52 protein-coding genes and 3 tRNA genes (2 of these 55 cut by a window edge) are annotated in these 57,671 nt (G+C 36.6%); 18 read left to right on the forward strand and 37 right to left on the reverse strand.

Going from position 1 to position 57,671, the window contains the following annotated elements; translation table 11 throughout:
- The 4 genes from M2306_RS07325 to M2306_RS07340 all read left to right on the forward strand — a co-directional run.
- Positions 1-908: the 3' portion of an aspartate aminotransferase family protein gene (locus M2306_RS07325; RefSeq protein WP_115090090.1), read on the forward strand. The gene continues 286 nt to the left of window position 1, outside the view; only the last 908 of its 1,194 coding nucleotides appear in the window; its start codon lies beyond the left edge, outside the window; the stop codon is at positions 906-908.
- A gap of 30 nt (positions 909-938) precedes the next feature.
- Entirely contained in the window at positions 939-2,336 is a 1,398-nt protein-coding gene (locus M2306_RS07330) for a tetratricopeptide repeat protein (RefSeq protein ID WP_259188387.1), read from the forward strand.
- Positions 2,337-2,389: 53 nt separating this feature from the next.
- Complete coding sequence (locus M2306_RS07335) at positions 2,390-3,145, forward strand: shikimate dehydrogenase family protein (RefSeq protein ID WP_259188386.1); 756 nt, start codon at positions 2,390-2,392, stop codon at positions 3,143-3,145.
- A 137-nt stretch (positions 3,146-3,282) separates the two neighbouring features.
- On the forward strand, positions 3,283-5,178 hold the full coding sequence (locus tag M2306_RS07340) for a DUF349 domain-containing protein (RefSeq protein ID WP_115090087.1): 1,896 nt from the start codon (positions 3,283-3,285) through the stop codon (positions 5,176-5,178).
- A 107-nt stretch (positions 5,179-5,285) separates the two neighbouring features.
- On the opposite strand, the gene M2306_RS07345 is transcribed toward M2306_RS07340, so the two are convergent.
- The 7 genes from M2306_RS07345 to M2306_RS07375 all read right to left on the reverse strand — a co-directional run bounded on the left by M2306_RS07345 (position 5,286) and on the right by M2306_RS07375 (position 15,101).
- On the reverse strand, positions 5,286-6,500 hold the full coding sequence (locus M2306_RS07345; protein WP_115090086.1) for a hypothetical protein: 1,215 nt from the start codon (positions 6,498-6,500) through the stop codon (positions 5,286-5,288).
- 199 nt (positions 6,501-6,699) lie between these two features.
- Positions 6,700-7,725 carry a YncE family protein gene (locus M2306_RS07350; RefSeq protein ID WP_115090085.1) on the reverse strand — a complete coding sequence of 342 codons (1,026 nt, stop codon included), beginning with the start codon at positions 7,723-7,725 and terminating at the stop codon, positions 6,700-6,702.
- A 2-nt stretch (positions 7,726-7,727) separates the two neighbouring features.
- On the reverse strand, positions 7,728-8,921 hold the full coding sequence (locus M2306_RS07355) for an alpha/beta hydrolase (RefSeq protein WP_236594192.1): 1,194 nt from the start codon (positions 8,919-8,921) through the stop codon (positions 7,728-7,730).
- 4 nt (positions 8,922-8,925) lie between these two features.
- Entirely contained in the window at positions 8,926-10,203 is a 1,278-nt protein-coding gene (locus M2306_RS07360; RefSeq protein WP_259188384.1) for a DUF4374 domain-containing protein, read from the reverse strand.
- A gap of 12 nt (positions 10,204-10,215) precedes the next feature.
- Complete coding sequence (locus tag M2306_RS07365; protein ID WP_259188383.1) at positions 10,216-12,576, reverse strand: TonB-dependent receptor plug domain-containing protein; 2,361 nt, start codon at positions 12,574-12,576, stop codon at positions 10,216-10,218.
- A gap of 409 nt (positions 12,577-12,985) precedes the next feature.
- Positions 12,986-13,705 (reverse strand): DUF6796 family protein, encoded by a 720-nt coding sequence (locus M2306_RS07370; RefSeq protein WP_115090082.1) that lies wholly within the window; start codon positions 13,703-13,705, stop codon positions 12,986-12,988.
- A gap of 46 nt (positions 13,706-13,751) precedes the next feature.
- Complete coding sequence (locus M2306_RS07375) at positions 13,752-15,101, reverse strand: MATE family efflux transporter (RefSeq protein WP_259188382.1); 1,350 nt, start codon at positions 15,099-15,101, stop codon at positions 13,752-13,754.
- Between the two features lie 208 nt (positions 15,102-15,309).
- Between M2306_RS07375 and M2306_RS07380 the strand changes: the two genes are divergently transcribed.
- Positions 15,310-16,293, forward strand: coding sequence for a helix-turn-helix transcriptional regulator (locus M2306_RS07380; protein WP_115090080.1), 984 nt, complete (start codon positions 15,310-15,312; stop codon positions 16,291-16,293).
- Positions 16,294-16,361: 68 nt separating this feature from the next.
- Here the strand turns inward: M2306_RS07380 and M2306_RS07385 are convergent, their stop codons facing one another.
- The 6 genes from M2306_RS07385 to M2306_RS07410 form a co-directional block, all read right to left on the reverse strand.
- Positions 16,362-17,000 (reverse strand): helix-turn-helix domain-containing protein, encoded by a 639-nt coding sequence (locus tag M2306_RS07385; protein ID WP_115090079.1) that lies wholly within the window; start codon positions 16,998-17,000, stop codon positions 16,362-16,364.
- 372 nt (positions 17,001-17,372) lie between these two features.
- Positions 17,373-17,996: a carbonic anhydrase gene (locus M2306_RS07390; protein ID WP_259188381.1), complete on the reverse strand. Its 624-nt coding sequence runs from the start codon at positions 17,994-17,996 to the stop codon at positions 17,373-17,375.
- Between the two features lie 2 nt (positions 17,997-17,998).
- The gene (locus tag M2306_RS07395) at positions 17,999-19,540 is read right to left on the reverse strand and encodes a SulP family inorganic anion transporter (RefSeq protein ID WP_259188380.1); all 1,542 of its coding nucleotides are present in this window, start codon (positions 19,538-19,540) and stop codon (positions 17,999-18,001) included.
- A 338-nt stretch (positions 19,541-19,878) separates the two neighbouring features.
- The gene (locus tag M2306_RS07400; RefSeq protein ID WP_002991804.1) at positions 19,879-20,184 is read right to left on the reverse strand and encodes a hypothetical protein; all 306 of its coding nucleotides are present in this window, start codon (positions 20,182-20,184) and stop codon (positions 19,879-19,881) included.
- Positions 20,185-20,660: 476 nt separating this feature from the next.
- Positions 20,661-21,530, reverse strand: a complete 870-nt coding sequence (locus M2306_RS07405) for an NUDIX hydrolase (RefSeq protein WP_259188379.1) — start codon at positions 21,528-21,530, stop codon at positions 20,661-20,663.
- 644 nt (positions 21,531-22,174) lie between these two features.
- Complete coding sequence (locus M2306_RS07410) at positions 22,175-22,507, reverse strand: winged helix-turn-helix transcriptional regulator (protein ID WP_115090075.1); 333 nt, start codon at positions 22,505-22,507, stop codon at positions 22,175-22,177.
- A 188-nt stretch (positions 22,508-22,695) separates the two neighbouring features.
- On the opposite strand from M2306_RS07410, the gene M2306_RS07415 reads away from it, so the two are divergent.
- The 3 genes from M2306_RS07415 to M2306_RS07425 all read left to right on the forward strand — a co-directional run bounded on the left by M2306_RS07415 (position 22,696) and on the right by M2306_RS07425 (position 24,358).
- The gene (locus M2306_RS07415) at positions 22,696-23,070 is read left to right on the forward strand and encodes a hypothetical protein (protein WP_259188377.1); all 375 of its coding nucleotides are present in this window, start codon (positions 22,696-22,698) and stop codon (positions 23,068-23,070) included.
- A 10-nt stretch (positions 23,071-23,080) separates the two neighbouring features.
- Positions 23,081-23,656, forward strand: a complete 576-nt coding sequence (locus tag M2306_RS07420) for a DUF6620 family protein (protein WP_259188376.1) — start codon at positions 23,081-23,083, stop codon at positions 23,654-23,656.
- Between the two features lie 150 nt (positions 23,657-23,806).
- Entirely contained in the window at positions 23,807-24,358 is a 552-nt protein-coding gene (locus M2306_RS07425) for a porin family protein (protein ID WP_259188374.1), read from the forward strand.
- Positions 24,359-24,488: 130 nt separating this feature from the next.
- Here M2306_RS07425 and M2306_RS07430 read toward each other — a convergent pair whose 3' ends face one another.
- From M2306_RS07430 to M2306_RS07460, 7 genes are all read right to left on the reverse strand, one after another.
- Positions 24,489-25,964 carry an FAD-dependent oxidoreductase gene (locus M2306_RS07430; protein WP_259188373.1) on the reverse strand — a complete coding sequence of 492 codons (1,476 nt, stop codon included), beginning with the start codon at positions 25,962-25,964 and terminating at the stop codon, positions 24,489-24,491.
- Between the two features lie 1,093 nt (positions 25,965-27,057).
- Positions 27,058-27,131, reverse strand: a tRNA-His gene (locus M2306_RS07435).
- A gap of 17 nt (positions 27,132-27,148) precedes the next feature.
- Positions 27,149-27,222, reverse strand: a tRNA-His gene (locus M2306_RS07440).
- Between the two features lie 90 nt (positions 27,223-27,312).
- Positions 27,313-27,386 (reverse strand) — tRNA-His (locus M2306_RS07445).
- Between the two features lie 72 nt (positions 27,387-27,458).
- Positions 27,459-28,175: a bacillithiol biosynthesis deacetylase BshB1 gene (gene bshB1 / locus M2306_RS07450; protein WP_115090071.1), complete on the reverse strand. Its 717-nt coding sequence runs from the start codon at positions 28,173-28,175 to the stop codon at positions 27,459-27,461.
- A gap of 4 nt (positions 28,176-28,179) precedes the next feature.
- Positions 28,180-29,235: an isochorismate synthase gene (locus M2306_RS07455; RefSeq protein ID WP_259188371.1), complete on the reverse strand. Its 1,056-nt coding sequence runs from the start codon at positions 29,233-29,235 to the stop codon at positions 28,180-28,182.
- Positions 29,232-29,681, reverse strand: coding sequence for a PaaI family thioesterase (locus M2306_RS07460; RefSeq protein WP_002991767.1), 450 nt, complete (start codon positions 29,679-29,681; stop codon positions 29,232-29,234). The genes M2306_RS07455 and M2306_RS07460 overlap by 4 nt, the downstream gene beginning before the upstream one ends.
- A 188-nt stretch (positions 29,682-29,869) precedes the next feature.
- On the opposite strand from M2306_RS07460, the gene M2306_RS07465 reads away from it, so the two are divergent.
- The 4 genes from M2306_RS07465 to M2306_RS07480 all read left to right on the forward strand — a co-directional run bounded on the left by M2306_RS07465 (position 29,870) and on the right by M2306_RS07480 (position 33,616).
- A complete protein-coding gene (locus M2306_RS07465) occupies positions 29,870-30,442 on the forward strand; it encodes an L-threonylcarbamoyladenylate synthase (RefSeq protein ID WP_115090069.1) in 573 nt (190 codons plus the stop codon).
- A gap of 18 nt (positions 30,443-30,460) precedes the next feature.
- On the forward strand, positions 30,461-31,897 hold the full coding sequence (locus tag M2306_RS07470; RefSeq protein WP_115090068.1) for a CCA tRNA nucleotidyltransferase: 1,437 nt from the start codon (positions 30,461-30,463) through the stop codon (positions 31,895-31,897).
- Positions 31,898-31,901: 4 nt separating this feature from the next.
- Positions 31,902-32,939, forward strand: a complete 1,038-nt coding sequence (locus tag M2306_RS07475) for a COX15/CtaA family protein (RefSeq protein ID WP_259188504.1) — start codon at positions 31,902-31,904, stop codon at positions 32,937-32,939.
- A 236-nt stretch (positions 32,940-33,175) separates the two neighbouring features.
- A complete protein-coding gene (locus tag M2306_RS07480; protein WP_115090066.1) occupies positions 33,176-33,616 on the forward strand; it encodes an adenylyltransferase/cytidyltransferase family protein in 441 nt (146 codons plus the stop codon).
- Positions 33,617-34,437: 821 nt separating this feature from the next.
- Here the strand turns inward: M2306_RS07480 and M2306_RS07485 are convergent.
- The 4 genes from M2306_RS07485 to M2306_RS07500 form a co-directional block, all read right to left on the reverse strand.
- Positions 34,438-34,686, reverse strand: coding sequence for a hypothetical protein (locus M2306_RS07485; RefSeq protein ID WP_115090065.1), 249 nt, complete (start codon positions 34,684-34,686; stop codon positions 34,438-34,440).
- A gap of 359 nt (positions 34,687-35,045) precedes the next feature.
- Entirely contained in the window at positions 35,046-35,288 is a 243-nt protein-coding gene (locus M2306_RS07490) for a hypothetical protein (RefSeq protein ID WP_115090064.1), read from the reverse strand.
- Positions 35,289-36,045: 757 nt separating this feature from the next.
- The gene (locus tag M2306_RS07495; protein WP_259188370.1) at positions 36,046-36,675 is read right to left on the reverse strand and encodes a DUF6266 family protein; all 630 of its coding nucleotides are present in this window, start codon (positions 36,673-36,675) and stop codon (positions 36,046-36,048) included.
- A 443-nt stretch (positions 36,676-37,118) separates the two neighbouring features.
- Entirely contained in the window at positions 37,119-37,298 is a 180-nt protein-coding gene (locus tag M2306_RS07500; RefSeq protein ID WP_259188369.1) for a hypothetical protein, read from the reverse strand.
- A gap of 252 nt (positions 37,299-37,550) precedes the next feature.
- Here M2306_RS07500 and M2306_RS07505 point away from each other — a divergent pair, with 252 nt between their 5' ends.
- Together M2306_RS07505 and M2306_RS07510 are read left to right on the forward strand one after the other, a co-directional pair.
- Positions 37,551-37,991 (forward strand): DUF5675 family protein, encoded by a 441-nt coding sequence (locus M2306_RS07505; RefSeq protein ID WP_259188368.1) that lies wholly within the window; start codon positions 37,551-37,553, stop codon positions 37,989-37,991.
- A complete protein-coding gene (locus tag M2306_RS07510) occupies positions 37,988-38,197 on the forward strand; it encodes a hypothetical protein (protein ID WP_002991752.1) in 210 nt (69 codons plus the stop codon). The genes M2306_RS07505 and M2306_RS07510 overlap by 4 nt, the downstream gene beginning before the upstream one ends.
- Positions 38,198-38,294: 97 nt before the next feature.
- Here the strand turns inward: M2306_RS07510 and M2306_RS07515 are convergent, their stop codons facing one another.
- Positions 38,295-39,092: an RteC domain-containing protein gene (locus M2306_RS07515; protein WP_259188366.1), complete on the reverse strand. Its 798-nt coding sequence runs from the start codon at positions 39,090-39,092 to the stop codon at positions 38,295-38,297.
- Between the two features lie 199 nt (positions 39,093-39,291).
- On the opposite strand from M2306_RS07515, the gene M2306_RS07520 reads away from it, so the two are divergent.
- The 3 genes from M2306_RS07520 to M2306_RS07530 all read left to right on the forward strand — a co-directional run bounded on the left by M2306_RS07520 (position 39,292) and on the right by M2306_RS07530 (position 40,993).
- Positions 39,292-39,786: a hypothetical protein gene (locus tag M2306_RS07520; RefSeq protein ID WP_259188365.1), complete on the forward strand. Its 495-nt coding sequence runs from the start codon at positions 39,292-39,294 to the stop codon at positions 39,784-39,786.
- Positions 39,773-40,402: a hypothetical protein gene (locus tag M2306_RS07525; RefSeq protein WP_259188364.1), complete on the forward strand. Its 630-nt coding sequence runs from the start codon at positions 39,773-39,775 to the stop codon at positions 40,400-40,402. The genes M2306_RS07520 and M2306_RS07525 overlap by 14 nt, the downstream gene beginning before the upstream one ends.
- A gap of 342 nt (positions 40,403-40,744) precedes the next feature.
- Positions 40,745-40,993 carry a hypothetical protein gene (locus M2306_RS07530; protein WP_259188363.1) on the forward strand — a complete coding sequence of 83 codons (249 nt, stop codon included), beginning with the start codon at positions 40,745-40,747 and terminating at the stop codon, positions 40,991-40,993.
- 548 nt (positions 40,994-41,541) lie between these two features.
- Here the strand turns inward: M2306_RS07530 and M2306_RS07535 are convergent.
- Positions 41,542-42,681 (reverse strand): aminotransferase class I/II-fold pyridoxal phosphate-dependent enzyme, encoded by a 1,140-nt coding sequence (locus M2306_RS07535; RefSeq protein WP_115090063.1) that lies wholly within the window; start codon positions 42,679-42,681, stop codon positions 41,542-41,544.
- 419 nt (positions 42,682-43,100) lie between these two features.
- On the opposite strand from M2306_RS07535, the gene M2306_RS07540 reads away from it, so the two are divergent.
- Positions 43,101-44,531 carry a neutral/alkaline non-lysosomal ceramidase N-terminal domain-containing protein gene (locus M2306_RS07540; RefSeq protein ID WP_259188362.1) on the forward strand — a complete coding sequence of 477 codons (1,431 nt, stop codon included), beginning with the start codon at positions 43,101-43,103 and terminating at the stop codon, positions 44,529-44,531.
- A gap of 22 nt (positions 44,532-44,553) precedes the next feature.
- On the opposite strand, the gene M2306_RS07545 is transcribed toward M2306_RS07540, so the two are convergent.
- The 11 genes from M2306_RS07545 to M2306_RS07595 form a co-directional block, all read right to left on the reverse strand.
- Positions 44,554-45,162 carry a sugar transferase gene (locus M2306_RS07545; RefSeq protein ID WP_115090061.1) on the reverse strand — a complete coding sequence of 203 codons (609 nt, stop codon included), beginning with the start codon at positions 45,160-45,162 and terminating at the stop codon, positions 44,554-44,556.
- Positions 45,162-47,075, reverse strand: coding sequence for an NAD-dependent epimerase/dehydratase family protein (locus tag M2306_RS07550; protein ID WP_259188361.1), 1,914 nt, complete (start codon positions 47,073-47,075; stop codon positions 45,162-45,164). Before M2306_RS07550 ends, M2306_RS07545 begins: the two co-directional genes overlap by 1 nt.
- Positions 47,076-47,079: 4 nt before the next feature.
- Positions 47,080-48,207, reverse strand: coding sequence for a glycosyltransferase family 4 protein (locus M2306_RS07555; protein WP_115090059.1), 1,128 nt, complete (start codon positions 48,205-48,207; stop codon positions 47,080-47,082).
- Positions 48,208-49,332, reverse strand: coding sequence for a glycosyltransferase (locus M2306_RS07560; RefSeq protein WP_259188358.1), 1,125 nt, complete (start codon positions 49,330-49,332; stop codon positions 48,208-48,210).
- Between the two features lie 2 nt (positions 49,333-49,334).
- The gene (locus M2306_RS07565) at positions 49,335-50,789 is read right to left on the reverse strand and encodes an O-antigen polymerase (protein ID WP_147279618.1); all 1,455 of its coding nucleotides are present in this window, start codon (positions 50,787-50,789) and stop codon (positions 49,335-49,337) included.
- Positions 50,790-50,794: 5 nt separating this feature from the next.
- Complete coding sequence (locus tag M2306_RS07570) at positions 50,795-51,937, reverse strand: ATP-grasp domain-containing protein (RefSeq protein WP_259188357.1); 1,143 nt, start codon at positions 51,935-51,937, stop codon at positions 50,795-50,797.
- 6 nt (positions 51,938-51,943) lie between these two features.
- Positions 51,944-52,963: an NAD/NADP octopine/nopaline dehydrogenase family protein gene (locus tag M2306_RS07575; protein ID WP_115090055.1), complete on the reverse strand. Its 1,020-nt coding sequence runs from the start codon at positions 52,961-52,963 to the stop codon at positions 51,944-51,946.
- Complete coding sequence (locus M2306_RS07580) at positions 52,960-54,204, reverse strand: oligosaccharide flippase family protein (RefSeq protein WP_236594017.1); 1,245 nt, start codon at positions 54,202-54,204, stop codon at positions 52,960-52,962. Before M2306_RS07580 ends, M2306_RS07575 begins: the two co-directional genes overlap by 4 nt.
- 6 nt (positions 54,205-54,210) lie before the next feature.
- Positions 54,211-55,506, reverse strand: coding sequence for a nucleotide sugar dehydrogenase (locus M2306_RS07585; protein ID WP_259188356.1), 1,296 nt, complete (start codon positions 55,504-55,506; stop codon positions 54,211-54,213).
- Positions 55,507-55,571: 65 nt separating this feature from the next.
- Positions 55,572-56,546 carry an SDR family oxidoreductase gene (locus M2306_RS07590; RefSeq protein ID WP_060873675.1) on the reverse strand — a complete coding sequence of 325 codons (975 nt, stop codon included), beginning with the start codon at positions 56,544-56,546 and terminating at the stop codon, positions 55,572-55,574.
- Between the two features lie 4 nt (positions 56,547-56,550).
- A protein-coding gene (locus M2306_RS07595) for a UDP-glucose 6-dehydrogenase (RefSeq protein ID WP_259188355.1) crosses the window boundary here: on the reverse strand, positions 56,551-57,671 show its 3' portion. The gene runs 280 nt beyond the window's last position; only the last 1,121 of its 1,401 coding nucleotides appear in the window; its start codon lies beyond the right edge, outside the window; the stop codon is at positions 56,551-56,553.

Consider the following 57,671-nt stretch of genomic DNA (forward strand, 5'->3'; position numbering starts at 1 on the left):
TGAATAAAACCTATTTAGTAAACTCGGGAACTGAAGCAACAGAAGGAGCTTTGAAATTAGCTAAACGCGTTACAGGAAGAAGTCAGTTGATTTCGTGTTTCAACGCCTACCATGGAAATACAATGGGTTCCATGAGTGTCATGGGATTTGAAGACCGCAAGCGCGCTTTTCGTCCCCTACTTCCAGATGTAGATTTTATCCACTTTAACAGTGTAGAAGATTTAGAAAAAATCACAACACGTACAGCGGGAATTATCTTAGAAACCATTCAAGGAGGAGCTGGATTTGTAGAGCCTTTTGATGGTTTCTTAACGAAAGTAAGAAAACGTTGTGATGAAGTTGGCGCTTTGATGATTGTGGATGAGATTCAACCCGGATTTGGGCGTACAGGAACCTTATTTGGCTTCCAAAATTACGACGTTGTACCAGATGTTATCGTAATGGGAAAAGGAATGGCAGGTGGAATGCCTTGTGGTGCGTTCACTGCTAGTGATGCTCACATGGATTTATTATATGACAACCCTAAATTTGGGCATATTACAACCTTTGGAGGTCATCCCGTTATTGCAGCAGCAAGTTTAGCTACGCTAAAAGAGCTGGTAGAAACGGATCTAATGGCACAAGCCTTAGAAAAGGAAAAACTATTCAGACAATTACTTGTCCACCCTTTGATTACAGAAATCAGAGGAAGAGGATTAATGATTGCACCTATGACGCTTAGTAGTGATATTACTAACCGCGTTATCTTAAAATGTCAAGAAAAAGGTTTAATTTTGTTTTGGCTTCTATTCGAAGGAAAAGCAATTCGCATCACCCCTCCGTTAACCGTTAGCGAAGAGGAAATTACAGCGGGTTGTGCAATGATTATAGAGGCTTTAAATGAAGTTCAAGAAGAGTTAGGCTTATAACCTTTTTCATTAACGCACTAATAAAAAGCAATGGATTTCAATAAAAACGAAGAAGAAGAAAACAACTTATCACTTGCTCGTTTTGAGTCAATGCTCAAAACGAATAAGATTTTGTTTTTTGATTCTGAAGAATTTGAGAATATCATACTTCATTACCTGGATTCAGGTAAAATTAACTTGGCCAAGAAAGCATTAAAATTAGCTTTGGACCAACACCCTACTTCAATCGGTTTGAAACTCGTTGAAGTCGAAATATTAATTTTTCAAAATAAATTAGAAGCAGCCGATCGCCTGCTAGATGAAATAGAACAAGTAGAACCTCAAAACGACGAGGTTTACATTCACAGAGCGAGTATTTACTCTAAAAAAGGAAACCACCTAGAAGCGATTAAAGCCCTAGAGAAAGCGCTAACCATTACAGAAGACTTAGCGGATATCTATTCCCTTTTGGGTATGGAGTATTTGTTTATTGACGAAATTGAAAAAGCCAAACAAAGTTTTATTCTTTGTTTAGAAAATGACGATGAAGAACAATCAACCTTGTATAACATCATTTACTGTTTTGATTTCTTAAATGAAAACGAAGCGGCAATCACCTATTTGAATTCTTTTATTGATAAGAATCCGTACAGTGAGATTGCATGGCATCAACTTGGAAGACAATACTACGCACAAAAGAATTACGACAAAGCCGTTTGGGCTTTCAGCTATGCAACGTTAATTGACGAGCAATTCTTGGGTGCTTACTTAGAAAAAGGAAAATCGCTTGAAAAACTACAACAGTATCAAGAGGCTATTGATAACTACATGATTACGCTAGAGCTAGATGCTCCTTCGTCTTATGTATTATTGCGCATTGGAATCTGTTATGAAGCCTTAAACAACTTCCCTTTAGCGATTCAATATTACAAGAAAACCGTGCATGAAGATCCGATGTTAGACAAAGGATGGATTGCTTTAACGGATATTTATATCAAAGAGAATCAATTCGACAAGGCATTGATAACCTTACAAAAGGCTATTAATATTGATGAATTAAACGAGCGCTATTGGATTCGATATGCGGTATTAAACCGCAATTTACTGCAATTCAAAGAAGCAGAAGTTGGGTATCGCAAAGCTACTGAACTTGGAGAATACATCCTCGATTACTGGATGGATTGGGCAGATATCCTCTATCTTTTAGAAGAGTATGAAAGCGCGATTGATAAACTGTTGCAAATTGAAGAAACCCATCCGCATGCTGTGGAGATTTACTATCGCCTAGCGGTCTATTATTTCGCCACATACCAAAATGAGGAAGCACTAGCTTGGCTAAAGAAAGGGTTTGCTACGGATTTTGACAAAGTATCTATCATTGAGACTTTATTCCCAGCACAATGGGAGAATCCCCTCTTACAACAAGCCATTAAAGATTACACCCCATAAGAAAATAGCTATTCATTTCCGTGAATAGCTGTTTCATTTTAATACCTTACGCTATGATTAAGAAACAATATGGTTTAATTGGGAAAGACATTGCTTATTCATTTTCTCAAGAATATTTTACCGAGAAATTCAAACAACTTCAACTAACAGATAGTCAGTACAGCAACTTTGACCTTGCTAAGATTAGTGAATTTAGCGACATTTTAGAGCGTTTTGACAACCTGAAGGGACTGAATGTCACCATTCCCTATAAACAGGCTATTATCCCCTATTTAGATAGCTTATCTAAAAAAGCGGCAGCCATTGGCGCGGTGAATACGATTCGCATAACGAGAAAAAATAAGCTCAAAGGATACAATACGGATTGGTATGGTTTTTACCATTCGCTAAAACCCTTACTAAAAAAACAACATACCCATGCCTTAATTCTTGGAACAGGCGGTGCGAGTAAGGCTATTGAATATGCTTTAGCTAAATTGGGAATTGCGTATAAGTTTGTCAGCCGTACCAAGCAAGATACGGAATTCACCTATGAAGAACTGACACAAGCCATCTTGATGCAGTACACAGTTATCATTAATACAACTCCACTGGGGACCTTCCCTGATGTAGAAGCAAAGCCCAATATTCCGTACCAATACTTGACCAATCAGCATCTGGTTTATGATTTGATTTACAATCCGGCGCAAACAACTTTCTTGCATTTAGCAGCTGAACAGCAAGCAACCACTAAAAATGGCCATGAAATGTTAGTTCTACAGGCAGAAAAAGCGTATAAAATATGGTCTAAGCGATTTGAACAAGATTAAATTCGCCAAAACAAGATTATTTATTGCGTATTAATCGTAATTATTCCGCTTACTTTAGATATTTTTTATTAAATTTGAGAATATTAGAAATATCCTAAACGAGGATTATTGTTGTTAATTATAAGATTTTTATACCTATGTTAGAACAAAAGAATGAAAACCTGCACGAGCTAGCAGATGGACAAAATCCGGAATCAAATACGCCAAATTCTGCACATCTTGCTGAAAGAGAGAAAGCTCTAGATTCCATTACTGCATCAAATGCCGAAGAAGGTGAAGACAATGATGTACATGAAAAAAATGACATCACCATCCTTGACTACGAAAAGCTTGATATGGACCAACTCACTGCTGAGTTGCAAAAACTTACTCAAGGCTATAAAATCACAACGATTAAAGATATTGTAGAAGACATTAAGAAAGAATTCTACAGACAATACAGTGATTTAATAGAAGAGAAAAAAGAAGCCTTCTTGGAGGAAAATCCCGATGCAAATGCAAGTGATTTTGAATACAACCTCCCTTTAAAAGCTACTTTTGATGCGTTTTACAATGACTTTAAAGCGAAGAAAAATGCGTATTATAAGGAATTGCAAAACAACTTAACAACAAATTTAAACAAGCGTCTCAACATCATTGATCGAATCAAAGATCTTGTTGATACGAGTGAAAATAAAGCTGATGCTCTTAAATTATTAGGTGATTTAAGAGACGAGTGGAAAAATGCAGGAGCTATTCCAAAAGATAAATACAATCACGTTTGGAATAACTATCACTTCCACATTGAGCGTTTCTACGATCAATTACACCTAGATAGAGAATCAAGAGATTTAGATTTTAAATACAATTTAGATCAAAAACAAAAGATCATCACACGTGCTGAGGAATTACTTCAGGAAGATGATGTCATCAAGGCTTTTAGAGAACTTCAAACTCTACACCGTATTTGGAGAGAAGAAATTGGTCCTGTTGATCGTGAAATCAGAGAGGAAATCTGGGAAAAATTCAGTGACTTAACGAAGCAATTACACGACAAACGCGAACTATTATTCGAAAACTTACGCGAGGGTGAGAAAGAAAACTTGGGATTAAAAGTTCATGTTATTAGTCAAATTGACCTTTTATCAAGACAAGAGATTACGTCTCACAGCCAATGGCAAAAAGAAATTAAAAAAGTAGAAGAACTTCGCAATCACTTCTTCTCTATTGGTAAAGTACCTCAAGAGAATAATGAAGAGGTATGGAACTTATTCAAATTGGCAACGAGAAACTTCAATGCAAACAAGAATAAATTCTACAAGGATTTAAAGAAAGTTCAACAGCGAAATTACAACGAGAAGCTTGCTCTAATTGAAAAGGCTTTAAAATACAAGGATAGTGAGGAATACGATAAGGTTACTCCTATCATGAAGCAGATACAAGAGGATTGGAAGAAAATTGGTCATGTACCAAGAAAATACTCTGACCAATTGTGGAAAGACTTCAAAGATGCTTGTAATTATTACTTTGATCGTTTGCATACCGTTAGAAATAGCGAAAACCAAGAAGGAAATGAAAACTACAACAAGAAAAAAGAATTCTTAGAAGAGTTGAAATCTTTCACTTTGGTTGGTGAACACAAAGCAGATTTAGAAGCGATTAAAGAAAAGATTAATACGTGGAAAAGCCTTGGAAATGTACCACATAACAAGCGCTTTATTGAAGGAAAATTCAACAAAATCCTCGACGTATTATTCGATAAATTAAGCTTGAGTAAAAGAGAAGCTGAAGCGATGAAATTCTCTAATAAATTAGATGATTTATTAGAATCAAACGACAAGCGCAAATTACAACAAGAGGCTATCTTTATTCAGCGCAAGATTGAAGAAATTACAAGCGGAGTCTTGCAATTAGAAAATAACTTAGCATACGTTTCTAATGCAACGAAAGACAATCCTCTGGTAAAAGAAGTAAATAAAAATATTGAGAAATACAGAGATGAGTTGAAAATCTGGCAAGATAAATTACAACAAATTAGAAATCTCGATGCATAATAAAAAAGAGCTGGTTTTATACCAGCTTTTTTTATGGTTTACGGTGGACAGTTGACAGTTTACGGTTGACGTGGACGGTTGGCGGTTGACAGTTAACGGCTTACAGTCTATTTTGGTCGATGAATCAAAAAACAAACAACACTAACGGGTAAGAGAATAGAAAACCCAAATAAGAGTGTAAAAATGGTTACTGCATCAATCCACGTAAATCGAAAGAACTGCTGTGCTCCTTGTATAGCCAATATTCCTTCTGTGCTAATGAAACCCAAAAGCAAACAGAATATTCCCACTTTCGTCCAAGTTGTAAGGGCTAGTCTTCTTTTTTGAATCAGCAAGAGCAAACCAAGAGCGGTAAAAAGACCAAGCATATTGAGGTGAATAAAACTAACAATCCAGCTGCGTATCCCCTTTAATTCCACAGCAAAGGCTTCATTTAAAACGGCAAATTGCGTAAGCAGACGCAGCACTAGACAGATTCCTACAAACACAGCCAAAGCCAGATTGTAATTCACTTGATTGGTCTTGATTTGATTTCTTTTTTCACGTTTTAATTGCTGGTATAACGGCTTGATTCCATAGCCAAACGCTAGTGTTTGCAAGAGAACCCCTACTCCATTGATATAATATAAACTAGGTGCTGCTATATACCAACTGGCAGGTAAGGCATAAGTCAGAACTACAGAACTAATCCACAGCGTATAAAAACGCTGAAACTGTTTCTTTTCCATCCCTTTAGGAAAGAATTGAGGAAGCAGTAACGCGATAAAAGCAGTAAAGAACCAGCCATCAAACTGAAAATGCAGAAAAAACTGAATACACAGTTGAAAAAAGGCACTTGCCTTTCCCATCATGCCAATTGCAGGTCCTAAAAACCAGACTCCAAGTGTAGAGAAGACCATAAAGAACAAGGCCGTTTTAACCCAAAGGGCTTGTTGTATATTTGTTATGCGATGATACCTCCATAAGCGATAAACAAAGCAATACGAACAAATGATATGCAAGGTGGAAAAGAAAATGGATGGCGCAGCATAACCTTGAAAAGGAAAAGTGACGGCCATACCCAACACAGCAACCTGTGTTACCCAAAATAAACGGCGATAAAAGCGCTCTTCACGTGGGTTTTGTAGCCCAAATTGATCAACCAACAGCACGTAAACCAAGAGATACAACCATCCCAGTAACGCAACATGTGAATGCCCATGTAAGACGTATAAAAAGGTCATTCCTTCGATTGGAAAAACAAAAGCACCTCTCAATAGTAACCCCAATAAAGCGGCTATTAAGAAATTAACGAATAGAATACGATACTGGATGGGTTTCATCGATTAGGCATAAAAAGTAACCTCTACTAAGGTAAGGTTCTTCTGTTGGAAGTAAAAGTTTTCGGGCTATTTTCTTGGTTCTTTTCTTCTCTTTTTCTTATTAAATTGAAGTACAATTGTACGATATAGCCCCAGTGATACAACTAAAAAGAGACTGCAGTTGCAGTCTCTTTTACAATTTAAAATCTAACGTTTCAACTTACAATTGGATTTTACTCACAATATCTCCATTCGTATCCACTTGAGGTTCTTTTCCTTCCTCTTTAGGCATACGTTTTGTTTTATTCGTTACATACGCTGTTCCTGTTTTCACATTAACTGCTACTGTATTTGGATGTGATCCAGTTTCTAATTCTGTTACAACCTCGTATGATTTACCATCTACAATAGCTGTTTTACCGCTTTCTCTATTCGCTAGGACAATCTTATTTGCTGTTGGCGCATATTTTACTCCTAAAGAACCGCCTTTGAACTTCACTACTTTTAAAAGCTCACCTGAATCTGCGTGCAAAATGGTAAGACCTGTAGAAGAATTCGTTACAAACAATCTTCGACCAACCTCATCAATAGCCACATTAATTGGACTCTCCCCTCCAGAAGCAAATTTCTTCACTACTTTTTTCGTTTTTGGATCGATAATCGCAACTTCATTCGTTCCCATGTTGGTAACGTATAGCTTATTTGTTTGACGATCAAAAGCTAACCCTGCAGTGAAAACTCCCGTATTTTCAATATACCCTTCTAAGGTATCTTTGTTTCCGTTAATCACCCATATTTTCCCTTCTTCTTGTGTATCAGAAGCATAAATAGTATTTGTACTTTCGTCAATAGCAATTTCTCTATTGTGTCCTTTTTCGTGTGTACCTGGAATAACCTTTACCTCTCCTGTTTTCAGGTTGACAACAGTAATTGCATTCGTAATCGTATTGGTTCCGTATAACTTTTGTGTTTTCTCATTCACAGCGATACCAAACACTGGATTTCCCTGTACATTGATTTCCTTTTCTACGGCTAATGTATTGCCATTCAACTTGTAAATGATTCCTTCTTTATTCTTGAAATCAACAACTGAAGCTACATAAACACCGTTATCTCCGCTGTTGTAAGTTAATTCATACAATCCTTTTCCAACCGCTTGACTTTTATCTATAGTTTGTGCAAATGCCGTTGTTGACAGCGCCAATAAGCAGGCACCCGCCAAAGTAATTTGTTTTGTGTATTTCATAATTATTTGATATTTAATTGATTATTTAATTCTATCATCCACGAGAAAGCTTGTTGCCAATACCAAGCTCCATGTTTTCCCATAGGATTTATTTTAACTTCTTTACGCAGCTGAAAACGCGTTTCTACTTGTTGAACAAAAGCTTGAACATCTTGATCCATGTGAACCACTTTGCCTTGTCCTATTTTTCGATTTTCTCTTCCACCAGCATAAAAGAAATAGTGTTGTTCTTGCAACTGCTGTATATGTTCTGCTGTAAAGCCATCCATATACGCTTCTAATTGCTGTTGATCTTGCCAAAGTGAAGGTGAAAAAACACCGACTTTACCGAATACTGTTGGATAAGTCAATCCTCCATAAAGCGAGATTAACCCACCGAGAGAACCTCCAGCAATACCAGTATGTTCCTTGTCTTTTAACGTGCGGTAATTCGCGTCGATATAAGGTTTTAAGGTTTGTACGATAAAAGCCAAATACTGTTTTCCTTCAGCAATAGGCGTTTGAATGGTAGGGAAAAAAGCATATTCTTTTTCTCTTCTATTTTTCTCATATTCATGATCAATACCTACAATAATATACTGATCTCCTAGGCGTTCCACCGTTTCATCTATTCCCCATTCGACAGGTCCTAATCGTCCTTCTGAACTAGCTTCATCAAATAGATCTTGACCGTCGTGCATATACCAAACGGGATACGCTTGTTGTGTGGTTTTATAATTTTTCGGCAGATAAATGCGAATCGCACGTGTTCGGTGTAGCTCTGGCATAATAAAATTTTCCAGCACAATGAGCTGCTCTGGTGCAGTAGAAGCTGGATATTGATCGCGCCAAGCCACTATTTTTTCTTGAAGCGTTTGATCTTGATCAATCACATAATCGTGTAAATTAATCAATCGCCCTTGCGGAGAACATTCCAACGTTTGCCAAGAACCGCGGGTAAATTTATATTCCAATACACCTGCTGGAATATCGTGTAAGGTTATGCTATACTCTCCTGTTTTCCCTTGTTTGGGTTGTAGTATATAACGTTCTTCTTGGGGATTCCATCGATTGAAATTTCCCGTAATATAAATTGCATCCTGAGTAAGGGCCTTTACATCAACCTGAAGGTCAATTTCTATGGTATATCCCTTTTGTGCCTGTACATTCATGGTCATTATTCCTATAAGTATTAATACTAATACCTTTATCTTCATTCTATTACTTTCTATTCACTTTAAATAATCCTTGAGGTTTGCCTCCTTTTCCGATGGCAATTGCTGGTTTTGCAGTCAAGAAATCACTAGACAACTCATAAAACCCTAATTTGGATTCACTCACCACACGGATAAAGCGTTTCGCGTCAATTTTCGAAACACCCAATGCCGCAGCTGGAGTTTCTACTAAGGTTACACCTTCAATTGCAATAGGTGTAACGGCTTTCGTTTGAATGTCAATCACCACGTATTTCCAGATTGGTGTTAAGTTGATAGATTGAGGATCAGCTAAGGTTACTTCATTTACTAGCGTAATGATTTTCCCTTTTTCAACAAAAATCGTAGAGAATTTACCTGAAGCTACTTGGTTAAACATTGTATTGAAGTCTAATTCCCATGAAGCATCTACTTGATTGGATCCGTTTTTAATACGCGCTATTTTCGATTGATCGCCTAAACCACCTGATTTTATCCCTTGTGTAATCAAGTATAGGTCTCTATTCTCATCAAAATAGTATAGGGGATTTTCATCGACGAAAGCGATATTACCCGTGTTTTTCACTGCTGTATGAGCAATCCAAGCACCTGATTTTAAATCAATCACTGCAAGGTGTACATCTGGAGCAACTCCATCAAACATACCTCCTTGAGCCCCTTGATTTTTACCAAACGTGATATCTGCATATAATTTATCGCCATTTACAGCTAAGAAATGTTGCCCAATTGCACGGAAATTCACCCCTGTCAATTGTAAATCCGTTTCTAGCTTTTGAATTTGAGTCGCATAATCACCCAATTGTCCTTTTTTAGCCATTGTGATGGGATCAAAAATCTGAATTGCAGTAGGGCTAGCTCCTTCAAAATAATAACCCGTCTGATTGTCATTCGTTAAAGTGAAATTTCCAGAACCTGCAATTTTAGGTTCTACAGCAATCGATTTTGTCGTATAAAATCCTTTATCATCAAACATAAATTGCCCTAAACTTCTAGCATTGTTATCGTCAAACATGCGGTAAACACGCTCACCATACTGGCGATATCCTCCCATTCCACCAGCTGCGGTAGTATTTCCTGTCGCATTATCAATACTTCCTGTTGGAAGATCTTGATAGCTCTTAAGAAAACCATTTTTAATCGGTCCTTTTCCTTCCGCCAAAGTCATGACGAAATAGTGTGCCTCTTTTCCTGCTGGTGGTTCAGGATTATTGGGTGTAGTATCGTCTGATGAACATCCCGTCAAAACTAAAGGCAAGATAAAAGCCAAGGATACTATTCGTTTCATTGTTTGCATAGATTAATTAAGTTTATAATTGATTTTCAGGTAGAAGCTTCTACCTGCTTTTTGGATTTTGTAGTAATCGTATAAGTCTTGATTCAATAGATTTCTTCCTTCTACTCCCAATGACCAGCCCTGATCAGGCCATTCATACACCAAGCCAGCCGTTAAAGAAGTTTGATCGGGAACCACATTTTTCACATCGCCTTTACTCTTTCCGAAAAGACCTAAAAATCCACTAGGTTCCATCGATTTATCTATGGGTTGAATGTAAAATTCACGCACAAAGTTTACGTGTCCATACAGTAGTAAAGCATCTTGTTGGGTAAACAATTGCTTGAACTTATGTTCGGCGCCAAGGTTGGCAAAGAAATAGGGAATATTGGGTACGCGGTTTCCTTTGAGCCATTGATCCGCTATATTGTCAAAACGGCCATAGCGAATACTCTGCCAAGTAAAATTGCTGTAGAGTTTTGTAGCAGACGTCACAGCAAAAGAGAAATCTCCTTCAAATCCATAACCTTCTGCGCGCTCTTTATTCACGAAAAGGGATAAAGGCGGACTTCCAGCAGTGAGTACGATAATATCTTTGGTTTGACGATAAAAAGCATGTACACTAGCGTTCAAACGCCCAAACTGTTGCTCTATACCTAGATTAAAGTTTAAACTCTGTTCTGGTTTTAGGTCAAAATTTGAAGCAATAAATAGATTATCGCCAAAAAGTTCACTGTACCCCGGTAATCGACGCGCATTTTCAATAGAAAATCGCACGTTCATTTTTTCATTTACTTGATATTTAGCAGCTAAGGCCCATCCCCAAGCTGTATTACTCGTGGTGTGTACATCTTTTGTTCTCCAATCCACTTGATATGCAGTATTGAGTCCTTCGCTTGTATAGTTGTAATTTTTCAACAAAATCGTCGTTTCCAATTGCTGGGTAAACCATTGACTCGTCAAGCCCAAAGCCCAAACATTCTTCTTGTAATAAGATGGAACTTCAATGATGGGTTGTTGGGTATCTTCGATTTTCTTCCCGTATTCATCTGTACCTACTCTTTTCGTATAGGTATAGGTATTATTAAACCACAACTGTTGGGTTTTGCTCCATTGAAATCCAATCAACGTTCGACTGGTAAAAAAGGTCATATCAATCTCCGCTTGTGTTGGGTGATCTCCTTCCCCTCGAAATCCTCTAGGAGAAAACTCCCCTAGCCAAGTATAACGTCCTTGCAGTGTATCAATTACCCTACTTTTCACCACATTATAGGCCAAAAACTGATCGACAGAAAGCTTTTCTTGTGCGAATTTTTTCTTGTAACGCAATGTTGGCACCCAGCTGTGTTGGCGATCCTCAATTCCTCCAAAAGGCGTAAGCATGGTTGTAGGGCTATGTTGAATTTGTTTATCCAGGGTATAATAACTCAAATCAAACTGCAAAAGATCTGCAATTTTTAAATGCTTGGCACCAAGATATACATTGGAGTAATATTGTCTGTATCGGTTGTGAAATAAGCGAACCTTCGCCGTTTCTTTCGCCAATTCGGGATCTGGTGTATCGATTTTATAGTTGTTATCGGAATAGTTAGAGAAGAACTCTCCTCCTACATAGAACTGGTCATTGAGGTTGTAATGACCGCGTACTGCTGTTCGCACGGTATGAAAAGAACCGTATTCGACTGATGCTCTTAAGGTATTGGCTTGATTGCTATTAGAGACCAAATTAATTGCACCTCCTAATGCATCACTAGCCAGATAAACGGGAATTACCCCTTTATACACTTCTACTTTTTGTAGTAAATCAAGGGGGATATTGGAAAGGGAATAAGCATTTCCGAGGTAATTTAAGGGAATCCCATCTTTAAAATAGCGAATCGCCTGTCCTTGAAAACCATTTAAATTCACACTCGCTTCTCCTCCTAAACCTCCACTTTCTCTGATGCGAACGCCTGTTGTACGATTCATCAACTCACTTAAAGAAGCGGAACGCAAAACCTGACTCTTGGTATCGACCACTACGGCACGCATAATGTCGCGATTCACTTCTTCCTGTTCTGCTACTTTCGCAATCTGAATATCCTCTAGTACAGTTCCTTCCTTCCTTAGCCGCAACGTATAGGTACTCCCATTGAACAAGTCTAGGGTTTGTTGCATGGGTTCATATCCCTCTACATAGACCATCGCATTGCCTTTTTGCTCCTCTTTAACCTCAAGGAAAATACGCCCCAACGCATCCGAAGTATAAGTCACTTGATTGAGGTATAAAACAGCACCTTGTAAAGGTTGATGTTCTTGATTTTCAATCGTCAAAGACACCTTATGCTGGGCAAATAAAGCACTACTGGGCACTAATAAACTGTATAGAAAAAGTTTGCGTAACACTCTTGTTATTTATATTTAGTTTAAATAAAGACAAAAGTATGCTAAAAAAGTTTATTAACAAGAATAATTCTAAATAATAATTTGGTGAGGTGATGAGAGGGTGAGGTGATGAGAGGGTTTGGTGGTGAGAAGGTTTGGTGGTGAGAAGGTTTGGTGGTGAGAAGGTTTGGTGGTGAGAAGGTTTGGTGGTGAGAAGGTTTGGTGGTGAGAAGGTTTGGTGGTGAGAAGGTTTGGTGGTGAGAAGGTTTGGTGGTGAGAAGGTGAGGTGGTGAGAAGGTGAGGTGATGAGAGGGTTTGGTGATGAGAGGGTGTGGTGATGAGAGGGTGTGGTGATGAGAGGGTGTGGTGGTGAGAGGGTGTGGTGGTGAGCAAACCTCACAACCCCTCACCGCCTTCCCCCCAAAAAAACCTACTCTTCCAACTTTGTTCTTCTAAAAAAGACAAAGAGTAAAACAAAGAAAATAAGGTAAGCGATATTAAATCCAGCGGCGCTAATCCATGATTTTAATAATGAATCAGGTAGCATCATTTTAATCGGTTGTTGGTATAGCGTCATAAAAACGGGAGAGATAAACCCAACCCATTTAGGTAGAACTGTTTTCCCTGCAAATACAAAAATTGAAAACAACAACCATCCCAAAAGTAACACAGCAATAGCCGTTCCCCAAGCGATGTATAGGACTGTAGTAAAACTAGAAGCCATTTCAATAAGGTATGGATGTGCTACAGCATCGGTGTGATAAATAGCTTTGAACAGTTCCCCGCTATAGAAAAAATCTGCATGTCCCAAAGGCATTAAAACCACACTAATCACCAAGATAAAATACGTAATCCACGCATAGGGTTTCGACTTATCTTTAAAAAATTGGTAGGCCAACCAAACAGCAGGAAGAAATAAAAAGGCTGACATAGAAGCTATTAATGCTCCCCACATCAGGCGTTGGGTAGAGCCCTCTATCATCAAGAGTGCCAGTGTTGAGTCTAGCTCATTCGCATACGTAGTTGTAAATAAAGGGTATTTCGCTGGATCGACATAAAACCCGACGATTAGAATATCCCCAATAACCCAAAGCAAAGAAGCTAAAAGAGCAGAAACAAAAGACCACTTAATTTTAGTTGAATAATTCATGTTAATTCGTATTATTAATTTGTTATACTGTTACAATAGATTCCCCTTACCTAGAAGAGGTATTTTTTAATTTCGTTACACTTTTCGATACCGCATAGAGAATAAGTGCAAAAATGATCCAATCAATAGCTGCACTAGCCCAATAAATACTACTAATTCCCATTATTCCAGGTACAAGTAACATGATCGGAATATAGAAAACCACTTGACGAAGCAAGCTAATAATCGTTGCAGGTTTTGCATCTTCAATGGCTGGAAACCAAACCATGGCCATGAATACAAAAGGCAAGACGAGTAATACACTCATATAAATTCGGAAATCGAAAAGCTGGTGTGCTAGGAATTCCGTATGTGGAATCATCACGGCTAGTAAACCTGAAGGATAGACCATCACAAACAACCAAAACGGCAAAAGGATTGCTAATCCGACGAGCGAAAACAAGCGATACGCTTGAATACTTCGCATGTATTGTTTGGCGCCATAGTTCATTCCTGTAACCGGCTGTAAGGCTCGCATCAATCCCCATAAAGGAGTATTCAACAGAATATAAAATCGATTCACTGCCGTAAAAAAAGTGATATCAGCCTCATTGCCATACTTCGCCAAAGCATTGAATACCACAATATTTTGGATAACAATCATCACCATCATAATAAAACCAGGCATCCCTAAGGACAGTGTTTCTTTTATGATAGCTGTCTTGCGTTGTAAAGACCAGAATTTAGTTCGAAAAGAAGCCTTTCCGCTGGCATAATACCACACCCCTAGCAGCGTATAGATCATCATGGAGATATTGGTTGCCCAAGCAGCACCTGCTACCCCCCAACCTAGCGTATCAATAAAAATAGGCTTCAGCCCCAAATCGACAAGGAGTCCTATAGCAATCATCCAAGCTGCCGTTTTCATTCTTCCCTCTGCACGTATAATCATATTCAGAGCCAATCCGTGAATCCAGAAAAAGCTACCTAAAATCGTTGCACGGAAATACTCCACTCCCAACGTCAAGATTTCTCCTCTTCCTCCCATCATATACACCAGTTCCTCAGCAAATACATAACACGGCAACGTTAAAACAATAGAAAACAACAACGTAAGATAGTTGACTGTTCCCATAGATTGCTCTAATTTTACGGTATCCTTTCTTCCAATCCAAATACTAATAGCAGAGCCAATTCCCGTGCCAATCAATGTCCCAAAACCTTGAGCAAACTGCGCCAAAGGATAAGCAATTCCCACAGCAGCCAGTGCTGTATTACTAATCAGATGCCCAACAAAGATGCCATCTAAAAAATTGTTCAATCCATATAAAACCATGGCGACCACTGCGGGCCAAGCCAAATGCCACATCACCTTGGGCAATTTCCCTTCTAAAATAAGTTCTTTTTGTTTGTCCATCTTCTCTGATCTAAATGATAGGTATCTTTTCTTCCCTTGCTTAGCTTCATCTCTCCTTCTTGATGTTTTTCCATTTTAGAAAAAAAATCCTTCTTATTAAGATTCATTCTAAACAATTGATATATTTGCAAAGATAACGGGCGAATATTTGCCTCATGTCACAAATACGGATAAAAAAGTCCGTCAAAAAAACAGGGAGAATTAGCTTATGACTTTACGACTATATGACATTAAACACAAGCATACAATAGTAGAAAAAGAGTATCCAACCACCTTTTTTGAGCCCAAAGAAGGGACTGTACAAGAGAGCATTACCCATTTAGATTCCTTTATGGGACGTGGTTACTACAAAGAATTGTACTTTGATGGAGTGCATATTGGGATTGGCAACGTAAAGCTGGCGCAGAAAGTACTTTTAGGGTTTGAGAGTGATTTTGAGACCATTGAGATGCACTTTACCATGAAAGGCAAAAGTACAGCACGTACGACTCAATTTGATCAACCGGTCAGTTTTGAGGCTCATTCACATAATATATTATACACTAATGGATTGGGTGGTCAAATGCAATGGGAAAGCGAAGATTTCCAACTTTGTGAAATCAATTTAAGACCTGAATTTTTCAAGCGATTTCTCCCCCATGACCATCACTTATTTGACCGTTTTCGCAATGCAGTCGAGAAAGGAAAATCGAGCTTATTACATCCGGAACACTATACCATTAACCATCAGATGTATGAGATTTTAAATCAAATTATACACTGCGACAAGCAAGGGATTTTCAAACGCTTGTTTTTAGAAGCGAAGGTTATTGAGCTTTTACTCCTACAATTGGAACAGTTTTATGGTGAATCTCCCTACCAAGGAACTTTAAAGAAGCAAGAAATTGACAAGATTTATGCAGTGCGAGATTTTATGCTCCAAAATTTAGATAGCACCTATTCTTTGGTGGATTTAGCTCACCGCGTTGGGACAAATGAATTTGTATTGAAGAAAGGGTTTAAAGAACTATTCGGCACAACAGTCATTTCTTTTTGGGCACATGAAAAAATGGAACATGCTAAAACATTATTAGCCGACCAAGCACTCAATATCAGTGAAATTTCCGATCGAATTGGATACAAGAATCAACGCCATTTTTCGACCGCTTTCAAAAAGAAATACGGTGTATCTCCTAGTGCGCTATATAAATAAACCACAACATTTCGTCCATAAAAAAAACCTCTTACGAGGTTTCATATTGTATTATTCTATTTTGATTTTTAAGTCTCAACCAAATTTTTGACACTTGGTAAAAAGATTCCTCGAATACTAAATACCGCTCGAATATCTTCCATCCTCAAGGTCATACTGTCAAAAACGGGATTATCACTGACAAATAAGAGTTCGCCATTTTCCATCTTGCGCTTGAAGCGATAGCATAAAATCCCCCGGTTTTCTACGACTAAGACATAGATATGCCACGGTTTCATTTCTGCTGGTTCTATGGGCATAGACAAAACATAAGAACTGACTTTTATCGTCGGATACATATTCTCTACTCCGATTTGAAATCCAATATTAACCTCATCCTCTGTTGGAAAAATACAGGTAGGCGACGTAGCCAAACACTTTTCTGGATTGATAAAATACTCAATCTGATGATCAACCGAAATCATTTTTACTACACGATCCTCTAAATTTCCTTTATAAACAGCATTAGGATGAGTTAAGAAAAGCTCATTTAGGTCAATTCTATGTTCTTTACATACCTCAATAATCTTATCATAACGCAACGTCTCCCGTATCTTCCATGAGGATAATGTATTAGGTTTAATCCCCAATAAATTGGCTAGTTCCAAATCTGTTTTGAATCCCAGCAATTGTTTTAATCTTCTGATAACATCATTTGCGTCTAACATCGTTTGACCTTTTTAATAATTAAAATTGAAAATGACTCTTTTATAATCAACTGTTAATTTTTCTACTCTTACCTCGCTCGAACCTTTACAGAACAAAGAAAAACACACAAATCAGCATGCTAAAATTCCCTAAGAGATGAAAATATTTTAAATAATTACACTTCCATCAATAAATTAACAATTACTTTCTTCCTATAAAAATACAAAATATTCGCAAACAACAACTTAAAACAAGATAAAAATGACATTTTGTGAATTTGTATAACTGTATTTAATCTAGGAAAGGCTTAAAAAGTCTTTATAATTCCAACGGAAAACCAAAAAAAGTCCCCGCACTGGGGACTTCTCAACGTTAACAAAGTATTCCTCATACTAACAAATCAGTTCTACTTTTCCGCTTACGACATCGTAGTATCCACCTACGACACCGATTTGACCTTCTTCAATTAATTGAGTTAAAGAAGGACTTACTCGTTGCAGTTGTTCTACGATGGAACGAACATTTTCCATCGTCACTAACTCTACTAATTCCGTTTGACTTACTTCTTTTCCTTGGTTTTTCTCACGTACTTTTTCTACAATCGGGTGAATACGCGCTAAAATGGTATCTAGTTTACCTAAACTAGTATGATTACAAGCGCCCGTTACTGCACCACATCGACTATGTCCTAAAACGAGAATCAATTTACTTCCAACTACCTGGCAAGCGTATTCCATGCTTCCAATTACCTCATCGGTTAATACATTTCCTGCGATTCTCAAGCTGAAGATATCTCCAATTCCCTGATCTAATACGTGTTCTAATGGAGCGCGACTATCCATACAGCTTAAAATCACTGCATGTGGATGTTGGCCGTCTTTCGTTTCTTGAAGCTGATGCAAGAAGTTTCTATTGAATTTTAAATTATTGACAAAGCGATTATTTCCTTCTAATAATAGGTTTAAACTTTGCTCTGGTGTTGTATTTGCTAATATTTCTTTTGTAAATGAGTTCATAGTTATATCGTTTTACGATGTGATAAAATAAGATTAGATTGCCCTTGGCTGATTTGAATGGATTTATGAAAACCCGTCGTGGTAATTGCGATGTTCTTTTCTCTGGCTTTTTCGTTAATAAACGATTGAATCATTTCGAGAACATCCATGTGGATATACCCCATTTGTTTGGCTTGAATTGCCAAATGGCAGTTATCAGGTAGTTGATGTAGTTTGTTTTTAATGGCTGTTTTATTAAAGAAGGATACTTCTTGTGCTAACGTAAGTGTATACACAAGCTGTTCGTCTTTCACGGTATGCTGCATTGAAAATGCTTTACGTACATTACCCAATAATAAAAAGGCAATACTCACCACCATTCCCGCTAGTACACCCATTAATAAATCTGTAGCAACAACCATAACGAGTGTTACAATAAATGGCGCGAATTGCGTATAGCCTTTATGCCAAAAGTGAAGCAATACAGCAGGTTTAGCTAAATTATATCCCACTAAGATTAACACAGCCGCTAAAGAAGCTAACGGAATCATATTCAATACAAAGGGAAGTGCAACTACAGCGAGTAGTAAAAACACCCCATGGATAATTGCAGAAGCCTTGTACAATCCACCAGCGTTGACATTAGCTGATGAACGCACAACCACAGAAGTCATCGGTAACCCTCCAATCAAAGAGCTAATAATATTACCTATTCCCTGTGCTTTCAGCTCGCGATTCGTATCGGTATGTCGTTTTAATGGGTCTAAGCGATCTGTTGCCTCAATACACAATAAGGTTTCGATTGAAGCCACAATAGCGATGGTACCTGCCACAATCCAAACCGTTGGATTAGTCAATCCCGTCCAATCTGGAAAAACCAGCAAAGAACTAATAGAAGATAAGCCATCTAATACTGGAATCGCCACCACTTGTGAAGCATCAATGGCCCAAGAGCTACCCGTATAAATCCACAATTGATTCAGTAAAATCCCAACCACCACAACCACCAAAGCAGCAGGTAAAAAGGCAATTTTCTTCAATCTTTTACTCTTGCTCCACGCGATTAAAATAGCTAGAGAGAGCACCGTCATCAACAGTGTGCCTTTGTGAATGGACGCTAGATGTTGCACATCGCTTAATGCACTCACTCCAAATGCTAAAGGCAATTGCTTGATGACAATAACGACTCCAATTCCCGCAAGCATTCCTTCAATCACACTAGAAGGAAAGAAATTGGCAATAGCCCCTGCCCGTAGAAATCCCAATACTAATTGGATAACACCCGCAAGGATTCCCGCAGTTAGCAAGAGCTGAAAAGATCCCAACTCACTAATAGCGGCTAAAATAATGGCAGCCAATCCCGCAGCGGGACCACTTACACTGACGTTGGAATTACTCATAAATCCAACAATAACTCCCCCTACTACTCCAGCGATAATTCCCGCTATTGGAGGCGCACCTGAAGCTAGCGCAATTCCCAAACAAAGCGGAAGTGCGACTAAAAAGACCACAAGGCCTGGAGCAACACTTTTTTTCCATGTTGCTACTTGCATACGATATTTCATTTTTGTTTACTTAAAATTAAAACAGTTTACTGTTGATGGGGGGAGTGAGGGTGCTTTTTTGTGAAGGTGCTTTTTTACAAAATCGTGAAATCTATCAATGAAAGAAGAATCGTTTTCAAGCAGAAAAATTTCTCTCTTTTCTCTTCTTCATTAAGTGAAATCGTTCTTCGTGAAGGTGTTTTTTTGCAAAATCGCGAGATCTATCGATGAAAGAAGAATCTTTTTAAAACAGAAAATTCTCTATTCTTCAATAAAAAAAGTCCATAGACAACCTGCACACCTAACAAAGTATGCATCACTACCCCGTCTAATGCATTACGCATTACACATTGGTTTAATTAAGCAATAAAAAATTCGGGAGGAGGGGATAAAACGTCGAATTCTAACGATTCGTACACGAGTTTTAATTGTGCATAATGAAGTCCTGATTCATCTCTATCTTGCAATAGAAAATCCTCTTGAAAAGGATGTAACCCATGAAAGTGACCTTTTTCTTCTTCCTCTGCATTAGTAATGGGTTTTTTATTTTCTTCAGAAATCGTCAGCATAGGGATATCAAGTTCAATACCCGCTAACACCGCAATCGTGGGTGTAGCGATAAAATTGACAAAGAAAAATAAAACGACTATTGCTGCGTATTTCATGCAACAAAAATATTTTTTTTTCAAAAAACTCAAGCATTTATGGTGTTAATTTTATTGTAAATAGTTTGAGGGGGGGAGACGTACAGGGTTATGGGTTAGGAGTTAGGGGTTGTGGGTTAAGGGTTAAGGGTACAAGTGAACCTCCCCACATCTTCTCATCAGCCTTGTGAGGTTTGTTATTCTTCACTGTGTTTGTCCGATTCGTATGTCACCCTGAGGGCACGAAGGGTCACATCCCGCGCTGACGGAATACTGTGTGGCGTGACTGGTTAGAGTAACGAGTGTTGAGTAACGGATGCGTTCCCTCCTTCGTCGGGATGACATACTAGCCAGAATACTGTGTGTGTGGAGCGACTGATTAGCGTATTGCCTTTTTGCTTTTTTGCAAATCCTCTTTAATCGATAAAAACGGAAGTGGCAAATGGCAATTTGCCAAATAACTGGATGATTCCGACAAACCTCACAAAGAGCAAACCTCACAAATTACAATACTCAAAAACCTTCAATACCCCAGGAACGGGAATTTGATCACGGATGTATTCCTCTTTTGTAAAGTACTGGATTCCGCCGATTTCATTAGCAATTGTAATCGTATCCCCTTCTAATTCGTAATAATAGCAATCTTGCTGCATGAGGATGTTCTTTTTCTCCCCATAAGCAGGGGCAACAATATGCGTCAAAAAGGACAATCGCTCGGGTTGAAGAACCAAAGATAGTTCCTCTTCAATCTCGCGTCTAAGTGCTTGCTGGCTATCCTCTCCTGCATCAATTTTTCCACCTGGTAGATACCACGCTTGTTTATTCTTACTAAAAGCCAATAAGAGTTGGTTATCTTTCACACAAACCAAACCTGCAGTAGGTAAATCAATCCAAGGTTGATCGACTACAGTGAGGTAATATTCCACTGCATCTGTTGCGTCTTCTACTACTTTGGACTGTCTCGCTCCTCGTTTTTCATACCACGCTTGCATTGCTGGTGTTACAATCACAGTTAAATAACTAAAAGAAGATACGCATGCTTGTTTTTGGACAGCTTCTAAGAGCATGTTCCATTTCACTTGCTCCTGCCCTATTTCTCTCTGCTTTTCGTCTGCCAAACAATAAAAAAACACCAACGCTGCTGCGTAACCTTGCGGATTAAATACAAAGCATCCACAAAGTATTTCTTCTTCATAGACCAAATACATCTCTTTTTGGTGAATTAATTCTGCTATATTTTTATTCTTTTTTGTATTTTCGTGTGATAATGTATAGCTAAGCTGTGTTGCATGATGAATCAAATCTTGAATTTGAGGTACATGTTGAGGTGTGGCTTGTACAATATGCAATTGAGTTTGTGGAGACATCGCTTTTTAACTTTACTTTCGTAGACAATAAAGATCCGAAATTAAAAAGAAAAAGCAGGACAATAAAACATCCTGCTTTTTCTTTTTCATAAATTTTTCTTGTGTACTAAAAACAGGTTGTTTTTACTACGTGTTTTTAATTTGAAAGTATAAGGTACTATTTCGAAACAACAAACAATTAAACAGAATTCCTATTAACCCTTTTCAAATTAAAAACTTGAAATCCATTACTCGTAAACCACGATATCCCATTTTCTGCCTTACTAAAAAAGAGGAGTGATTAACTTAGAAATGAATTTCCACTCATTTATTTAATTCCCTAACAAAGGAAATAACATTCTACGTAATAAACAAGAAAAAAATGCAAGGTTGTGCTTTTTTAATTTTAATTTAATACAATAAAAAAAACAGATGAAATAAATCCTCACCTGTTCTTATAATTTTAAACATAACACATTAAAAACTAAAAAAAAGTGTTCTTTTGACAACTTTTTTTGATTCAAATTCCCTCTAAAAGGGACTTTTCTTTATATTTTTCGTGTATTCTTCTTCTTTTTTGATACGAATAGTAGTAAAACTACTAGAATTTTTAAGTGTTTCTGCGTTTTTAGGCATAACTACTTATCAAACTACATGCTTCTTTTTTAAGGATGTTGATCTTCCAATAAAATTTCTCCCCACGCATTGAGTTGTTTTAAAACTTCGACTAATTGTAATCCTAAAGGTGTTAAGGTATATTCTACCCGTGGAGGAACTTCATCAAAACGTTGTTTACTCAAGATGCCCACTTCTTCTAACTCTTTTAGTTGTTGATTGAGTACTCGACGGTCCACTGTAGCAATTCCCCTCAAAAACTCACTAGGTCTCTTCTCCCCTTCATTGATGCGCCAAATAATGGGAATCTTCCATTTGCCACTAATTGCTTTTACCGCAAATTCTAAGGCACATACTTTATCTGTAATTACTTGTTTCTCCATAATTCACTTCATTTAGTAAAGACAAATATCTTATAAAAATTTTAATTGCTCCGTTTTTCCAATTAGGAGTAAACAATACTTACTATCCTATTCCTTTTTCTACTGCAATAGCATATATAAATTTAATATCATTTAACAAAATAATCCTATATTTACATCAATATAATATAATTATTACTAATTTATTTATGTCGATTCAAGTAGTACAGCATTTTGAGGAGACCAAAATCCGTTTCATCACTTTTCTAACAAAAATTGAAGAGCGTCTTCTTGCCTATACAGCGCAAGAGTATCAATCCTTACTACAATTGAAAATAACTGATACCAGTCAGCATCAACAGGCCTTTGTCTTATACAAAATGAAGGTTTTAGGACAATTGGATCGACTCAACAAAAAAGCCACTACCGTACTTGAGGAAGAAATCAAAAATATTCCACTTCCCTGTAAGGAATCAACTGCCTGTATTGATCAAATAAAACAGGTAAAAGAGGATTGTTATCTCCTTCATTTTAAACTCGATGAATTACACGGTATATGTAGAACAAAAATTCAAAATTTATAAAATTGCTAAAATGGAAAACAACTTATTACATCCTATCCACACGATTACATTAGAGGATTATGCAGCGATTGCGCTAAAACTGTCTTCAGGTGTTGAATTAGATGCTATTCTTCAGGCATTAGGCGTAACAGCTGTCCAATATGAAGAGGCTTCTAATCAATGGAACGACCGTATGGCACAAGACGAAACCTTTGAATTGAGTATTTTATATGGTCAATACTTTACCACTGCGGCTAACCATCCTATTTTAGGTGCAATACAAACAGAAACAAATAGTGAAGGTCAACAACACTTAGATCAGATGAAAACAGATCGCTATTATTTTGAGCGAATGACTGCCTTGCGACAAGCTGCCTATAATCACGGTATTGACGGAGCTGCCTATTTGTTAGAGCACTACGGAATTACTTTAGGTGAATTTCAAGTTATTGCCCTGCAATATCATCCTAATGTTCAAGATCCAGATTTTGACTTTGAGGAAATGCATCATTTCATGGACTACAGACAAACACAAGAAGCGGTTTATACGGACCTATTTTCTAAAAATCTAGGTATTCCTGATATTGGGGAAGACATTGAGTTTTAATTGACAAAACAACAATAAAAACACCTATAATATCTTAATTTATAGATACTCTTTCCTATACAGTGATAAATTAATTGTTTTGCATAGCGTTGGAATAAAAAATAATCAATACATTTAATATTATTTTAACCATCAATTACAAGTAAACACATGAAAAAAATTACAATGAGCCTATTGGCTATTTTCGCTTTTAGCGGAGCTGCATTAGCACAAACTCCAGACATCAAATTAGGTGCAAAAGCTGGTTTAAACATTTCTAATCTTTCTGGTGCAGATAATACGAAAAGTAAAACAGGCTTCCACGTAGGAGCATTAGCAGAGATTTTCTTAAATGAGAAATTTGCCATTCAACCGGAGATTTTATACTCTTCACAAGGAGCAAAAGCTAAAGGAAGTGACGGTTCAAAATATGATTTAGACTACATTAATGTACCTATTATGGCTAAATACTACGTAATGGATGGATTAAGCGTACAAGCAGGTCCACAAGTGGGATTTGTCGTAAAAGCAGAAGTAGGTGGTATTGATGCGAAAGACGACGTAAACACAGTAGATTTTGGTTTAAACTTAGGTGCAGGTTATGAATTACCTCTTGGATTATTCTTTGATGCTCGCTATGATTTAGGTCTAAATAAAGTAAACAAAGAAGGTAAATCAACCAAGAATGGTGTATTCCAACTTTCAGTAGGATATAAGTTTTAAGCCGTATCATACATAAAATAGAAGAACGCTTGAGTTGACTACTCAGGCGTTTTTTTATGATGTTATACTAAATAAATAGTGAACTTCTCTGAACAAGATAGACTGTTTTATTAGCCTTTTTAAATTCGTATTACTCTTCCGGAGCCCTTGACTTCCACTTAGCACCAATGGTTTGGTCTCCTTCTTGGAGCACAACATCGGAGTGTAAGAATGCTGCTGCTGCTGCCGACCCTTTTACTTTTGCACTACTACGATCACTTACTTCTACTTCGTATTCACTTAATATCGCTTGGCGTAGATCTAAGGCTTTCCAATCTGGAACAGCCTGGCAAGCAGTCGTTAGTTGATGTACTAAACTCAAAGCGTCTAGCAAGGCTTGGTTTGCCCCTTGCCCTTTAAATGGACTCATGGGATGCACAGCATCACCTAACAAGCTTACAGGTCCAGCATTGGATAACAGCCTTGGATCAAATAAACTTCTGTCGTATACGGGATAACCCGATATGGTCGTTTCCTGCGTTGCATCAAGTATTTCAGGAATAGGATTATGCCACTGAATGCGTCTGCACGCTTCTTCTTTTAGTGCTTTTGGCCCAGCCAAACTCAAGGCTTTTGCTTCTTCTTCGTCCATCGGAAAACTCAATTGCCACATGATACTGTCTTTGGTATAGGGCATCATATACATGCGCTCGGTGCCGTTTGCGGTTTGAAATACCGTTTCCCCATCTAATAAAGGCGATTGTACATCTTTGAGGTTTTCTAAGGGGCAAATGCCCAATACAACAATACAGCCTAAATAATGCAAAGGTGTTTGGTCTTCGCCAATTAATTTACGGCGTACCGTACTTCTAATGCCGTCTGCTCCTATCACAAGATCTGCATCAAAACTACGGAGTTGGTCGTCAACCTGAAATGTCAAATTCACTTTTGAAGAACTGTATTGTAAATCGATGAGTTGATGTCCCCATTGCATTCGCTGCTCTCCTCCCAATTGCTGAATCAACATTTGGCGCAATACTTGACGGGGAATGTGAATATTATTTCGCTTTGCCGCTTTATCTTCTTCTGCTCTCATCCACTTTCGCTTTCCCCATTCACCCAACACTCTTCCGTCTACTGCATGTACTATATGTTTGGTAGACACTACTCCGCCTTCTACTGCTGTGATTCCAAATGCACGCAATGCTTTGCTGGCTTGTTGTAGGGTAAGTCCGTATCCTTGTGCACGTTCAGCAAAAGCGTGATCTCTTTCAAATAGGGTAAATGGAATACCGCGATGCAAACACGCAACTGCTAAAGCGATACCACCAATTCCACCTCCAACAATAGCGATATGCGGATATTTAGCCGGATTACTAACGGGTGGTATATTACTGCGCACGAGTCCTGTACCCAAGCAATGCTTACAAGGTTTCTGTATTTTTTGAGGAGCTTTTAGAGCTTGTTCTACGTTATTATTCTGCTCATATAAAGCAGGTGCTTTCACACCGTGTTGCCGCTGTTGCTTGCTTCTCCTTTTGCTCTTTTTTCCCAATCCCAAGCAAACTTCACAACTTACCCAATGTTCGTTTTTAGCTCCAATTTGATTCTCTTTCTCGTACTGCATCTAAAATTATCGTATTACTCCACTACGTTTCAAAATTATACGCCAAAGATACAATTTGTCTTTGGCGTATAATTCACGTATGGGTATAATTTAAAAGAGAATTTGGGGTGAGGTTAGGAGTTTGGAGTTATGAGAAGATGTAGGTCGCTTTTTTGTTTTTTGTGAAGTTGTAGGGTATATCGATAAAACCCACGATTTCACAAAGAGCAAACCTCACAAAGAGCAACTGATTAGAGTATTGCTTTTTCGCTTTTTCGCTAGAGGCTTTTTTGATAACTTATTCGGTTAAAGAAGAATGTCTCACCATCTCATCTTCTCACCTCCTCACAAAGCCCTTCCCCTTTCTTTTTTAAAGGGTAAAAAAGAAACAAAAAACCCTTCAACTAACCCAAATAAAGGTCAAATTAGTTTTCTATTGTTTGCTAGGTCGCTTTTTTGTCTTTTGTGAAGTTGTAGGGTTTATCGATTAAAGGCGATGTGCAAAAAAGCCCCTCACAAAGCACGAACCTCACAAAGCACGAACCTCACAAAGCACGAACCTCACAAAGCACGAACCTCACAAAGCACGAACCTCACAAAGTACAAACACCTTTTATTTTTACAGCCTTTTCAAACATTTGACGCTCTTTATTTGACTTACGTTGGAGGTAAATTCTCTTTTGTAAAGATGGTTTTGGCTTTTAAGTAAATTGATTTTGTTTTTTTGCAAAAGGCTTTTTTGATGATTTCTTCGGTTAAAGAAGAATGTCTCACCGTTATGGTTAGGAGTTATGAGGGTTAAGGGTGATGAGATTTTGGGTATAGTCTGATTTCATCTTTAATCGATAAAACCTACGATTTCACAAACTTCACAAAGAGCAAACTTCACAAAAAACAACCCTCACAAAGAGCAAACCTCACAAAGAGCAAACCTCACAAAGAGCAAACCTCACAAAAAGCAAACCTCACAAAGAGCAAACTTCACAAAGAGCAAACTTCACAAAGAGCAAACCTCACAAAGAGCAAACTTCACAAAGAGCAAACCTCACAAAGAGCAAACCTCTCACCAAGCACAAAAAAAAAAGAGAGAATGAAAACTCATTCTCTCTTTTCGGGTGATTAATGGGTTTCGAACCCACGACCTTCGGAACCACAATCCGACGCTCTAACCAGCTGAGCTATAACCACCGTGTATGTTTTTTTTGGGTGACTAATGGGTTTCGAACCCACGACCTTCGGAACCACAATCCGACGCTCTAACCAACTGAGCTATAGCCACCGTGTATTTTTTTGGAGGTGTCTTAACACATTCACCTTTTTTGTTTGTATGGACGATGCGAGCATCAACCGCTACGTGTATTTTTTTTTGGGTGATTAATGGGTTTCGAACCCACGACCTTCGGAACCACAATCCGACGCTCTAACCAGCTGAGCTATAACCACCGTATTTGTCTTATTTTGACGCTTGCAAAGGTAGCCATATTTCCTTACGTTGCAAGCATTTTTTTAAAAATTTTATACCAAATCATCTAAACGATTGACTGCCAAATATCTTTCTACTGTAAATCCTTCCGCATGTTCTTTATTTATCAAGCGACCTAGGTCTTGTGCGCGATACACGATACTATCCAAGAAATTTTTGGAAGTAATTGGCGTTGAGGGTTCTTTGGAGTTTGCATCGTAAAATTGCGTGCCATACGCCAAAACAGCTTGTACTTTCTGATCGATGAATCCGGTTACATCCACGACAAAATCAGGTTCAATATTTTTCCATTGGATGTAATGATACACCAATTTTGGACGCCAAGCTTCTTGCTCTACTCCATTTACTGTGGTTTCAATACGTCTCAATCCCGCCAAGAAACAAGCATCAGAAACTAATTTACTTCCTTTGCTGTGGTCAATATGGCGATCGTCAATTGCATTACACAATACGATTTCTGGCTTGTACTTGCGGATCATTTTAATGACTTCCAGCTGATGGGCTTCATCATTTACAAAAAAACCATCGCGAAAACCTAGATTCTCACGTGCAGACACGCCTAAAACCTGAGCAGCTGCTGCGGCTTCTTGCGCGCGAATTTCCGCACTTCCTCTTGTTCCTAATTCTCCACGAGTTAAGTCGATAATCCCAACTTTTTTTCCTCCGTGAATTTCTTTTGCTAATGTGGCTCCACATCCCAATTCTACATCATCTGGGTGGGCTCCAAAGGCTAATATATCTACTTTCATCTGCTTAAAATAAAACTTTTTTCATTGTGGTGGACTTGTTAACGGTTTCAACAAACTCACTGGTCGGATCACTGTCTTCCGTTACTCCGCACCCAATATATAAATTAACGTGATCTTTCTCTATTTCCATGCATCTCAGGTTGACGAATAACTGACTGTGTAATTCACCTGTTGCTGTAGGGCTATTCAATTCGCCAAGGTATCCTGCATAGTATTTACGCGCATAACCTTCTTCTTTTAATAAGAACTCCCGACTCACCTCTTTCGGCATGCCACAAACGGCTGGCGTTGGATGCAAAGCCTCTACAACGGTCTGTACATTTACTTCTTTGAGCTCTGCTTCTATGTCTGTACAGATATGCATTACTTTAGCCGCTCGTTTAGTAAAGGGGTCAGACACTTGAATACGCGTACTCAACGGTTGTAGTTTATCTACAATAAATTCTGTTACATAGCGCTGTTCCTCTTGCTCCTTTTCTCCCCAAAGCACTTCCTCTTTGCCGTGATTGACCTGCGTACCGGCCAAAGCCATCGTATGCAAGGTTTGTCCTTTCAGCTCTACCAAAGTTTCAGGAGTCGCCCCCATCCACATTCCAATTTGAGGATGATACACCACATAGCAAAACGCTTCCGGATATGCCATCAGCAACTTGGTAAACAGCGGTTGGATATCGTTGATCTCCAAAGCGACCTCCTCTTTTCTTGCAGGCACCACTTTGCTAAATTTATCTTCTTTGATAGCAGCAACACAGCGCGTTACCAAATCTTCAAAATTAGCTTTTGCTGGTTGCGCCTCATAATCTAGCTCAAAAGCAGCAGATTCAAAGGGTTGCTCCGCAATCTCCTCTTCTATTTTAGTGGCATGAGCCAGGGGTATATAAAAGCGAATGCCTTCGTAAAAAGGCGCTACTATAAATCCGGATGTTGTAAAAGGGTTGACTTGGTGCAGGGTGGTATCGTGTTGAAACAAGCCGATTACATGGGGTTGACCTGGTTTTTTATAGAGTACAAAAGGTTTATCTTCTGCTATCTGTTGGGTCCATGTCTCGTATAATCTCATTCTCCCTTGTTTTTATCAATTACAATATTGGTGATTTTACACACCGACAACAAGACGTCATTTTCATCTGTAATTCGAATCTCCCATAAGTGTAAGGTACGCCCACGGTGTATTAATCGCGCAGTTCCCGTTACAAATCCTGCTCTTTTACTTCGCACGTGATTGGCTGATATCTCAATTCCTCTTATTTCTTGTTGCGTTGGATCAATGAGCATCAAAGAAGCGCCACTCCCCAAACTTTCGGCTAGTGCAACCATCGCACCACCATGAAGTAAACCCGCTGGTTGATGTACGCGTTCATTTACGGGCATTTTTGCCACTAAAAATTCAGGACCTGCATCAATATATTCAATTTGCAATGTCTCCATCAACGTGTTCTTACACACCTTCGCATACATTGCTAATACCTCTTCTTTATTAAAGTCCTTTCTTCTTTTCACATGCATAATATAACTAATTTTAGGCGTCTTAAAAGTAAGCCAAAAAAGATGGACTTCCCTTAAAAATATTATAATTCTTTCTTATTTGAAAGTGCCGTTGCATTTCTTCTGCTCCAAGGCTCCCGTGTATGCCATTTTTTTAGTATTTTTAAGCCCTTAAAATAAAGAACCAATTTTATTGTAAGGAAACGGCAATGGAAGATATCCAAAAAGAAGTTCATAAAGCTTTTGAAGTAATTAAAAATGGCGGTATAATTTTGTATCCAACAGATACCATTTGGGGGATCGGCTGTGATGCGACCAATAGTGAAGCCATTAAAAAAATATATCAACTAAAACAACGTGCAGAAAGCAAAAGCATGATTGTATTAGTCAACGGTGATCGCTTGTTGCATCGCGTTTTTCACAATATTCCCGAAGTGGCTTGGGAGATTCTCGAATTTAGCGACAAACCGACAACCTTAATTTTAGACAATCCCAAACTAGTGGCGCCAGAGATTATTTCTGCAGACCAATCCTTAGGCGTACGCATTGTCAAAGATCCGTTTTGCTTTAACTTGATTGAGCGCATGAAAACCCCTCTTGTTTCTACTTCAGCAAACATTAGTGGCTATCCTTCGCCTCAGAATTTTATGGACATCGATTTACGCATTATTGAGGGAGTGGATTATGTGGTAAACCTCAAACAGCAGGAAACCAAGCCCAATAAACCTTCAACTATCATTAAATTAAAAGAAAACGCACAGGTAACGATTATACGCAAATAGTCTGTGCCATTTGACATTATGACTCAAGAACACCCAACCTATAAAGAAGCACTACAACATCCCATTTTTGAGATTATTACCCAAGCGGCAACAAACCTACAGGTAGAAGCTTATGTAATTGGCGGTTTTGTACGCGATTTTTTACTGCAAAGAGATTCGAAAAAAGACATTGACATTGTTGCTGTAGGCAGCGGTATTGCCTTGGCTTTAGAAGTGTCTAATTTACTGCCAAATCATCCGAAAGTACAGGTTTTTAAAAACTATGGTACGGCTATGTTGCGCTACGATGATATTGACATTGAGTTTGTGGGTGCCCGAAAAGAGTCCTATCACTTTGACAGTCGCAAGCCTGTTGTGGAGGACGGTACACTAGAGGACGATCAAAACCGAAGAGATTTTACAATAAATGCCTTGGCGATTTCGCTAAGTGCGGCTAACTATGGTCAACTCATTGACCCGTTTAACGGCGTTGAGGACCTCAAAAACAAAATAATCCGCACCCCGCTAGATCCGGATATCACCTATTCTGATGATCCATTGCGCATGATGCGTGCCATTCGATTTGCAACACAGCTCCATTTTACGATTGAAGAAGCTTCTTTAGCCTCGATTACTAAAAACTGTGAGCGCCTTGAGATTATCTCTGGAGAACGCATTGTCGATGAGCTTAACAAAATACTACAGGCAGATGTTCCTTCAACGGGATTCTTACTGTTGTATAAAACGGGATTACTCCAGCTTATTCTTCCAGAATTGATTGCTTTAAATCAAGTGGAGGAAATAGAAGGCCATACACATAAAAACAATTTCTACCATACCCTAGAGGTAGTAGATAATATTGCCCGCAATACAGACGATGTATGGTTGCGCTGGGCTGCTTTATTACACGATATCGGAAAAGCACCGACCAAGCGTTTTTCTAAGCGACAAGGTTGGACCTTTCACGGTCATGAATTCTTAGGCGGTAAGATGGTAAAGAATATCTTTACTCGTTTGCATATGCCTTTGAATCAGAAGATGAAATTCGTACAAAAAATGGTGATGATGAGTTCACGCCCTATTGTGCTTTCTCAAAAAGAGGTGACTGATTCTGCTGTTCGTCGTTTGGTATTTGATGCGGGTGAACACGTAGAAGATTTGATGACGCTTTGTGAGGCAGATATTACAACGAAGAATCCAAATAAGTTTAAGAAATACCACCAAAACTTTCAGATGGTACGCCAAAAGATTGTAGAAGTGGAAGAACGAGATCACGTACGCAACTTCCAACCGCCTATTACAGGAGAGGAAATCATGGCTCTCTTTAACCTTCAACCTTGTCGAGAGATTGGTATGTTAAAAGAAGCCATCAAAGAGGCTATTCTAGAGGGAGTAATCCCGAATGAATATGAGGCGGCTTATGATTTTATGCTTGCAAAAGCAACTAAAATGGGACTAACAATTGTAAATAAATAATATGATGAAAAGCTCTTTTTTACCATTGGCAAAACTATCCTTGGTATTGGTGTACCTGGTTATTTTTGCTGGGGCGGCAGTTCGAATGACTGGTTCCGGAATGGGATGTCCAGATTGGCCGAAGTGCTTTGGTTACTACATCCCACCTACGGATGAGGAAGTATTAACTTGGCAACCTAATCGAGAATACAAAAAGGGACAAATGATTATTCACGATGAAGCGCTTTGGAAAGCCAAAGATACCTTCACCACTCCTTCCCTTTACGATGAAGCGCATTGGGAGAAATACACCAAGCACAACTATGCAAAATTCAACCCCCAACACACCTGGACGGAATACGTCAACCGCTTATGTGGTGCTGTAGCCGGATTGGCCTGTTTGGCGTTGGCCATTGCTTCGTTTGGGTATTGGAAAACAAGAAAAAAATTAGTCTTTGCTTCTTGGTTGGTGGTATTCTTAATGGGATTCCAAGCTTGGCTTGGTGCTACCGTGGTATTTTCTGTATTAAATCCGCTTAAGATTACTGTACACATGGTGATGGCGCTTGTTATTGTGGCCTTGTTAATCAACATCATCAAAGTAGCCAAAGCGAAAACAGAAATCAAGAAATACAACGCTACCTTCCGTGTATTAACGGTAATTACCTTATTGCTTACGTTGGTGCAAGTTGTATTGGGTACACAGGTACGCGAATTTGTAGATGAGCAAGTAAAAGCGGGAATCACCAACGAATACTTGTGGTTAAATACCCCTACGCTCGATTTCTACATTCACCGTAGTTTCTCTATTTTAGTGTTTGTACTCAACTTCTACTTGTTCTTTTTAAACAGACAGTTGAACTTGGGCTTCTCTAAAGTGAAATGGGTGGCTATTCTACTTGTTTTAGAGATCCTAACGGGAGTATTGATGCAATACGCACATTTCCCATTCGGTTCTCAAACGGCGCACTTAGTGCTTGCCTCTATTCTTTTTGGAGTGCAGTATTACTTGTTCCTAGAAGCGAGAAAATGCTACTATAGCGGAAAAAGTTCATTAGATTAGTATCTGATACAATATCAATCAAAAAAAGGCGTTTTTCTATGTAGATAAGGAAAACGCTTTTTTTATCTACAATATCACCTTTCTTACTAAAATAAAGCTAATATTAGCTTAAATCATTTGGAACTTAGGTTAAAAAGCTTGTAAATTTGGCCTAATTATCAAAAGTTTTCTTTGTACTGTATTGCATCTTACCATCGCGCATTTCATACAATCCTAAACTTTTAACCCCCAATGCTATGACAACAACAAAAATTGGTATCACATTTAGTTCTTTTGACTTGTTACATGCAGGTCACATCAAAATGCTAGAAGAGGCAAAACGCCAGTGTGATTATTTAATCGTTGGTCTACAAACTGACCCGACTATTGACAGACCAGAAAAGAACAAACCTACTCAAACCGTAGTTGAACGCTACATTCAATTGAAAGGTTGCAAATTTGTAGATGAGATTGTACCGTATACAACGGAACAAGATTTAGAAGATATTCTACGCGCTTTCCATATTCACGTCCGTATTCTTGGTGATGAATATGCTGAGAAAAACTTTACGGGTAGAAAATACTGCGAAGAAAAAGGAATCGAATTCTATTTCAATTCGAGAGATCACCGTTTTTCTAGTAGTTCTCTACGCAAAGAAGTAGCAGAAAAAGAAAATGGTAAAGTAATTGCCATTTAGTGAGGTTTGTGCTTTGCTCTTTGTGAGATTTGCTTTTTGTGAGATTTGTGCTTTATAAAAATAAACTTCTTTCAAAGAAAAATCTTACGATTTTTACAAAAAACGAATTCACTAATTCACAAAAAAATAATAGCCATTCCTTTTTAGGGGTGGTTTTTTTTTTGTGAGGTTTGTGCTTTGTGAGGTTTGTGCTTTGTGAGAATTTCGATTAAAGAAGAATTTCTCATCGTCTTATAATCCACACCCAGTATGTCTCCCTGAGGAACAAAGGGTCGCATCCCGCGCTCACACCATACTGTAAGGTTTGCTCTTTGTGAGGTTTGTGCTTTGTGAAATCGTAGGGTTTATCGATTAAAGAAGATTGTTTCAAAAAAACAAAACCAGTTTACTTAAAAGGCAAAACATATTTACAAAAGACAATTTAACCCCAACGTAAGTCAAATAAAGAGCGTCAAATGTTTGAAAAGGCTGTAAAAATAAAAGGTGTTTGAGCGTAGCGAGTTCTTTTATTTTCAGACTTGAAAACTAATTTGACCTTTATTTGGGTTAGTTGAAGGGTTTTTTGTTTCTTTTTTACCCTTTAAAAAAGAAAAAGTTGTGCTTTGTGAGGAGCGAAAAAGCTCCTAAAATCAAAAAAACTGCTTCAGGAAAGTACACTGAAGCAGCTGTGATAAATACGGTACAAGATCATTCGATGTATCTTATTTCATTAAGATCTTCATAGTAAGGATCGGTGATAAAATTTTAAGAAACTTCAATTTTGTTCGAATACTTCGAATTTTATCTTTCCCCTATTTATCGGGTGTAAACAAAAACAAATTTTATATTGAGGGTCTTACCACATAATAAAGCACACTCTTCTTGAAGAACAAGAAACGTTTAACCGTACGTTCTTCTCTTTTAATAATAAAGTCTTCTTGAATTAAGCGATAATGCAACCCTTTGGGTAACGTGGATAAAGCAACATAATTCTGTCCTTGTTTCTTCTCTTTCTCCAGTAAGAGTAAAAACTGTTCAAAATCATCAGAACATTCTGACAATTTCAATTGTTCAAATGCTGATTCTAACATTTTATTAATAATTTTGTTTTAGTAAGATGTTGTAAATATATCAAATAATTTGACAAAATCAACGATTTTTCTCAATAAAAACAAGCTTTTAGAGCATTTTCACAAAGAAAACAACAAATTCTTACTTTAACAAAAAACTAACATTATTTTACTGTTCTTTCGACTTTATTTTGCTGTATATTAAAACATTATGATTATTTATTGTTTTATTATAAAGCCAACTTCATATTCTTTCTTTTTAATTATTTATTCTCTTCTTTTATTTCTCATTCTTTCATCTTCCCTTATCTGGAACTATTCTCTTTACTCCTCTACCTTTTGGTGCTCTTTTATCCCTATGAGGCACTTCCCTCCAAGCTCTACTTCTCTACCTTAAAAGAGTATACTGTCTTTTTAAAAAAAAGAAAGTATCGTATTGTTTTTTCAATTCGTTTAATGGTAAAATTTTCCTGAATTAAACGATAATGTAAAGCAATTGGAATTGATGATAAATTGAGGTAGTTTCTTCCTTGTTCTTTCTCTTTTTCTAATAAAACTAAAAACTCCTCAAAAAAATCATTCTGTTTCAATGCTTCTAAATGCAAGACAATTGAATCTATCATATTCTTTAGTTTTAGAAAGTTAATATCCTTGCAAATATAACAACAATTACACGAAAAATAAATAATATTTTTAATAATACAACAAAAACACCAAATAATCAATAAATTAAACAACAAAAAGCTACATATTATACCTAAAAAATTAATACTTTTTAAATACTTTCATTCTTTGTGAGAAAAAAACGCAAGAAAAGCCCTTTTTTAATTATAAAAACATAAAAATTAAAACATAACGACCTGACAACAAAGTAGTTATGTGACAAAATAGGATTATTCAACACTTCCTTTCCCTATAATTCTCCTCCTGTAAGGATAAGTCATTTTTATACTGCACAAAGTGTGGATAAGTGATGAGAGGGTGAGGTGGTGAGAGAAATTCTTCTTTAATCGAAGAAATTCTCACAAAGCACAAACCTCACAAAGTACAACCCTTTCTTTTTTAAAGGGTAAAAAAGAAACAAAAAACCCTTCAACTAACCCAAATAAAGGTCAAATTAGTTTTCAAGGCTGAAAATAAAAGAACTCGCTACGCTCAAACACCTTTTATTTTTACAGCCTTTTCAAACATTTGACGCTCTTTATTTGACTTACGTTGGGGTAAATTGTCTGTTATAAAGATGTATTTTGCTTTTAAGTAAATTGGTTTTTTGCTTTTTTGTTTTTTTTGCAAAAGGCTTTTTTGAAACAATCCTCTTTAATCGAAATTCTCACAAAGAGCAAACCTCACCTCCTCACCTCCTCACCCCCTCATTAATTCCTAATAACTTCCAAGAAACATACTCGTACTACATTCCGTATCCAGTTCATTGGTCAGGAACACCCAAATAGCATTACTTGTATTTTGGAAGCCTAGGGGTAATTGTCCTGTAAACGTACCGCTATCACGGGTGGTTACCTTATCAAAAATGTTGAATAATTTACTTTGATCATTGTATACTACCACCGTTAGTAAATCCGTAGCGCGACCTAAGCTTGCTCCCTCTGGTACATTCCAGGTTAAACGAAGCTCGCTATTCTCTACAGCGGTATTCTCCATATTGATTAAGGGCAGAACTCCCTTGCTCAGCACTACTTTTTCTGGGTTAATGATAAAGCTTCCATCCTGCTTTTCAACTGCCTCTTGCAAATGATAAGACAATGCTAAATTCACCCTTGTTTTAAGCCCTTGTTCCGATCCGAAATAACGGTTTAGTAATGGGTTTATCGGTTGTAAAAAATTGGAAACCAGCTTAAATTTAGCGCGTTGATTGAGCTGGGGTACCGTTGGTTTTTTGCTACTCTTACGGGGTTTAGAACGAATAATATTCTTTCCTTTCCAATTGGCACCTACTACAGTTCCAACCTTACCACTTACCCCGCCTAAAATTCCTTGTTTAATTTCTGCCATAATGCGTCTTTTTAAAAATTGTTATTAAAGTTCTGTATTCACCTGCAGTAGCTAGCTTACTTCTTGAATACCTGACAAAACTATAAAATAGAAAAAACGCATAAAATACCCCCTTCCACTTCCTTCTCTTTTTTGGAAAAAAAATCCTATTTTTTCCTTTCTTTTCCATTTTTTAAAAATTCAACTCGCTTATTATCAGTATAATATAAAAACAAGGAAAAATTTTGTTCGGGTCTTGTTCGGTACAAGCCAGTGTTTACAAGGGCTCAACTCGATTTTACCAATGGTGACCCTAACGAAACCCAAACAAACTCCCAACAAAGCACACTGAAAATCCTTGCAAAATCCTTGCAAAATCTTTTCAAAGTCTTTTTAAAAAGCAAAAAAAGAAAGAGTCTTAACCCGAAGATCAAGACTCTTTGTTGATAATAATTAGACGTAATTTAATTTAAACACTTCAGCACTTCTTTTTCATCCAAATGCATGTAGGCGCAAAATTCTTTATACGTTACAAAAGCTTTTGATGGCTTATCATAAAAAATACGTACATCATTCAAAATTTTCAATGCGGTTTTATAACTCCGCCCTGTTATTTGTGCTACATCAATAGCATAAATAAACATTCTGTTTCTTTTAGTATAACTGGCTCTCATTCTTTGTTTTGTTGTAATTCGATTAAATAAAGCCTCAATATAGAAGAATAACACCCTACTTCTTTGATGGCTTACTACTTGTTTACTCAGTAAACGAAGTACTCCTTTTTACTCCCATTTACTCCTTTTTACTCCCATTTTAGGACAAACGCGCCCACCCCCTCTTTTATCGCATTGCAGATTCTTACACCTTTGGTTCCGAATCAGAAAAAATAAAATACCATGCCCCAATTAACATTACACCGGCTTTACCTGCCAGATGCCACCCATGGTTTACTACAACTTGATGGGCAAAATATTAGCTTAACTATTGAGCTGCCTTGGTTAAACAATCAGGCCTATATTTCGTGTATTCCAGAAGGAAGTTATCCACTAGCCCATCGGCACAATGAACGTTTTAAGTCGCACATCGAAATCAGAAAAGTACCCCATCGTCATTTGATTCTATTTCACCCAGCCAACAACGTGAAGTATGATTTAAAAGGATGCATTGCCCCCGTTAGTCAAATTGCTACTTCCTTGTGGGGCAATCGCTCTCGCCTAGCGATGCAAAAACTACTCGACGCCATCGAACCTCATTTGATTGATGGGCAGATCGAGCTAATTATTAAAGAGGCATCATCAGATGCAATTGTTCAACAAATTAAAAAGAGAAAATTATGAAACAAATTGTTCGGCGAATTCAAGCCCCTACTCCGCGATTTTTTAAGAAACTACGCATCGTAGGTTTAGCCTTAGCCGCTATTAGCGGAGGTATTCTAACCGCTCCAGTAGCTTTACCCGCTGCTATTACTACCCTAGCGGCTTACCTAGCCGTAGCTGGTGGTATTATATCAGCGGTGAGTCAGATTACGGTAGAGGAAGAATAGGTAAACACACCCATTCCAAGAACAAAAGGGGGCGGTTCAACCCTCCCCCTTTTTACTGGACCAAGGAGAGATAAACACAAAAGCAGAAAACGAACACTTATACGATATCCTCGTATTTCGCCTGAATCAAATCGACCATTTCCGTAAGGATAGTCTGATCTATATTCTTGCGTTTTTTAAAGGCAGCTAGAGTCTGAAAGAAATCCTTGCTAATTTCAACGTCAAAGAGCTGTTCAAAAGCTCTAGCCCAAGATAATAGGGAGGTTGTATCCTCGTCCTGTTTATTGCTGTCATACAGGGCATAGACCACAAGGACAAGGTCTACTTTAGAACGTTGCCACCGCAAGGTGGATTCATTTGTTGCTAGGGTATGATGCTGCAGAAGTAATTTCAGATGATTTACAAAAAACGTCAAGGCCTGAAAATAAGACGGAAACAAAAAATCATAGGCTGGATCAAAAAACACAAAATCACAGGTTTCATCTTTTGCTTTTAAATATTCTTTTATGGCTTGCCAATCCTGGGTTTCTGCGTTTAGACAATAGGCTCCATAGTGGGAATAATTTTCCTTTTTAAACAGATTGTACTGCTCACCTTGTTGATTCAAATAGGTGGTGTATAGTGTTCGATCTAATGGCAAGGAACAATACAAAAGTCCTAATTCTTTCGCAAACCAATAGTGAATTAAAGTCTCCGTAACATGTTTACTGTAAAAGAGTACCTCTTGTTTATGCAATCTGAACTCCGTATGGTGAGCCATATACTGCATTTCATGCAATAGTTTTTTCAATTGATAGGTATTTAGAGCCAAATCTTGCTCTGACATGTCGTAAACGAAAGAAAACTGTTCAATAATCTGTTCTTTTCGTGTTAAAAGGGCCTTTAATGTCTTCATTTCGTTTTTTTTTCAAAGCATAACGAAACCACTTCTACAAAAAGTATGCTAAACCGAGTAAAAAATATAAAAAAAACAAATAGTTACTATCAATAGTGAAAAAAATACAAAAATTAAACCCGAATTCGACAATAAGTTAAATAAATGAATCAAGGCGTCAAACTACTTTTGACACCATTAATCACAAATCATTTTATCTATGGCAAATTATATTAAGCACTTAAATGTAGCTGCCGAATTATTTCAACAGAACCCTGAAGCGAAGCCCACGCATATTGCCTTGTACTTTTCGCTGTTTCAGATGTGGAACACCCTTCGATTTCCACCTACTTATGGCATTAATCGAGAAGAACTAATGAACCGGAGTAAAATAGGAAGCACCACCACGTATAGCAAGTGTATGCGGGAGCTGCATCGGTGGGGGTTGATTGACTATCAATCCAGCACTTCACAATATGGTTTTAGCCGGGTAAGTATTACGCCTTTAGATCAAAAAACACCGAACATTTTTGCGACTTATGAAACTACTACTGATACAAGCAGTGATACTAGTACTGATACCACTAGTGATACAAGTGCTGATACAGGAGGTAAACAAGAAGTGGTACACTTATTAAAACAGAATAAACAGGCAAAAAACAATAAAACTTTTAAAAATTATTCAATTAAAAATAAATATCATGAGCCTTTATAAAATCGAACTCTCCGATACGTATGACCTAATCGATCAAACCAAAATGTACGATCTTAATCGATGTATAGATTTTATTCTCGAAAGAGGAAAAACTATTTTTGGCTATCATTTTTCAATCAGTCCCCAACAGCGTACTATTTATCATCAATTATTGGCTTACGCCGTTGGAGATCCACAAAAAATGGCTGAATTTCAGCTAAATAACAACAAAGGACTCCTTATTCAAGGCAAATCAGAAATGGGGAAAACAGCCATGATTCGTTTGATTCAATACTTTTTTTCTTCGCAAAAAAAATATGAGATAAAATCCATTCAGCTTTTAGCGCAAGATTTTTCTTGCAAGGGCTATGATATTTTTACTCCGATTTTTGCGCCTAATGCCAAGGGAATTTGCTTGGATAATTTGGGCCGAGAGTCAACAATGAAATACTATAGCACTTCTTGTGATATTGCCTACCACATCGTAGAACATTTTTATGAACAACGCTTTGACCTAACGTATCCAAAACTTCACATCATCACTGAGTTATCCGCTAGTGAACTAGAAGATAAATACGGTCAACACTTCAGAAAAATGTTAAGAGAAATGTTTAATGTCGTGGTATGTGAACGATAGTAATTGGGGTGATGATGATTTGTTTTTTTGCTTTTTGAAAAACAGGCATTGAAAATGAGCGTATCGTCACCCTTATTCTACTCCGTATAAATATCAAATACAAACTATAAATCTCGTTCACAAAACAAATAAAACACTATAAATCACTACCTTACACTTGTAAGTCAGAATAAAAACACGTTATTTTACACCTCCTATTAATTATATACCTTCAGAAAGAAAAAAAAATTTACTCGTATGGTAAGGTGGCGGCTTTGGAAACAACCGCAAACGTATTCAAGGTATGTAAACGTTAGGACACTTAATCCGTACGAGTTTTCTATTTCCCAAACATTTTTACTTATGAATACACCCCACCCCCATCAGGTAGCTCCTACGAATGATGAGCACAACTTAGCACTCTTACATCTGTTGTATGACCTCAACCCCAATTTCTCGGCTTATGCGCAAAGCATCAATGACCTTTTCTATTACTACGTTCAGCATTGTACGGATACCTCAACTGAGGTTTTATTAACCTCAACAGAAATCAATAGCATCCTGGAAGTAGTGAATGCCTTTCAACAGCTGAAAGAACCTAGTATAGAGTAGTCTTGCACCGTCGCTCCACACACAGTACCTCACAGCATTGTGTGAGCGCGGGATGCGACCCTTCGTTCCTCAGGGTGATTACTGGGGGTGGATTATAAGACGATGAAAAATTCTTCTTTAATCGAAATTCTCACAAAGTACAACCCTTTCTTTTTTAAAGGGTAAAAAAGAAACAAAAAACCCTTCAACTAACCCAAATAAAGGTCAAATTAGTTTTCAAGGCTGAAAATAAAAGAACTCGCTACGCTCAAACACCTTTTATTTTCACAGCCTTTTCAAACATTTGACGCTCTTTATTTGACTTACGTTGGGGGGTAAATTGTCTGTTATAAAGATGTATTTTGCTTTTAAGTAAATTGGTTTTGTTTTTTTGTTTTTTTGCTTTTTTTTGCAAACGGCTTTTTTGAAACAATCCTCTTTAATCGATAAATCCTCACAAAGAGCAAACCTCACAAAGAGCAAACCTCACAGCACCCTGGCTAGTATTTCACTCCCTATAAATCACAAAAAAAGGATGTTCGTCTGAACATCCTTTTTTGTTATCTTACTTATGCTTTAAAAAAAGCTTGTACTGCTGTAGCAATTCGCTCGCGCTCTTCGGTAGTCATATTACTACCAGAAGGCAAACAAAGCCCAATGTCAAACAACTCTTCTGCAACGGTTCCTCCATAATAAGGAGCGTTTTCGAAAATAGGTTGTTTGTGCATTGGTTTCCACAACGGACGTGTTTCTATTTCTTCTTCCAACAAAGCTAAACGCAATTGTTCTCTATTTTTACCACATACCGCCTCATCAATTGTAATACAGCTCAACCAATGGTTAGAGAAATAATCTGCTGATGGTTCTGAAAATACGGTTACTCCATCAATAGAAGCGAATAGCTCTTGATAGAATGTATGGTTTGCACGACGAGCAGCAATACGATCATTCAATACTTCCATTTGTCCTCTTCCAACACCTGCTAAGATATTACTCATACGGTAGTTGTATCCAATATGTGAATGTTGATAGTGCGGTGCATTATCTCTTGCTTGTGTAGACAAGAATACGGTATAGTCTTTTTGTTCTTTTGTATTACAAACTAAAGCTCCTCCTCCAGAAGTAGTGATGATTTTATTTCCATTGAAACTCAATCCTGCCATTGTTCCGAATGTACCACATTGTCTTCCTTTGTATGTACTTCCTAGGCCTTCTGCTGCATCTTCTAAAACAGGAATTTCATAGCGATTCGCTACTTCCATGATTTCATCCATTTTAGCAGGCATTCCATATAAATGTACTGGGATAATTGCTTTTGGTTTTTTACCTGTTGCAACGGTACGCGCTTTAATTGCTTCTTCTAATGCCACGGGACACATGTTCCACGTTTGTTTTTCACTATCTACAAATACAGGTTTTGCTCCTAAATAAGCAATCGGATTTGCTGATGCTGAAAAGGTCATCGTTTGACAAATTACTTCGTCTCCCGCTTCTACACCAAGATTGATTAATCCTAAATGCAACGCTGCTGTTCCAGAACTTAACGCCGCAACTTGAACGCCTTCTCCTAAGAATTGTTCTAAATCACTTTCAAAGCCATTTACATTTGGCCCTAAAGGAGCCACCCAATTCGTAGCAAAGGCTTCGTTTACATATTTTTGTTCGTTCCCTCCCATGTGTGGAGAAGATAACCAGATTTTTGTTTTCATTCTGCTGTTTTTTATCGAATTTGGAAGAGTTAAAGGTAAGTAGTTTTACCTACATTTTGTAGATTTTTTAAACAATTATAGAAAAACGATTTTTTGTTCTGCTTCAACTCCTTCTCTTCTCTATATTGTCTCAAAATTTTATTTAATTTCAATTCAATTGTCTGTTTTATTTAATAAATACAACAAGATTTTTTTTGTTCTTCTTTGCATATAAATATTTCCATCAAACTAATAATCAATCTATTATACACAAATACCAATTTCTATAGATGAATAAAAACTTTTTATCATCTATTTTTTGATTAAAACACACGATTTTTTATTACCTATGCGTTATAATTATAGAGCCTGATCTTATTCAACAAGAACGAATATAATTAATATCATTGCCTACAAAAGGCTAAACTAAAAACGCTTATATGAAATTGAATGATTACAACAAAATAAAAATAGTCTTCTTTACTAGTATAATCCTGTTGTGTTTATCTTGGAACACCTATGCACAAGACAACGTATTATATGCAGGAATAGCTAAAACAAGTCTACTACCAGAAACAAAAAACATACTACAAGGCAAAGCAGTACATGATACATTGTATGTTAAAACTATTATTCTAGACAATAAACAAAACAAAGTTGCTTTTATGATTGCCGACTCTCAAGGTATTCCGCAATTTGTTATTGAAGAAGCAAAACAAAAAATCCAGGAGGCCACTTCTTTTCCAATTGAAAATATTGTCGTGTCTTCTACGCATACGCATTCAGGCATAGTAGCAAGTGCATCTCCTGAAAACTTCAAAAAGAATAAACTAACAGCTTACCAAGAATTTTTAGTACAAGCTTTAACCACGAGTTTTACATCCGCTTACAACACAATGCAACCGGTTGAAATTGCATGGGGTTCGTTTGATAAGCCTGATTATGTTTTTAACCGCCGTTGGTATACTAAAGAATTAAATGTAAATCCTTTAGGAGGTATGGATTCCGTAAAAATGAATCCAGGAAGTAAGCTGCGTCCTGATTTGATTAAACCAGCGGGGCCAACAGATCCTCAGATTGGCTTTATTGCACTGCGAACACTGGATAAAACTCCTCTCGCTATATTAGCCAATTACTCACTACACTATGTTGGTGGTATTGAAAAGAATACGATTTCCGCAGATTATTTTGGCGTCTTTGATACAGAAGTAAATAAACTATTAAATCACAATAAAATCAATCCTCATTTTATTGGTATCATGTCAAATGGTACTTCAGGTGATGTAAATAATAATGATTACAGTAAAAAAATACCTACGTATCCTCCCTATGAAAAGATGACAGCTATTGCTCATAATATTGCGGAAAGCTTGGCAAAGGAATATCAACAGTTGAATTTTAAAAACTGGATTCCGCTTCATGTAAACTATGAGGAAATTGCACTTGAAAAGAGAGCTCCTGATTTACAATTAAAAGCGAATTTTAGCAAAATCAATGCGAACAAATCTACAAAGCAAGTTTTTCACAGCGATGAAAAATATTATGTAACTCGATCTAATTATTATGCAAAAACCTATCCCAATACCTTTACAGTTCCTATACAGGTTATTCAATTAGGTGATTTAGCAATTAATACCATACCCTTTGAAGTTTTTGCAGAAACAGGTTTAGAACTCAAAGCGAGAAGCGCCTTTGCTCAATCCTTCACTATAGGTTTAGCAAATGGACATTGGGGGTATTTACCTACACCTGAACAGCATCTCAAAGGAGGATATGAGACCTGGCTAACGGTAAATCGAGTGGAGAAAAATAGCTCGCGTATTATTACAGAACAGATCATCAATATGCAAAACCAAATAAAAAAAAGGTAATCAAATTGATTACCTTTTTTATTTAATTATTTCCTTTAAATGCTTGCATAGTTGTATTATCATCTGCATTTACTCCACTACGCATAAATACCTTTTTAACGGTAAGCAATAGAATTTTTACATCTAATATAAAACTAAGATGCTCTACATAATAAACATCTAAGGTGAACTTTTCATTCCAAGAAATAGAATTTCGTCCATTGACTTGTGCCCAGCCTGTGATACCTGGTCGAACTTCATGCCTTCTATTCTGAAAATCATTGTATAATGGCAAATATTTAACTAGTAAAGGTCTTGGTCCTACTAATGCCATATCACCTTTTATCACATTCAACAATTGAGGCAATTCATCCAAAGAAGCTGCGCGTACAAATTTACCTACTTTAGTAATTCGTTCTACATCAGGAAGTAACACCCCTTCTTTATCTCTCTTATCATTCATTGTTTTGAACTTGATCACTTTAAATATTTGGCGATTCATACCAGGTCGCTCTTGGAAAAAGAAAACACCTGCTCCCTGATTAGCAATCGCTAAAAAAATAACCAGAATCAGAAACAAAGGGCTAAAAACGATAAACGCAATTAACGCAATTAAAAAATCAAAAAATCTCTTTAAAAAACGACTGTACATTATTTTAACTGTTTGATTATATCTGTAATGGTATATTTTGGTGTCCAACCTAAATCTTTAATTAAACTACCGTTAACCAAAGAAGAAGTTTTAATTTCTTTACTATCATTTAAGATGAATGTACCACTCCCCTGCATATTATCTTGAATCAATCCGATATATTCGCGTAAACTAATATCTTTTCCGCTTAAGTTCAGTGCTGTTGGAAATTGTTGTTCATCCATTTTTTGAACTACAAATTGCAATGCTTCTAATACATCATCCACATGGATAAGGTTGGTATTGTTTTCTGGATGCTCTATTTTAATCGTTTTCCCTTCTAAGTAGTCTTGAATCATCTTTCCGAAGAAACCAGCCTGACCAGCCAAACTAGGAATAATTACGCGTGGCAAACGAAGTGATACGACATTAGACAGCGGTGAAAATTCTTTAATCGAACTAAATAAATTTTCAATAATTACTTTTTGGAACGCATAACTATTGTTATATGTCAACGGATATCCCTCTGTTTTACTCTCGTTTACATATTGTGGATATACCGATTGAGAAGAAATATTAATTACTTTAGCAATACGTGCCTTGGCAATTTTTACAGACATTTTTTGTAAAAACAAAACCGCATCATACTTTAATTTATCCTCTTCATAAGCTAAAGCACTCACGAAATTCACCAATATATCAGTTTGACACAATACTTGTTCTAAATTAATATCATCCTGCACAATTAATTTTACGTTATTCAACTTACCGAAAAGTAAACGATACTTTCCTAATGAACTTGCTCGTACAACAAGATTGACTTGTTTAAACAAATGAAACGTATCTTGTACAAATATTTTTCCAATATTACTTCCACCACCTAGAATGGTAATTGTTTCTTTTTCTTGGCGTTTTCCTTGTCTAGCAATGACTGTACAAGCTACTTGACGAACCCCTACTTTATTATAGGCATACTGATCTAGTTCACATTTCATCCCTAAGAAATCGCGTACCAAATAATCTACTTCATTAAACCCTAACAAAGCACGATTTCCCGTAATACCCGTAAAACGCATATTCATTTCAAAGAAGAACAATCCTTTCGGCGTTACACGTCCTTGGATATTTACAGGTCCTTTTACCCCATGTTCTTCTAAAATAGGTACGAATTTCATGATTTCATTCGTATAAGCAAAAGAATCTGGGTTTATCGGATCAACATAAACAGGAACTCCATTCTTCAAGGAATTTTTAGAAATAAAAAGACCTGAGAATTTCGATTGTTTATTAAAAATCAACTGAATTGAAATTTCTGATAGTTGTAAGAACTGTCCTTTCTTAACAGCAGCCGTAATTTGTTGATAATTTTTATCTGTTTCTTCTGGGAACAAATACGGTTGAATAATATCATCTCCATTTAATCCTTCTACCTCAGCTAACTCATTGATAATTGAAATTCCTTGTGAAGCTGAACCACCAGATGGTTTTACAATCGCTGGTAAAATACTCAAATCTGGATTAGCTAAAAACTCTTTTACTGATATAGTAGGGACAATTTTACATCCTAACGGAGCAAAGAAATTATACCAATCTTGTTTATCGCGACTAATAGCAATAATTTTAGGTTCAGATACCAAAACTTCAATACCAGCTGCTTTGAACAATTCGTAGTCTTTCGCAAATAGCACCAATTCATGATCATGTCCAGGTACTAAAATATCAACCTTGTTTTCAATACACAATTGTAAAATATGTTGGGTATACCCCTCAGCATACAACCCTGGTACAACGATAAATTCATCGCAATAACTATGCGCATATACGTTGGGATTACCATCACATCCAATTATTTTACATTCTCTTTTTAGGTTTAATGAATCAATTACGGATTGACCAACACCTGAACCTACACAAGTTACTAGTACTGTAATCATAGCTTTATTTTTTTATTTTTTTATATATTTCAGTCAACTGTTGTCCAATCGCTTCGGGAGAATATTTCGTTTTAATATCCTCCGAAATTTGACTTTGATTGTAGTTGTCTATATTTTTAACCATATTATTCATCGCTGCTGCCATTTCTTCAACATGTCCCACCTCTACCATAACAGCATTGGTATCATCAACAAAATCTTCAGGTCCACCGCATTTTGTCATTATCGCTGGCACACCTGCTGATAAAGCTTCCATACAAGCAGTCGCAAAATTTTCCGATAGGGAAGATAAGACATATACGGATGATTTACTCATAAATTCCATAATCTCTACACGTGTCTTTCTACCTTCTAAAAACACTTGTTTCTCTACACCTAAAGATTGTATCAATTGTTGCAAACTTCCTCTCATACCACCATCACCAATAATATGGAATTGGACATTAGCTGGTAGATTTGCTTTAGCAAACGCACGAATAGCCGTATCAAAACCCTTGATTTTAAACAACGAACCTACTGCAATAAAGCGGAAGATTTCATCTTTTTTTCCAGGAACATAACTAAACACACTATCAATAACACAACCTACAAAAACAGAATCTACATTAAATTCTCTTTTAATAATTGTCTTTAGTGGAGCTGAAACGGTGATTAACTGATCCACTTTCGGATAAGCTTCCTGAGCATCAGCGTATACGCTAGCTTTTATTTTCTTTCTTTTTAACTCACTCCAATGTTCTGTACCTACAACAGGTATTCCAAATAAACCTTTTAAATAAGTACCAATTCTAATATTAGGTAAATAATGACTGTGAATCACTTCTATATTTCCTTCTTCCTTTTGAATGTGCTTGTATAATTTTTTCGCAAATCGATTTACAAAATAATTATGAATGAAACGAGGCAATACACGATAGGGTAAAGGAAAAAAGTAATTATACATTTTCACACCATCAATTACCGTCGAAGTTATTCCAATTGATCGCCAATACAAGCGAATTCTGCGGTCTACTGACATCGAAATTACTTCATGCCCTTGTCCTAGAATAGCCTTGGCTTGATCTAGTTCAAAGTTTCCCCACATCGGGTCTTTTTTAGATGGAATTCCTCTGGAAATCAATAACACTTTCATTTATTTCTTTTCTAAAAGTTGTTTAATTCGCGTAATATTTTCAAACGAAAACAGTTTTGTACTTATTTCAAAACAGCCTAAGGCATTATTTTTATATGCCGTTGTTTGGACTAACTGGAGCAGCTGCTCCTTTAATTGTTCCACACTCCCCTGTGCACAAGCTCCTAATACTGGATGTTTTATAAAAAGTTGATCTGGATCTGAATTTAAGGACAATACAGGAATCCCTCTTAACCAGCTTTGAATAAACACATTAGAAAACCCTTCACTCACACTTGTATTCAGTACTAAACTGGCGTTTTTCAACAAGTAATCATTAACAAAAGTATTGTCTTTGCCTTGATAATGGGTGGTATTATTCAATCGTGCCATACGTTCTAAGATTGGTTGAGCATATGCTTGATCTTGAATACTCCCTATTAAATCAAAATGAAACGCAGGATTGTCTTTCAGTTGTTCTGCTAAATCGACAAAAATTTCCAATTGCTTAATCGGTTTTATATTCGCTACCCAAACGATATGAGCCACATCTTGCTGTATCTTCTGTTCAATAAATGGCATGATATCCTCATTCAACGTAGGATGCATGTTATAAACCTGTAGTATAGGTTTCACCTGCAATTGTTGTAACGCTTGCTCTTGTTCACCTGTTTGTACAATAAATTGACTCTTATTGGCTACGGTCTTTTTGAAAAAGTGATAATTAAATTTTCCTCTTAAGCTTTCTGTATTGAACTGCAAGGTGAACAAATCTGCCACGTGAATGAAATGTTGATACCCTAATTCCTTTTGGTATTTTGAAATATAATACGACATAAATTTCAATACCCTTTGATATACAAAATCAGGTTTTTCTTTTTTGAGTACCTCATAGATACGCTTACCATAGGTATATTTTAAAGTAAGTGAATCTAACTTTGTACAACTCTTGATAAAATAAGTTTTATATCCTTCAATCTCTTCTACACGTGTTTGTGCAACCTGCTGTCCTGGTACATCCCCTAAGTATAAAAATACAATCTCGTATTCTTCTTTTAAGCGATCCGCTATTAAGCGCATTTGATATTCTGCACCCCCTTTAAATAAAGGATATATTCCCGTTACGAAAACTAGTTTTTGTTTCATTTTTAGAATGCTTTTTTCTTACGATTTATAAAACCTAGATATAAATAAACCATTATATAAGTAAACGCGATAGATTTTATAGGTGCTAAATAAGTTGCTCTAGACCAAAATATAGAGGAGCCTAAAATAGATATTGACAGAACAATACTATACAATGAAATAAATTTTCTATCAGAGGTAAACACTAACACATCCAATCTCCTAAATAATCTACCTACTAAGAATAAACCAAGTAAAACACTTATTTCTCCAAAGATTAGATATAAATCCGCATTAATTGATGATCCTGATCCTACAAAATAAAAATTACCTTTATCTAACCATGTAATATAAAAAGCACTATTAATATATCTAAAATGACTAGGAAACAAAGGATCAAAAATACCAGCAGCAAAAGGTATCGTTTTTAAAGATTCTCTTAATTGTAGAAGTCCAAACAAATAAGGATAATCATTAGGAACTTTATCTATTACAAAATGTAAAGTTCTTACAGATGAAGCTAACTCAGCAGTTACCGGAGAAAAACTCTCATATTTTTCACTAATTTTATTTTCAGAAAAAGCTTCTACTAGACGATTAGATAAAGACACCTTAGTATCCATTCTTCTAACAATCCCCAACAAAGTAATAAACAATGCTCCTCCAAACACACACATCAATATATACTTTAACTTAATTCTAACTAAAGTACCAACAGTAGCTGCACAAATAAATGTTAACGATATAGTTAGAATTGGGCCTCTATCTCCACTAATGATAATTAACAATAGATACACTCCTAAATTCACATAGAATAACCAACCAAGTCCCTTAACAAATTGAATAATACTATTAGCACCTTTCAATCTACAATTAATAGCATGTAATATTATAATAGACAAATAAGTAATATAAAATAGTAATTGAGCATAGGAAGAAGATGTACCTGAATTACTTTCAATCAACTCTTGTGAATATTCACCTGAAAGAAAAGTTTTTAAGTTTAAATAAATAGACAACAAATTAAATAATGTAAAAACAATTATTAGTCGATCTAATGGTATAACACTAAAAACTTTATATTTCTTTTTTATCGGTTTTAATCTAATAAAGTAACCAAGAAATAAGGCTATAAGTCCGGCACAACTTAAAAGCGCAGCTTGATTTATTAAATGTGGTTTAACAAAGTAAAACAAATCAGTTGCTAATAAATTCCCCAAAAGCAAGTCTGTATAACCTTGAAAAAAAACAATTAAGTAGCCCAGTAAAAATAAAAAAATAGGTCTAATATACTGTTTTCGAAGTTCAACTATAGGATCAAAAAAAGTACTAAACACAAACAAAATCACACTTATAATCACTATTACTAAAGTTAACAACAATAAACCTTTAGAATAATTTAAACCTATTGAAAAGGGATAAAGAACTAGTAAGAAAAGGAATAGAGGTATTAATAAACTAAAGCAAAATTTATACATAATGATTATTTTAAAAATTTATCTTTGAATATTTCCATTAAAGTCAGCTCTTGGATCCAATACTTTCCTTCTTTAAATTGGTATTCCCCTTTAGCTGTACGTTCATAATATCCGGCTACACCATCTATTTCCAATTGTTTTGGTGTATCTACACCAATAAAAATAGAACTTTCAATAATATAGTACTGTTTGTTTTTTTCACTATACAATAAATCGGTAGCTAGACAAGTAGCACCGTAGAGTTCCTTTACTTGAAAAGCTAAATCCAAAGCCGCTGCAGGGATTTCTTTCTTTTCATAATTCCCAGCCCCAGAAGCTCTAAAATCACCCTTATTAGGATATCGATAGTAACCCAATGCTTTATTTCCAATAGTTATTATACGCAAATCAAAAGTAGCATCTGCTATAAACTGTTGAAAATAAACATAATCTTTTTGGCGTTCGAACGGAAAATACGTTTTCAATCCCTTATTACTAAATACCTTATTTACCAATTGCATCGCTTCTTCCTTACTATTCATTTTTTCGACACCAAAAGAAGCTGATCCTGTCGTTAATTTTGAAATAATAGGATATGTAGTCTGATTTAAAAAGGCAATAACATCTTGCCTGTCATGCGATACAAAAGTAGGTATTTCGGGTAAGTTATGTGCTTTATAAAAATAATGCGCATTAACCTTATCTTCATATCCCCAAATTTCATCATATGAAGGTAAACAAGTCTTTTTCAGTATCTTATCTAAGACATACAATTTATTCTTTGCTATTTTCTGCGTACTTGGATCAGAAGCGGTGTGCCAAATAATCAAATCATATTTTTTAGCCTCCTCTAACCAATTAGATTTTAAGATATTATAAAACTCATATTGAATTTTATTATTTTTCAAAAAACGCTCGTATTTTGGAAAATATGAACGTTTATATAAATACTTTTCATCATATCTAAAAATGTCATCTTTAACTAAACCTACTGTAAAATTTATTTCCTTCAAGGGTTCATTTAACAACACAACATTAGCCATCTCTAAATTCTGCACATGTTCCTCATAGGTTGTTATACGACCAGATTTTTTTTGCCCTTCAATAAATTTATTTACGACAAAAGGCGTTTTTAAAGCTATTTTTTTTACTATACTTCTCAAAGACATAATCTCTTATATTGTTTTAATAATATTACCATTTGCTCTAAAATCAATATTTAATAACGCTCCTGATAAATTAATAATTGCTGTTGCTATAGGTGTTTCAATTTCTAATAGTTTACCTAATGACTCCATCATTACCACTCCCATAGGTATATCTTCTTTTAAATAACGATGATTTAAACTATTTGGCCCTTTACTCGCTTCTTCTGAAAAGGATCGAAATACTTCTAAAGAATCTTTATTCAAATCCTCTTCATTTCTCCACTTCGCAGCATCAAAATAGGATAACTCTGGACATTTCAGTGCTTTTAGAATTTTATTCTTTTCAACATCAAATTGTTTGATTACATTGATGATAGCGGGAGTAAAAGCCTCTTTATACAACCAAAATTCTCCTTGCGAATATTCAATACGCGAAGCTGATAATAATACACCAATTGTATGCACAATCATATTTGGATTATGCAATGCAATATCATAGGATGATTTTCTTTCTAAATCAATTGGAAAGAAAGCTGATTTAAACTGTTCTTTTTCTTCTTCAGTGAAATTAGTAAAACTTGCTGCTACACGACAATTTTGAAAACTTACATTCACCTTGGATGGAGATAGGATTCGACCATTATAAACGGTTGTTTCAAACTCAACGTATTTGATATTTTTATCAATATAACGTTTAAAAACGGCCATACTAGCGTAACTTGGCATCAGACAGATAATTTGTCCATCTTTAACATAGGGAGCGATTCGCTTGGCAATATCCTCATGTTGTAACGTTGTAGTAGTCACTAAAATAACGTCTGCTCCAGGAATAGCTGCTTCAAAACTCGTCGTAATATTGTGGATGACGATTTTGTGATCATACTTATGAAAATCATTAATACTGTACTCCTTTTTATCACACAAAACATTAAATGTATCTGAATTTATCGTTGAAGACTTTAAAAAAGTCACTTCATGGCCTAACAAATGAAGATAAGCTCCATGAATTAACCCTACATTTCCTGTACCTATAACTGTATATTTCATTTTTTATTTTTTAAATATTTAACGTATAAACCTCCTCCCATCATCCATCTAGAAAAACTCAAATTTATAGCTGCACCTATTATTCCAAAATACGTAATAAGCGGAAAAGCTAAAACAAATCCCAACAATGAAGCTCGTATCGTATTCTTCATAACCAACTTATCCATTCGTTTAATTAAAAAATAATTTAAACCAAAGATATTAGAAAAAGCATAACCTATTAGGCCTATAACTAAAATTAAGAGTACCCAAAAAGCATGTTCATATTTAATATTCAAATACCAAAAAATCAATTTAGAAGAAGCAAGAATTCCTATACTTAAAACAGTTGTTACAGCTAATAATATTTTTCTGTACTTCGGAAAAGCATCTTTTTTTCGATTTAAAAAAGGAAAGAATACTCTTGAAAATACATCTATAATTGTAACAGCTAGATTAACAATCGTTAAAATTGCTTGGTACATCCCAACTAATGATTTTGTTCCTAAAACTCCTAATAAAAATGTACTTGTATTATTGTATAAGGTAGGAACAAATTGATTAATAAAAAGCGGAAAATTATTTTTTATTGTATCAATAATTATCTTCTTTGGCAACCAAATTAATTTTAACTTGTATTTCCTCATTAATAAATATTGTCCTATAATTCCCGCTCCAATAAATCCTGCACCTTGTAGCAAAGGATAAATCCAATAGTCCTCTTCTGATTGAATAAAAACAAAAATACAAATGGTAAAAAATGCTTTAATCCCTAGATTCAAATAGGTGATGTAACGCATTTTTTCAATTCCTTGAAAAAACCACTCAGGAAATAGAGCATACCCAATTAGCATCAAAGAACTTAAAGCATAGATCTCTTTATATTCATAGAAAGAGGGTACACATAATACAATTCCTGTAATAACTAAAAGAGAAATTAATAAAAAAATTCCTTTAATCCATATTACTTTGCTATAAATTAAATTGAGTTTGCTGGGACTATTTCTAAAAATAGCTACATCTCTAACGGCTGTAATACGAAAACTAAAATCAGTTAACGACTGAAAGTAAGCAATTAACGATGCGGAAAATACAATAACACCATATTTTTCAAACCCCAATACACGCAACACATAAGGCAAAGTTATTAAAGGCAACACCATCCCTACTAATTGTAGAGCAGATAAAGAAATAAAATTCTCTATTAATGTTTTTGCATCTTTATTACGTAACTTCTCTTTTATCTTTTTGATTAATTCCACAGCCTACTACAATCTACGATCTACTCCTCCGTCTAAAACTCCTTTCACATCATAGAGTACAGCTACATCTTTCTTCAATTGATCTAAATCCAAAGTTAATAGCTCTTTGTGTGCAACCCCCAATACAATCGCATCAAATTTTCCTTGTGGTACAGTCGTATGACTTACTACCCCATATTCGTGCATTACTTCTGCTGGATTTGCCCATGGATCATACGTTGTTACTTTCACTCCATAGTCTTCTAAAGCAGCAATAACATCAACAATCTTCGTATTGCGAACATCCGGACAATTTTCTTTAAAGGTTACCCCTAACATCAATACTTCTGCTTCACTTACCTTGATGCTCTTTTTAATCATGGTTTTGATGACTTGAGACGCTACATATTCGCCCATGGAATCATTTAAACGACGACCCGCTAAGATAATCTCTGGATGGTATCCTTTTTCCATTGCTTTTTGTGCCAAGTAGTATGGATCTACCCCAATACAGTGCCCCCCTACTAATCCTGGTTTGAATGGCAAGAAGTTCCACTTCGTTCCAGCTGCTTCTAATACCGCGTGGGTATCAATATCCAATAAATTAAAGATTTTTGCCAATTCATTGACAAAAGCAATGTTAATATCACGTTGTGAGTTTTCAATTACTTTTGCTGCTTCTGCTACTTTAATTGTCGGTGCTAAATGCGTTCCTGCAATAATAACCGCTTTGTAGATATCATTCACTACTACCCCAATTTCTGGTGTACTACCCGCCGTTACTTTTAATATTTTTTCAACTGTATGTTCTTTATCTCCAGGGTTAATACGCTCTGGTGAATAGCCCGCATAAAAATCTTCATTGAATTTCAATCCTGATACACGTTCTAGAACAGGTACACATTCCTCTTCTGTTACACCTGGGTAAACTGTTGATTCATAGATTACAATATCCCCTTTTTTCAACACTTTCCCCACGGTCTCTGATGCTTTATACAACGGCGTCAAATCAGGACGGTTGTGTTTATCTACAGGTGTAGGTACAGTGACAACATAGACATTACAATCTGTAATATCTCCTAAATCATACGAACAATACAATCCTTGTGCTTCATTTGCGAATACAGGATTCGTTTTTACCGTTACGGCTTGTAAAATTTCATTTTCTACTTCTAATGTACTGTCTTTTCCTTCTCTTAATTCAGCGATACGTCCTTGATTAATATCAAAACCTACAGTTGGGAATTTTGTAGCGAATAAACGCGCCAAGGGTAATCCCACGTATCCTAATCCAATTACTGCAATTTTATGTTGTGTATTCATGTATAGAAAATCTAGTTTTTGTGTATTATTTAAAATCAATACTTCTTTGTTTCGTCTTTTTACGTTTACAGCATCTCTTTATGTTCCCAATACCATTTCATTGCTTCGCGTAAGCCGTCATCTAATGTATGACTAGGATCATACGCCAATAATGCTTTTGCTTTTTCAATAGAAGCTAATGAATGTGGAATATCTCCTACTCGATTTGGTCCGTGTTTCACTTCCACTTGTTCAATAGCTGCATCATAAGTAGCTAAATGTTTTTTCAGGTAAGATACTAGCTCATTTAAAGTTGTACGATCCCCCACCGCTGTATTATAAACGGTATTAATCGCCTCTTTGTTGTCTGTCAACATCGCACGTTCATTCATTTGAACTACGTTATCAATATAGGTAAAATCACGAGAGTAATCCCCTGTTCCATTAATGGTCGGACTTTCATGATTAATCAATTGTTTAACAAATAAAGGAATTACTGCTGCATAAGCTCCATTTGGATCTTGACGACGTCCAAATACGTTAAAATAACGCAATCCAATCGCTTCAATTCCATAAGTTCTAGCAAATACATCGGCATACAATTCATTTACATACTTCGTTACAGCATAAGGAGACAATGGTTTACCAATAATATCTTCCACTTTTGGTAAATTTTCAGAATCTCCATAAGTAGACGAACTTGCAGCATACACGAATCGTTTTACTTCTGCATCACGAGAGGCCACCAACATATTAATAAATCCAGAGACATTCACCTCATTTGAAGTAATAGGATCTACAATAGAACGTGGCACAGATCCTAAAGCCGCTTGGTGCAAGACATAATCCACCCCTGTTACTGCTTGTTGACACGTAGCCAAGTCGCGAATATCCCCTTCTAGTAATTCATAGTTCGGGTTGCTTAAAAATTCTTCAATATTGTATCGATAACCTGTTGAGAAATTATCTAAACAACGGACAAAGTATCCTTGATTTAAAAAGTACTCTGTTAGATTTGAGCCAATAAATCCAGCTCCACCAGTAATTAATATTTTTTTCATAATTTTATTTTCCTCTTCCAATTGTATATACTTCAAACCCTATTTGTTCCAAGGCTGCTCTATTCAAGATGTTACGTCCATCGAATACGAAAGCGGGTTTTTGCATGTTGTCATAAATACGTTGCCAGTCGTAGGTAACAAACGCATCCCATTCCGTTAGCACGGCAATACCATGTGCGCCTGCAAGAGCTTCATACGGATCTTGGTGTACCGTTAAATGCTTGCGGTTTGCCTCAGGTTCACGGGTTGCTAAATAGTCCAAATCGGACAGCATTTGCATTTCCGTTACTTTAGGGTCATACACGTGAATTTGCGCTTCTTCATCCATTAAATCATTGGCAACATAGATGGCTGCTGATTCGCGTGTATCGTTTGTATCTTTCTTGAATGCCCATCCTAAGAAGGCAATTTTTTTATCATTTACGGTATTAAACAGGGTATTGACGATATTCTCCGCAAAACGACGTTTTTGGTAATCGTTCATAATGATTACTTGTTCCCAATAGCCCGCTACTTCTTGTAAACCATAAGAAGAAGCGATATACACCAAGTTCAAGATGTCTTTTTGAAAACAAGATCCTCCAAAACCAACAGAAGCTTTTAAGAATTTGCTTCCAATACGGCTATCTGTTCCAATGGCACGCGCTACTTCACTCACATCTGCCCCAGAGGCTTCACATAGTTCTGAAATGGCATTGATGGATGATACGCGTTGTGCTAAAAAGGCATTGGCGGTTAATTTCGATAATTCGGAAGACCATACGTTGGTACGCAAGATGCGCTCCTGTGGTACCCAAGCGCTATAAATAGTCGCTAAGGCTTCGATTGCTTCTCTTCCGGCTGGGGTTTCTTCTCCTCCAATAAGTACGCGATCGGGATTCATCAAATCCGCAATGGCTGTACCTTCTGCGAGGAATTCCGGGTTGGATAAGATTTGGAACTCTACTCCATTTCCCGTTTGGTCTAAAATGCGTTTGATGGCTTGAGCCGTACGCACTGGTAGTGTTGATTTTTCAACGACAATTTTATCGGTCTTCGCGACTCTAGCAATTTGACGGGCACATAGTTCGATATACTTTAAATCAGCCGCCATCCCTTTTCCTTTTCCATAGGTTTTGGTTGGTG

The sequence above is a fragment of the Myroides gitamensis genome, assembly GCF_029894455.1.
Classification (GTDB): Bacteria; Bacteroidota; Bacteroidia; order Flavobacteriales; family Flavobacteriaceae; genus Flavobacterium; species Flavobacterium odoratum.

Bases quoted from the DNA above. Each gene is read 5' to 3' on its own strand.
- M2306_RS07330 (WP_259188387.1), top strand. From the start codon at position 939: ATGGATTTCAATAAAAACGAAGAAGAAGAAAACAACTTATCACTTGCT.
- M2306_RS07335 (WP_259188386.1), top strand. From the start codon at position 2,390: ATGATTAAGAAACAATATGGTTTAATTGGGAAAGACATTGCTTATTCA.
- M2306_RS07340 (WP_115090087.1), top strand. From the start codon at position 3,283: ATGTTAGAACAAAAGAATGAAAACCTGCACGAGCTAGCAGATGGACAA.
- M2306_RS07345 (WP_115090086.1), bottom strand. From the start codon at position 6,500: ATGAAACCCATCCAGTATCGTATTCTATTCGTTAATTTCTTAATAGCC.
- M2306_RS07350 (WP_115090085.1), bottom strand. From the start codon at position 7,725: ATGAAATACACAAAACAAATTACTTTGGCGGGTGCCTGCTTATTGGCG.
- M2306_RS07355 (WP_236594192.1), bottom strand. From the start codon at position 8,921: ATGAAGATAAAGGTATTAGTATTAATACTTATAGGAATAATGACCATG.
- M2306_RS07360 (WP_259188384.1), bottom strand. From the start codon at position 10,203: ATGAAACGAATAGTATCCTTGGCTTTTATCTTGCCTTTAGTTTTGACG.
- M2306_RS07370 (WP_115090082.1), bottom strand. From the start codon at position 13,705: ATGAATTATTCAACTAAAATTAAGTGGTCTTTTGTTTCTGCTCTTTTA.
- M2306_RS07375 (WP_259188382.1), bottom strand. From the start codon at position 15,101: ATGGACAAACAAAAAGAACTTATTTTAGAAGGGAAATTGCCCAAGGTG.
- M2306_RS07380 (WP_115090080.1), top strand. From the start codon at position 15,310: ATGACTTTACGACTATATGACATTAAACACAAGCATACAATAGTAGAA.
- M2306_RS07385 (WP_115090079.1), bottom strand. From the start codon at position 17,000: ATGTTAGACGCAAATGATGTTATCAGAAGATTAAAACAATTGCTGGGA.
- M2306_RS07390 (WP_259188381.1), bottom strand. From the start codon at position 17,996: ATGAACTCATTTACAAAAGAAATATTAGCAAATACAACACCAGAGCAA.
- M2306_RS07395 (WP_259188380.1), bottom strand. From the start codon at position 19,540: ATGAAATATCGTATGCAAGTAGCAACATGGAAAAAAAGTGTTGCTCCA.
- M2306_RS07400 (WP_002991804.1), bottom strand. From the start codon at position 20,184: ATGAAATACGCAGCAATAGTCGTTTTATTTTTCTTTGTCAATTTTATC.
- M2306_RS07405 (WP_259188379.1), bottom strand. From the start codon at position 21,530: ATGTCTCCACAAACTCAATTGCATATTGTACAAGCCACACCTCAACAT.
- M2306_RS07410 (WP_115090075.1), bottom strand. From the start codon at position 22,507: ATGGAGAAACAAGTAATTACAGATAAAGTATGTGCCTTAGAATTTGCG.
- M2306_RS07415 (WP_259188377.1), top strand. From the start codon at position 22,696: ATGTCGATTCAAGTAGTACAGCATTTTGAGGAGACCAAAATCCGTTTC.
- M2306_RS07420 (WP_259188376.1), top strand. From the start codon at position 23,081: ATGGAAAACAACTTATTACATCCTATCCACACGATTACATTAGAGGAT.
- M2306_RS07425 (WP_259188374.1), top strand. From the start codon at position 23,807: ATGAAAAAAATTACAATGAGCCTATTGGCTATTTTCGCTTTTAGCGGA.
- M2306_RS07430 (WP_259188373.1), bottom strand. From the start codon at position 25,964: ATGCAGTACGAGAAAGAGAATCAAATTGGAGCTAAAAACGAACATTGG.
- bshB1 (WP_115090071.1), bottom strand. From the start codon at position 28,175: ATGAAAGTAGATATATTAGCCTTTGGAGCCCACCCAGATGATGTAGAA.
- M2306_RS07455 (WP_259188371.1), bottom strand. From the start codon at position 29,235: ATGAGATTATACGAGACATGGACCCAACAGATAGCAGAAGATAAACCT.
- M2306_RS07460 (WP_002991767.1), bottom strand. From the start codon at position 29,681: ATGCATGTGAAAAGAAGAAAGGACTTTAATAAAGAAGAGGTATTAGCA.
- M2306_RS07465 (WP_115090069.1), top strand. From the start codon at position 29,870: ATGGAAGATATCCAAAAAGAAGTTCATAAAGCTTTTGAAGTAATTAAA.
- M2306_RS07470 (WP_115090068.1), top strand. From the start codon at position 30,461: ATGACTCAAGAACACCCAACCTATAAAGAAGCACTACAACATCCCATT.
- M2306_RS07475 (WP_259188504.1), top strand. From the start codon at position 31,902: ATGAAAAGCTCTTTTTTACCATTGGCAAAACTATCCTTGGTATTGGTG.
- M2306_RS07480 (WP_115090066.1), top strand. From the start codon at position 33,176: ATGACAACAACAAAAATTGGTATCACATTTAGTTCTTTTGACTTGTTA.
- M2306_RS07485 (WP_115090065.1), bottom strand. From the start codon at position 34,686: ATGTTAGAATCAGCATTTGAACAATTGAAATTGTCAGAATGTTCTGAT.
- M2306_RS07490 (WP_115090064.1), bottom strand. From the start codon at position 35,288: ATGATAGATTCAATTGTCTTGCATTTAGAAGCATTGAAACAGAATGAT.
- M2306_RS07495 (WP_259188370.1), bottom strand. From the start codon at position 36,675: ATGGCAGAAATTAAACAAGGAATTTTAGGCGGGGTAAGTGGTAAGGTT.
- M2306_RS07500 (WP_259188369.1), bottom strand. From the start codon at position 37,298: ATGTTTATTTATGCTATTGATGTAGCACAAATAACAGGGCGGAGTTAT.
- M2306_RS07505 (WP_259188368.1), top strand. From the start codon at position 37,551: ATGCCCCAATTAACATTACACCGGCTTTACCTGCCAGATGCCACCCAT.
- M2306_RS07510 (WP_002991752.1), top strand. From the start codon at position 37,988: ATGAAACAAATTGTTCGGCGAATTCAAGCCCCTACTCCGCGATTTTTT.
- M2306_RS07515 (WP_259188366.1), bottom strand. From the start codon at position 39,092: ATGAAGACATTAAAGGCCCTTTTAACACGAAAAGAACAGATTATTGAA.
- M2306_RS07520 (WP_259188365.1), top strand. From the start codon at position 39,292: ATGGCAAATTATATTAAGCACTTAAATGTAGCTGCCGAATTATTTCAA.
- M2306_RS07525 (WP_259188364.1), top strand. From the start codon at position 39,773: ATGAGCCTTTATAAAATCGAACTCTCCGATACGTATGACCTAATCGAT.
- M2306_RS07530 (WP_259188363.1), top strand. From the start codon at position 40,745: ATGAATACACCCCACCCCCATCAGGTAGCTCCTACGAATGATGAGCAC.
- M2306_RS07535 (WP_115090063.1), bottom strand. From the start codon at position 42,681: ATGAAAACAAAAATCTGGTTATCTTCTCCACACATGGGAGGGAACGAA.
- M2306_RS07540 (WP_259188362.1), top strand. From the start codon at position 43,101: ATGAAATTGAATGATTACAACAAAATAAAAATAGTCTTCTTTACTAGT.
- M2306_RS07545 (WP_115090061.1), bottom strand. From the start codon at position 45,162: ATGTACAGTCGTTTTTTAAAGAGATTTTTTGATTTTTTAATTGCGTTA.
- M2306_RS07550 (WP_259188361.1), bottom strand. From the start codon at position 47,075: ATGATTACAGTACTAGTAACTTGTGTAGGTTCAGGTGTTGGTCAATCC.
- M2306_RS07555 (WP_115090059.1), bottom strand. From the start codon at position 48,207: ATGAAAGTGTTATTGATTTCCAGAGGAATTCCATCTAAAAAAGACCCG.
- M2306_RS07560 (WP_259188358.1), bottom strand. From the start codon at position 49,332: ATGAAACAAAAACTAGTTTTCGTAACGGGAATATATCCTTTATTTAAA.
- M2306_RS07565 (WP_147279618.1), bottom strand. From the start codon at position 50,789: ATGTATAAATTTTGCTTTAGTTTATTAATACCTCTATTCCTTTTCTTA.
- M2306_RS07570 (WP_259188357.1), bottom strand. From the start codon at position 51,937: ATGTCTTTGAGAAGTATAGTAAAAAAAATAGCTTTAAAAACGCCTTTT.
- M2306_RS07575 (WP_115090055.1), bottom strand. From the start codon at position 52,963: ATGAAATATACAGTTATAGGTACAGGAAATGTAGGGTTAATTCATGGA.
- M2306_RS07585 (WP_259188356.1), bottom strand. From the start codon at position 55,506: ATGAATACACAACATAAAATTGCAGTAATTGGATTAGGATACGTGGGA.
- M2306_RS07590 (WP_060873675.1), bottom strand. From the start codon at position 56,546: ATGAAAAAAATATTAATTACTGGTGGAGCTGGATTTATTGGCTCAAAT.